Origin of the sequence: Blautia sp. MCC283 (assembly GCF_018785565.1) — a bacterium.
In the GTDB taxonomy this organism is placed as follows: Bacteria; Bacillota; Clostridia; order Lachnospirales; family Lachnospiraceae; genus Blautia_A.
Genome location: NZ_WQQB01000045.1, coordinates 346,028 through 403,698, shown reverse-complemented (window position 1 = coordinate 403,698; position 57,671 = coordinate 346,028). Strand labels below are relative to the sequence as shown.

General features: G+C 45.1%; 47 protein-coding genes, 1 riboswitch and 1 other annotated feature (2 of these 49 running past the window's edge). Of the genes, 33 read left to right on the top strand and 14 right to left on the bottom strand.

All coding sequences use genetic code 11. The annotated features are described in order from the left end of the window. Both GPK81_RS14410 and GPK81_RS14405 read left to right on the top strand, forming a co-directional pair. On the top strand, positions 1-78 hold the final stretch of the coding sequence (locus GPK81_RS14410) for a 2-hydroxyacyl-CoA dehydratase subunit D (RefSeq protein ID WP_173761040.1). It extends 1,203 nt beyond the left edge of the window; only the last 78 of its 1,281 coding nucleotides appear in the window; its start codon lies beyond the left edge, outside the window; it ends in the stop codon at positions 76-78. Continuing rightward, positions 75-1,772 carry an acyl-CoA dehydratase activase gene (locus GPK81_RS14405; protein WP_021652226.1) on the top strand — a complete coding sequence of 566 codons (1,698 nt, stop codon included), beginning with the start codon at positions 75-77 and terminating at the stop codon, positions 1,770-1,772. Before GPK81_RS14410 ends, GPK81_RS14405 begins: the two co-directional genes overlap by 4 nt. Positions 1,773-1,826: 54 nt before the next feature. Here the strand turns inward: GPK81_RS14405 and GPK81_RS14400 are convergent, their stop codons facing one another. After that, on the bottom strand, positions 1,827-2,654 hold the full coding sequence (locus GPK81_RS14400) for a helix-turn-helix domain-containing protein (protein ID WP_021652225.1): 828 nt from the start codon (positions 2,652-2,654) through the stop codon (positions 1,827-1,829). Between the two features lie 290 nt (positions 2,655-2,944). Here GPK81_RS14400 and arfA point away from each other — a divergent pair, with 290 nt between their 5' ends. The 5 genes from arfA (at position 2,945) to thiE (ending at position 8,346) form a co-directional block, all read left to right on the top strand. Then, positions 2,945-4,450, top strand: a complete 1,506-nt coding sequence (arfA, locus tag GPK81_RS14395; protein WP_215707255.1) for an arabinosylfuranosidase ArfA — start codon at positions 2,945-2,947, stop codon at positions 4,448-4,450. A gap of 67 nt (positions 4,451-4,517) precedes the next feature. Next, positions 4,518-5,507 carry an aldo/keto reductase gene (locus tag GPK81_RS14390; RefSeq protein WP_215707254.1) on the top strand — a complete coding sequence of 330 codons (990 nt, stop codon included), beginning with the start codon at positions 4,518-4,520 and terminating at the stop codon, positions 5,505-5,507. 322 nt (positions 5,508-5,829) lie between these two features. Beyond that, positions 5,830-5,932: riboswitch (TPP riboswitch) on the top strand. A gap of 336 nt (positions 5,933-6,268) precedes the next feature. Beyond that, positions 6,269-6,823: an energy coupling factor transporter S component ThiW gene (gene thiW, locus GPK81_RS14385; RefSeq protein ID WP_015526323.1), complete on the top strand. Its 555-nt coding sequence runs from the start codon at positions 6,269-6,271 to the stop codon at positions 6,821-6,823. Further along, a complete protein-coding gene (locus GPK81_RS14380; protein WP_021652219.1) occupies positions 6,786-7,688 on the top strand; it encodes a hydroxyethylthiazole kinase in 903 nt (300 codons plus the stop codon). Before thiW ends, GPK81_RS14380 begins: the two co-directional genes overlap by 38 nt. A 16-nt stretch (positions 7,689-7,704) precedes the next feature. Then, positions 7,705-8,346: a thiamine phosphate synthase gene (gene thiE, locus GPK81_RS14375; protein ID WP_015526321.1), complete on the top strand. Its 642-nt coding sequence runs from the start codon at positions 7,705-7,707 to the stop codon at positions 8,344-8,346. A 314-nt stretch (positions 8,347-8,660) separates the two neighbouring features. Here thiE and GPK81_RS14370 read toward each other — a convergent pair whose 3' ends face one another. Continuing rightward, complete coding sequence (locus tag GPK81_RS14370) at positions 8,661-9,107, bottom strand: Lrp/AsnC family transcriptional regulator (RefSeq protein WP_215707253.1); 447 nt, start codon at positions 9,105-9,107, stop codon at positions 8,661-8,663. A gap of 398 nt (positions 9,108-9,505) precedes the next feature. Between GPK81_RS14370 and GPK81_RS14365 the strand changes: the two genes are divergently transcribed. Then, the gene (locus GPK81_RS14365; RefSeq protein WP_215707252.1) at positions 9,506-10,936 is read left to right on the top strand and encodes an aspartate ammonia-lyase; all 1,431 of its coding nucleotides are present in this window, start codon (positions 9,506-9,508) and stop codon (positions 10,934-10,936) included. A 202-nt stretch (positions 10,937-11,138) separates the two neighbouring features. Then, positions 11,139-14,531, top strand: a complete 3,393-nt coding sequence (locus GPK81_RS14360) for a DEAD/DEAH box helicase (RefSeq protein WP_215707251.1) — start codon at positions 11,139-11,141, stop codon at positions 14,529-14,531. Between the two features lie 191 nt (positions 14,532-14,722). Here GPK81_RS14360 and GPK81_RS14355 read toward each other — a convergent pair whose 3' ends face one another. The 3 genes from GPK81_RS14355 to GPK81_RS14345 form a co-directional block, all read right to left on the bottom strand. After that, positions 14,723-16,096 (bottom strand): sodium-dependent transporter, encoded by a 1,374-nt coding sequence (locus tag GPK81_RS14355; protein WP_021652213.1) that lies wholly within the window; start codon positions 16,094-16,096, stop codon positions 14,723-14,725. A gap of 208 nt (positions 16,097-16,304) precedes the next feature. Continuing rightward, positions 16,305-17,894 (bottom strand): response regulator transcription factor, encoded by a 1,590-nt coding sequence (locus GPK81_RS14350; protein ID WP_173734169.1) that lies wholly within the window; start codon positions 17,892-17,894, stop codon positions 16,305-16,307. A gap of 18 nt (positions 17,895-17,912) precedes the next feature. Then, the gene (locus tag GPK81_RS14345) at positions 17,913-19,703 is read right to left on the bottom strand and encodes a sensor histidine kinase (protein ID WP_021976597.1); all 1,791 of its coding nucleotides are present in this window, start codon (positions 19,701-19,703) and stop codon (positions 17,913-17,915) included. Positions 19,704-19,915: 212 nt separating this feature from the next. Between GPK81_RS14345 and GPK81_RS14340 the strand changes: the two genes are divergently transcribed. The 5 genes from GPK81_RS14340 (at position 19,916) to GPK81_RS14320 (ending at position 25,532) form a co-directional block, all read left to right on the top strand. Then, positions 19,916-21,223, top strand: coding sequence for an ABC transporter substrate-binding protein (locus GPK81_RS14340; protein WP_215707250.1), 1,308 nt, complete (start codon positions 19,916-19,918; stop codon positions 21,221-21,223). A gap of 59 nt (positions 21,224-21,282) precedes the next feature. Beyond that, positions 21,283-22,155 (top strand): carbohydrate ABC transporter permease, encoded by an 873-nt coding sequence (locus GPK81_RS14335; protein ID WP_015526310.1) that lies wholly within the window; start codon positions 21,283-21,285, stop codon positions 22,153-22,155. Next, positions 22,152-22,994 carry a carbohydrate ABC transporter permease gene (locus GPK81_RS14330; RefSeq protein ID WP_021976595.1) on the top strand — a complete coding sequence of 281 codons (843 nt, stop codon included), beginning with the start codon at positions 22,152-22,154 and terminating at the stop codon, positions 22,992-22,994. Before GPK81_RS14335 ends, GPK81_RS14330 begins: the two co-directional genes overlap by 4 nt. Positions 22,995-23,003: 9 nt before the next feature. Then, positions 23,004-25,172, top strand: coding sequence for a glycoside hydrolase family 2 protein (locus GPK81_RS14325; protein ID WP_092069699.1), 2,169 nt, complete (start codon positions 23,004-23,006; stop codon positions 25,170-25,172). A gap of 108 nt (positions 25,173-25,280) precedes the next feature. Further along, positions 25,281-25,532 carry a hypothetical protein gene (locus GPK81_RS14320; RefSeq protein ID WP_044961921.1) on the top strand — a complete coding sequence of 84 codons (252 nt, stop codon included), beginning with the start codon at positions 25,281-25,283 and terminating at the stop codon, positions 25,530-25,532. 87 nt (positions 25,533-25,619) lie between these two features. On the opposite strand, the gene GPK81_RS18580 is transcribed toward GPK81_RS14320, so the two are convergent. From GPK81_RS18580 to GPK81_RS18730, 3 genes are read right to left on the bottom strand one after another with little or no spacing between them, the layout of a single operon-like run. Further along, the gene (locus GPK81_RS18580) at positions 25,620-25,823 is read right to left on the bottom strand and encodes a helix-turn-helix domain-containing protein (RefSeq protein WP_227945655.1); all 204 of its coding nucleotides are present in this window, start codon (positions 25,821-25,823) and stop codon (positions 25,620-25,622) included. 19 nt (positions 25,824-25,842) lie between these two features. Continuing rightward, complete coding sequence (locus GPK81_RS14310) at positions 25,843-26,130, bottom strand: hypothetical protein (protein WP_129975543.1); 288 nt, start codon at positions 26,128-26,130, stop codon at positions 25,843-25,845. 39 nt (positions 26,131-26,169) lie between these two features. Further along, a complete protein-coding gene (locus tag GPK81_RS18730; RefSeq protein WP_180211352.1) occupies positions 26,170-26,277 on the bottom strand; it encodes a response regulator in 108 nt (35 codons plus the stop codon). An 11-nt stretch (positions 26,278-26,288) separates the two neighbouring features. Between GPK81_RS18730 and GPK81_RS18725 the strand changes: the two genes are divergently transcribed. Next, positions 26,289-26,438 (top strand): MGH1-like glycoside hydrolase domain-containing protein, encoded by a 150-nt coding sequence (locus GPK81_RS18725; protein ID WP_412123123.1) that lies wholly within the window; start codon positions 26,289-26,291, stop codon positions 26,436-26,438. A 149-nt stretch (positions 26,439-26,587) separates the two neighbouring features. Here GPK81_RS18725 and GPK81_RS14300 read toward each other — a convergent pair whose 3' ends face one another. Then, positions 26,588-27,550: an FAD:protein FMN transferase gene (locus GPK81_RS14300; RefSeq protein WP_252196666.1), complete on the bottom strand. Its 963-nt coding sequence runs from the start codon at positions 27,548-27,550 to the stop codon at positions 26,588-26,590. A gap of 493 nt (positions 27,551-28,043) precedes the next feature. Between GPK81_RS14300 and GPK81_RS14295 the strand changes: the two genes are divergently transcribed. From GPK81_RS14295 to GPK81_RS14250, 10 genes are all read left to right on the top strand, one after another. After that, positions 28,044-28,922 carry a Cof-type HAD-IIB family hydrolase gene (locus GPK81_RS14295; RefSeq protein WP_114001819.1) on the top strand — a complete coding sequence of 293 codons (879 nt, stop codon included), beginning with the start codon at positions 28,044-28,046 and terminating at the stop codon, positions 28,920-28,922. Between the two features lie 157 nt (positions 28,923-29,079). Continuing rightward, positions 29,080-29,709 carry a uracil phosphoribosyltransferase gene (upp, locus tag GPK81_RS14290; RefSeq protein WP_044961929.1) on the top strand — a complete coding sequence of 210 codons (630 nt, stop codon included), beginning with the start codon at positions 29,080-29,082 and terminating at the stop codon, positions 29,707-29,709. A 51-nt stretch (positions 29,710-29,760) separates the two neighbouring features. Continuing rightward, positions 29,761-29,897: a sequence feature (ribosomal protein L10 leader region), on the top strand. Between the two features lie 51 nt (positions 29,898-29,948). After that, positions 29,949-30,458, top strand: coding sequence for a 50S ribosomal protein L10 (gene rplJ, locus GPK81_RS14285; RefSeq protein ID WP_021652200.1), 510 nt, complete (start codon positions 29,949-29,951; stop codon positions 30,456-30,458). A 75-nt stretch (positions 30,459-30,533) separates the two neighbouring features. Next, positions 30,534-30,908: a 50S ribosomal protein L7/L12 gene (gene rplL / locus GPK81_RS14280; RefSeq protein ID WP_015526302.1), complete on the top strand. Its 375-nt coding sequence runs from the start codon at positions 30,534-30,536 to the stop codon at positions 30,906-30,908. Positions 30,909-31,082: 174 nt separating this feature from the next. Continuing rightward, positions 31,083-33,674, top strand: a complete 2,592-nt coding sequence (locus GPK81_RS14275) for a right-handed parallel beta-helix repeat-containing protein (protein WP_215707248.1) — start codon at positions 31,083-31,085, stop codon at positions 33,672-33,674. A gap of 206 nt (positions 33,675-33,880) precedes the next feature. Next, entirely contained in the window at positions 33,881-37,738 is a 3,858-nt protein-coding gene (rpoB, locus tag GPK81_RS14270; RefSeq protein WP_148446295.1) for a DNA-directed RNA polymerase subunit beta, read from the top strand. 17 nt (positions 37,739-37,755) lie between these two features. After that, positions 37,756-41,454: a DNA-directed RNA polymerase subunit beta' gene (gene rpoC / locus GPK81_RS14265; RefSeq protein WP_148446294.1), complete on the top strand. Its 3,699-nt coding sequence runs from the start codon at positions 37,756-37,758 to the stop codon at positions 41,452-41,454. Between the two features lie 98 nt (positions 41,455-41,552). Then, positions 41,553-43,502, top strand: coding sequence for a serine/threonine protein kinase (locus tag GPK81_RS14260; RefSeq protein WP_215707247.1), 1,950 nt, complete (start codon positions 41,553-41,555; stop codon positions 43,500-43,502). A 31-nt stretch (positions 43,503-43,533) separates the two neighbouring features. After that, the gene (locus tag GPK81_RS14255) at positions 43,534-44,349 is read left to right on the top strand and encodes a PP2C family protein-serine/threonine phosphatase (RefSeq protein WP_021976216.1); all 816 of its coding nucleotides are present in this window, start codon (positions 43,534-43,536) and stop codon (positions 44,347-44,349) included. A gap of 85 nt (positions 44,350-44,434) precedes the next feature. Continuing rightward, positions 44,435-45,661 carry a hypothetical protein gene (locus GPK81_RS14250; RefSeq protein WP_174087895.1) on the top strand — a complete coding sequence of 409 codons (1,227 nt, stop codon included), beginning with the start codon at positions 44,435-44,437 and terminating at the stop codon, positions 45,659-45,661. 89 nt (positions 45,662-45,750) lie between these two features. On the opposite strand, the gene GPK81_RS14245 is transcribed toward GPK81_RS14250, so the two are convergent. The 5 genes from GPK81_RS14245 to GPK81_RS14225 form a co-directional block, all read right to left on the bottom strand. Then, on the bottom strand, positions 45,751-46,419 hold the full coding sequence (locus GPK81_RS14245; protein ID WP_215707246.1) for a hypothetical protein: 669 nt from the start codon (positions 46,417-46,419) through the stop codon (positions 45,751-45,753). Positions 46,420-46,869: 450 nt separating this feature from the next. Beyond that, positions 46,870-47,004: an Ig-like domain-containing protein gene (locus tag GPK81_RS18720; protein WP_215707245.1), complete on the bottom strand. Its 135-nt coding sequence runs from the start codon at positions 47,002-47,004 to the stop codon at positions 46,870-46,872. Continuing rightward, positions 46,988-47,218: a CAP domain-containing protein gene (locus GPK81_RS14235; protein ID WP_215707244.1), complete on the bottom strand. Its 231-nt coding sequence runs from the start codon at positions 47,216-47,218 to the stop codon at positions 46,988-46,990. Before GPK81_RS14235 ends, GPK81_RS18720 begins: the two co-directional genes overlap by 17 nt. 135 nt (positions 47,219-47,353) lie before the next feature. Next, positions 47,354-48,487, bottom strand: a complete 1,134-nt coding sequence (locus GPK81_RS14230) for a serine hydrolase (protein ID WP_021976214.1) — start codon at positions 48,485-48,487, stop codon at positions 47,354-47,356. 14 nt (positions 48,488-48,501) lie between these two features. Beyond that, the gene (locus GPK81_RS14225; RefSeq protein ID WP_252196665.1) at positions 48,502-49,530 is read right to left on the bottom strand and encodes an N-acetylmuramoyl-L-alanine amidase family protein; all 1,029 of its coding nucleotides are present in this window, start codon (positions 49,528-49,530) and stop codon (positions 48,502-48,504) included. 177 nt (positions 49,531-49,707) lie between these two features. On the opposite strand from GPK81_RS14225, the gene GPK81_RS14220 reads away from it, so the two are divergent. From GPK81_RS14220 to pstC, 8 genes are all read left to right on the top strand, one after another. Beyond that, the gene (locus tag GPK81_RS14220) at positions 49,708-50,028 is read left to right on the top strand and encodes a PadR family transcriptional regulator (RefSeq protein WP_118061753.1); all 321 of its coding nucleotides are present in this window, start codon (positions 49,708-49,710) and stop codon (positions 50,026-50,028) included. Continuing rightward, positions 50,025-50,717, top strand: coding sequence for a DUF1700 domain-containing protein (locus GPK81_RS14215; protein ID WP_215707243.1), 693 nt, complete (start codon positions 50,025-50,027; stop codon positions 50,715-50,717). Before GPK81_RS14220 ends, GPK81_RS14215 begins: the two co-directional genes overlap by 4 nt. Beyond that, positions 50,710-51,720, top strand: a complete 1,011-nt coding sequence (locus GPK81_RS14210; protein ID WP_118061755.1) for a DUF4097 family beta strand repeat-containing protein — start codon at positions 50,710-50,712, stop codon at positions 51,718-51,720. The genes GPK81_RS14215 and GPK81_RS14210 overlap by 8 nt, the downstream gene beginning before the upstream one ends. A 213-nt stretch (positions 51,721-51,933) precedes the next feature. Continuing rightward, on the top strand, positions 51,934-53,997 hold the full coding sequence (locus GPK81_RS14205; RefSeq protein WP_215707242.1) for an ATP-binding protein: 2,064 nt from the start codon (positions 51,934-51,936) through the stop codon (positions 53,995-53,997). Positions 53,998-54,168: 171 nt separating this feature from the next. Continuing rightward, positions 54,169-55,101, top strand: a complete 933-nt coding sequence (gene cysK, locus GPK81_RS14200) for a cysteine synthase A (protein WP_118609102.1) — start codon at positions 54,169-54,171, stop codon at positions 55,099-55,101. Between the two features lie 522 nt (positions 55,102-55,623). Further along, positions 55,624-56,058 (top strand): RrF2 family transcriptional regulator, encoded by a 435-nt coding sequence (locus GPK81_RS14195; protein WP_021977005.1) that lies wholly within the window; start codon positions 55,624-55,626, stop codon positions 56,056-56,058. Between the two features lie 155 nt (positions 56,059-56,213). Further along, positions 56,214-57,077: a substrate-binding domain-containing protein gene (locus GPK81_RS14190; protein WP_021652475.1), complete on the top strand. Its 864-nt coding sequence runs from the start codon at positions 56,214-56,216 to the stop codon at positions 57,075-57,077. Positions 57,078-57,200: 123 nt separating this feature from the next. Next, a protein-coding gene (gene pstC, locus GPK81_RS14185; protein ID WP_118061759.1) for a phosphate ABC transporter permease subunit PstC crosses the window boundary here: on the top strand, positions 57,201-57,671 show its 5' portion. Its footprint extends 387 nt past the window's final position; only the first 471 of its 858 coding nucleotides appear in the window; it begins with the start codon at positions 57,201-57,203; its stop codon lies off the right edge, out of view.

The window sequence follows — 57,671 nt, the reverse complement described above, 5'->3', positions numbered from 1 at the left end:
AGTGACGGCCAGGTATCCACACGACTTCAGGCATATCTGGAAATGCTGTCAGAAGGTAAGGAGGAAAAACGGTCATGATACATTACGTCTGTAAATATACACCGCTGGAGCTGTTTAAGGGCTTTGGCGAGGAATGTGCGGTTCTTGAGGAAATGCCGGAGAATTTTGAGCTTTCGGACCAGATCGCCCATGCTAATCTCTGCGGCTTCGGAAAATCTGTGATCCAGGCAGTGCTGGAGGGAAAGGTAGAGCAGCTTGTTCTTGTTAACTGCTGTGATTCCATGCGCCGTGTGTACGACATTGTGGAAAGTACCGGTAAATGTAAATTTCTGTACATGCTGGACATGCCTCATGAGGATAACGACTGTGAAAAGGTGAAGCTTGCCCAGGGCATCCACCGTCTGAAGAAAGCTTATGAGAAATTTTCGGGGAAAACCTTCGACAGAAGTGGATTTCTGAATGCTTTTTCCCATGAGCCTGTGGATAACCAGCCGTATATCGGTGTTCTGGGTGTCCGTGTCAGCGGCATCTTGGAAAAAATGATCCGGGATAATATCCGCATGGATGTGGAAAACCTGACCTGTACAGGTGGAAGACGTCTTGCAGTGATCCGTGAGGAGCTGGAAAAAATGGAAGACGATGCCATGTTCCTGGCTTATGCGGATGCACTTCTTTCGCAGATGCCCTGCTTCCGTATGAACAACAGCACCCGAAGAAACCGGCTGTATCTGGATCCGAACCTGAAGGGGATCATTTATCATACTATTAAATTCTGCGACTATTACGGATTTGAGTATGCAAGTATCAAGCGTGATATCAAGGTTCCGCTTCTGAAGATCGAGACAGATTTTACAAGCCAGAGTGCAGGACAGCTCCTTACCAGAGTGCAGGCTTTTGCGGAGACCCTGGAAGGCTCTGAGGATATGGACCCATCAAAAGGAATCAGCGAGGAGATAAGGAAAAAAATGGAATCAGGAGTTTATTATGTGGCAGGGATCGACAGCGGTTCCACAAGTACGGATGTTGTGATCCTGGATAAAGACGGAAAAATTAAATCGACCATGATCATTCCCACAGGCGGCGGCGCTATGATGAGTGCAGAGAAGAGCCTGGAGATGGCCGTGGAAAAAGCAGGGATCAGGAAAGAAGATATCGTGCGTATCGTTACTACCGGATATGGACGTGCCTATATTGACAGTGGTGATGACAGTATCACAGAGATTACCTGTCACGCGAAGGGCGCTCATTATCTGAATCCGAATGTGCGTACAGTTATCGACATCGGCGGTCAGGATATCAAGGCGATCAGCATTGACGAGAACGGTGCGGTAAAAAATTTCCTGATGAACGATAAATGTGCAGCAGGAACCGGACGATTCCTGGAAATGATGGCCCGTACTCTTGGACTTTCCCTGGAGGAGATGAGTACCCGTGGCCTGGAGTGGAAAGAGAACGTAGTGATCTCAAGCATGTGTACTGTATTTGCAGAGTCCGAGGTAGTTTCCCTGGTTGCCCAGAATAAGGACGTGGCAGATATCATCCATGGTCTGAATGTATCTGTTGCTTCCAAGGTAGGAGCTCTTGCAGCCCGCCTTGGCAAAAAGAATCCGGGGGAATACATGATGACCGGTGGTGTTGCCAGAAATAAAGGTATCATCCAGGCATTGGAGGAGAAGCTGGGGGCGAAGCTTTATATCTGTGATGAGGCACAGCTTTGTGGTGCGCTTGGTGCGGCACTGTTTGCTTATGAGAAGTGTAATGCGGCACGGTGATCAGATCAGACAAGTTGCCTGCGCAGTAAATGCAGAGTGTGAATATCCTTTTGGTCAGGGGCGGCGTGCCCACTCACTGGGCGAACAGCCACAGTTCTTTCGGAAGTACCGGCTGAAGTGGGAGAGATTTGAAAATCCGCACAGCAGAGCCACCTGTTGAACAGGCAGAGCTTCGTTGGTGAGCAGATTTTTGGCTTTTTCCAGACGGAGCAGATTCAGGTCAGCATGAGGGGTGCTGTCAAAAAAATTCCGGTAACAGGAATAAAACTGACTTTTTTCGAGATTAGCCATGGCGCAGAGCTTTTCTGTTGTCCATGGCTTTTCGTAATTTGTAAGCATTTCCAGACGGATTTTTTGGAACAGGCTGCAGAGCTCCGAGTCTGAAGACTTGCCTGTATCTGTACTGCGGAGTTCCCGCGAGGCTGTGATCATCAGCTGGCAGAGCAGGGCATACTCGTAGTCCCGGGAAAAAACTTCTCTGTTCAGATATTCATGCTGCAGCTTCTGGATACAGTGATCGATCTCCTGGCAGTCACTGGGGTAAAAAATTTCGTTGCAGGGAAGTCCGAACCGTTTTGCCAGATTTTCTCCGCAGGAAAAATGGACATAACTGTTCCGGAATTTTCGCACAGCCTGATAATGCTGGGGATTTCCCGGAATATAAAAGATGCAGGCATTTTCCCGGGTGACAGTAAGCTGACCGCCCAGATAAACCTTCATTGGTGTTTTAAATAAAAGAAAAAGAAAATCTCCGCTTCCCTCCGGCCGGAAAATCCTGTCGTAATCTGAGTTGGAACGGTTGTATTCGCAGAAATTTAAGGTGAAATCCATGAAAATGCTGGCTCCTTTCATTACGTAGATCAGACAATCCGACTGTGGCATTGTAAAGAACTTTCTGTCTGGAAGTATAAAGTAAAGTGACAGAGGGACGTCCGTCTGGTAAGACTGTCTTTACGATAAATCTTACCGGAAAAAAAGTCAACTATTTCGGAAGATAATCACTGGTATGGATAGAACAGGATGGTAAAATGAAACATAGAAACGGTTGATTTCCGATCTGTCTGAGAGTGTGTGAGCGAACAGAGGCGTAAGAGCCTGTATATGGCGGAATCGGAAACAGAGTCCAATGCAGTGGCAGGCAGAAAATAATAATTTACAGGAGGATTTTTACAATGAAAAAAGCGCAGATCATCGTGGACAAATATTTCCTCACCGGAAAAACAGACAAAAGGATCTATGGTTCCTTTATAGAACATCTCGGACGTGCGGTTTATGAGGGGATTTATCAGGAAGGCAGCCCCCTTTCTGATGAGCAGGGATTTCGGAAGGATACTCTGGAACTGGTAAGGGAGCTTCAGGTACCGATCGTTCGTTATCCGGGCGGAAATTTTGTATCCGGATTCCGCTGGGAGGACAGCGTCGGACCGAAAGCTCAGCGTCCGTCCAGACCGGAGCTGGCCTGGGGTGTCATCGAGACAAACCAGTTTGGACTCAATGAGTTTGTGGACTGGTCCAGAAAAGCCGGCAGCGATGTGATGATGGCAGTAAACCTGGGAACAAGAGGACCGGAGGATGCGAAAAATCTTCTGGAATACTGTAACTTTAAGGGTGGTACCTATTACAGTGATCTCCGTAAGGCTCACGGCTATGAACACCCGCATGATATCAAATTATGGTGTCTCGGAAACGAGATGGACGGTCCGTGGCAGATGGGACATAAAACTGCGGCAGAGTACGGAAGAGTTGCAGCAGAGACTGCCCGCCTGATGAAATTTATGGATCCGGAGGTTGAGACTGTTGCATGCGGAAGCTCCAGTCTGGAAATGCCTACCTTTGGCTCCTGGGAGTATACGGTTCTTGACGAGGCTTACGATCAGGTGGATTATCTTTCCCTGCATCAGTACTATGGAAATGCATCGGGAGACACTGCCGATTTTCTGGCAAGCTCCAAGGGCATGGATGATTTTATCTCAGGAGTGGTTTCCATCTGCGATGCTGTAAAAGCAAAGAAGCATGGAAAAAAACAGATCAATCTTTCCTTCGACGAATGGAACGTATGGTACCACAGCAATGAACAGGATAAAAAACTGGAAAAATGGGTACAGGCGCCCCATCAGCTGGAGGATGTTTATAACTTTGAGGATGCACTTCTTGTGGGAAGTATGTTGATCACACTTCTCCGTCATGCAGATCGCGTAAAGATCGCCTGCATGGCACAGCTGGTAAATGTTATTGCGCCGATTATGACATCCGATACAGGCGCATGGCGTCAGACGATCTTTTATCCGTATATGCTGACAAGTATGTTTGGAAGAGGAACCGTCCTTAATACACAGGTTCACACACCCATATATGAAAGCAAGACTTATGGAGAAGCTCCATATCTGGATTCTGTGTGCGTCTGGGATGAGGAAAAGGATACGCTGACGATCTTTGCAGTGAATAAGAGTCTGGATGAGGATATGGAAGTTTCCTGTGACTTAAGACAGTTTGAGGGATATAAGATCGTAGAGCATATTGTACTCAATAATGACGATCTTCAGGCAACCAATACAGAGGCTCAGCCGGAGAATGTAGTTCCTGTAAAAGCCAGTGCAGAGTGCTCAAAGCTGGACGGCGGAAAACTGGAAGCAGTTTTTGCAAAACACAGCTGGAATATGATCCGTCTTGCAAGATAAACGTGGGTGAAGTATAGTAAAAGCAGTTACAGAAAATGTAAATCATGCTACATTATGGGAGGTTTTTATGTACACACCTGCAAAGGAACGATACGAAACCATGGAGTATAACCGCTGCGGTGAAAGCGGTCTGATGCTTCCGAAGGTGTCTCTTGGATTATGGCATAATTTCGGAGATACTTCTGATTATGAAAACATGAAGCAGCTGTGCTTTACAGCTTTTGACAATGGTATCACACAGTTTGACCTTGCCAATAATTACGGACCTGCCTATGGAAGTGCGGAACGGAATTTCGGCAAGATCCTGAAAGAAGAACTGATGCCATACCGTGATGAGCTGATCATCACAACAAAGGCAGGCTATGATATGTGGGAGGGCCCTTATGGAAACTGGGGCAGCCGCAAGTATCTTCTGGCGAGCCTTGACCAGAGCCTGAAGCGCATGGGTCTGGAATATGTGGATATTTTTTACCATCACAGAATGGACCCGGAGACTCCGCTTGAGGAGACTATGGGAGCGCTGGCAACAGCGGTTCAGCAGGGCAAGGCCCTTTATGTGGGACTTTCCAATTATGATGGAAAAACCTTAAGCCAGGCGGCAGCGATCCTGAAGGATCTGAAATGCCCCTTTGTGATCAACCAGAACCGGTATTCCATTTTTGACAGAACAGTGGAAGAAAACGGTCTCAAGAGAACCACCGGCATTTTGAAAAAAGGTCTGATCACCTTTAGCCCTCTTGCTCAGGGACAGCTGACAGACCGTTACCTGAACGGGATCCCGGAGGACAGCCGTATCCGCAAAGATGGAAGATTCCTTAAGGAAAGTGTGCTGACGCCGGAGCGTCTGGATCAGATCCGGAGACTGAACGATCTGGCAGCCCAGCGTGGAGAGGAGCTGGCTGATATGGCGCTTGGCTGGCTGCTTCAGCATAAGGAAGTTACCAGTGTTCTGATCGGAGCTTCCAAGCCGCAGCAGATCCTTGATAATGTGAAAGCGATCCACTGTGCACCGTTTACAGCTGAGGAGCTGCGTCTGATCGACGAGATCTCAAAATAAGATTTATATACTTCCTGTTTTACTATGAAAAGTAGTGAAGCAGGGAGTTTTTTATGTCGAAATAATTGTTTAACTGAATCAGGAAAGTCTCCGGGTTACTGTTCACTGGTAATATTCCGCGAGGTGTTTTTTGTGAGCGAAGGTCACAGAAAACCCGAGACATACCGCGCGAATTTATGCGATTAGCATAAATTCTGTGCATCGCGAAGCGTGTTGCTGAGAACGGAGTGAACAGTAACGTCTCCGGCGGGAGTGCAAAGAGCAATAAGCAGTGGAGGTTTGACAACGGGATAGGTGTGTGCTATATTGAAAAACAGAAAAGAAAAGAGCCAGCGGGAGCTTGTGTGACAGGCTGAGAGGAAGATAGATCTTCGACCGTACCTGATTTGGGTAATGCCAACGGAGGGATTGTGATCTGAGAGCGTGTCTCCGTGGAGTTTGCCATGGGATGCGCTCTTTTCGGATGCAGGAATGGAACTGGAATGGTCTGACAATGTGGGGATGTGAAAGTGACAGAGACTGCATGTGGAGCTTCTGCGGCGAGCGGGCAGGAAGGGGAGCGCCTTAATGTCTGGCAGGAGAGTGATATTCCGGAGGATTTTTCCGGAAGGATCATGTAAGCGATGGGAATCCGTGTTTTCGGAGTGAGAGGAAGTAAGGGAACTTCGACCGCCAAAATCTAAGGGCAGACTGCAGCAGACGGGAAGCTTTTGCCCGGATCTGACAGGGCTCTGCCTGATATTTCAGGGAGGAAAAACACTATGGAAAAACAAAGGATGCACACGCTTCGTATGGTAATGCTGGCAATGATGGTTGCGATCGGTGTCGTTATTTCACCGATCCTGAGGATTGAGGGAATGTGCCCCACGGCGCATCTTGTCAATATCGTATGCTCGGTTCTGATGGGACCGTGGTATTCCCTTCTCTGTGCGACCATGATCGGCGTGATCCGTATGATGTTCATGGGAATCCCGCCACTTGCACTGACCGGTGCAGTATTTGGCGCATTCCTTTCAGGTGTGTTCTACAGACTTTCCAAAGGCAAGATCATTTGCGCGGTGATCGGTGAGATCTTTGGAACAGGTATCATCGGATCCATGGTTTCTTATCCGGTGATGGCATTCCTGATGGGAAGAGGCGGACTGACAGCATTTTATTATACGCCGATGTTCCTTGCAGCAACCACAATGGGAGGATGTGTTGCCTATATTTTCCTGAAGGCTCTGAGTAAAGCAGGTCTTCTGGTGAAATTCCAGGCAGCTTTGGGTTCAAAAACATATGAGACAAAGAATTTTACAACTGCGAAAGCGAATTAAAGAAGAAAAGCCGCTGATCCATTGCATCACCAATCCGATCTCGATCCATGACTGTGCCAACGTGGTCCTTGCAGTAGGTGCAAGGCCGATCATGGCGGAGCATCCGGCAGAGGTGACAGATATTACGGCATCGGCTGGTGCGCTGATGCTGAATCTCGGGAATATTACCGATGCCAGGATCGAGTCAATGAAGCGTTCTATGAGAACAGCGATGGAAAATAAGATCCCGGTTCTTCTGGACCTGGTAGGGGTTGCCTGCAGTGATCTCAGGCTGGATCTGGCACGGGAGCTTTTAAGGATCGGTCATCCGGCAGTGCTGAAGGGAAATATGTCAGAGCTTCTGGCTGTTTCCGGGCTGCCGTCTCATGCGATCGGAATCGATGCGGGTGTCGAGGATGCTCTGACTGAGGAAAATATCGATGGAGTCAGTGAAGTGCTTAAGGCTTTTTCTAGAAATAATCAGGCAATCGTGCTGGCTACCGGGAAACAGGATTTTGTTACGGATGGTGAACGGGTTGTTCTGGTACAAAATGGCAGTGCGGCGCTGTCCGGGATCACAGGAACCGGCTGTATGGTCGGGGCACTGACTGCGGCGTTTTTGCCGGGGTGCGAAGATAATATTGCGAAAGAGATGACGGATAGTATAGAGGCAGGTGTCTGGTCTGGCGTTGAGATGGAATTAAATGGGAGATCCGGGAATTATCTGGCTGCGGCAGTGCTTGGTACTGCACTTATGGGTATCGCCGGCGAGGAAGCGGAGAAGATTTCCCGCGGTCCGGGAAGCTTTCAGGTAAATCTGCTGGATGAGATCTATGGGCTTTCGGATCGACAGCTGCTGGATCTGTTGAAGATTGAAATGTACTGAAAAAGAGGGGATTAGGATGGATAGAAAAGATTTGGATGTAACGTTGTATCTGGTGACGGATAGTTCTTATCATACGGAGGAGTCTTTGCTCCGTACGGTTGAGGAGGCTTGTAAGGGTGGTGTGACTCTGGTCCAGCTTCGCGAGAAGAATAAGGGTGGACGGGAGTATCTGGATAAGGCTTTTAAGGTGAAGGAGATCACAGATCGTTACAATGTGCCGCTGATCATTGATGATCGTGTGGATGTGGCGCTGGCCTGTGATGCGGCTGGTGTGCATGTTGGAGCTTCTGATATTCCGGTTGCTGTGGCAAGGAAGCTGATGGGACCGGATAAGATCGTGGGGGCTACTGCCAAGACGGTGGAGGCTGCTGTGAAGGCTTATGAGGATGGTGCGGATTATCTTGGTGTGGGGGCGATTTATCCTACTACTACTAAGGTGGTGACGATCCTTACCAAGGTTTCTACGTTGAAGGATATCTGTGAGGCGGTTCCGATTCCGGCGGTTGCGATCGGGGGATTGAATGCCGGGAATATGGATGTGCTTGAGGGTGCCGGTATGAGTGGTATGGCGGTTGTTTCTGCGATCATGAAGGCGGAGGATCCGAAGAAGAATGCGCGGGAGCTGAAGGAGAAGATTGTTGCTTTGATGGGAAAGTGATTTAGGAAATGAATGGAGAGCAGTGGTGGATTTGAGGTTCATTGCTGTTCTTTTTTTGTTGAAATACGGACGCCCGTGAGGCGTGTGCTGCCTGGCGCCGGGGCTTCGTCGGGGGCTGGCTTCTAGGCTGCCGGAATTCTGCTAAAACCGTTTTCCAAAAGTCCGAACTCGCGTCTTGCAGCCTCTCAGACAGCGGACTTTTGAAAAACAACGCAGATTTCCGCCAGCCAAGAATCAGCTCCCCTCCTGCAGAGTCCGGCGACAGGCAGCACACGCCTCACGGGCTGGTTTTTCAAGGCGGCAGGGGAGGGTGGTTACTCCACCGGCAGATCTCTGTGTTCTACGCTGGTGGAGAATACGATCTGTGTTTTGGTGCGGCCGAACTGCTGGAGTTCGTTGATGAAGTGGTCCAGTTCCATGGTGGAGCGGAAGGCTACTTCGATGAGCATGGAGTAATCGCCGGTGACGCAGTTGCATTCGATGACGTTTGGGATGGACTGGATGAAGGGATAGAAGTCTTTTTTTTGGTTGGGTTCTACTTCCAGGTTGATGAATGCTTTTATATGATAACCGAGAAATACCGGGTTGATCTGGGCGTGGTAGCTTGTGATCAGCCCGTTTTTTTCGAGGTGTTCGATCCTGGCGGAAACAGCGGGGGAGGAGAGGAAGACTTCCTTTGCGATTTCCTTTACCGGGGTGCGGGCGTTTTTCTGAAGCATTTCGATGATCTTTCGGTCGATGTTGTCGAGTTTGTGTTCCATGTAGAATGTCTCCTTTCGATGAAAAAATGTCATTTGTAACTGGTACAGAGCTGCGTAGGGAAGTGGATTAAAAATAGGTATTTCTGTATTGATTATACTGCGTGTGTTATCACAACACAAGAAACGACTTAATAAAAATAAGAAAAATAAAAGAAATTCTTAAAAAGATTAATGTAAACTATTGAAAAACACGGATAATCGTGGTTTTCCATTAAAAGTATTTACAAGCTACAAAGAAAGTGTTAGTTTCTTAGGCATCAGAAAAACAGCTGCTGATAAAAATGAAAATAACAGAATGATTTGTAAACAGTGAATATCCGTCGGACTGAAAAAATGAGATCAGAGGGCGGAGCAAATCAGATGTGCACAGGATCAGAAGAAAGAAGAGGGATGATAAAATGACAACAGAAACAAGACTGGAAGCAGATTCGATCGGAACTATGGAAGTGCCTGCAGAGGCTTATTACGGAGTTCAGGCTTTAAGGGCAAAACAGAATTTTCCTATTACAGGTACAAAGCTTCATCCGGTATTTATCAGGAACCTGGCACAGATTAAAAAAGCAGCAGCTATCACTAATAATAATGCAGGGCTTCTTCCGGAGGATAAGGCAGACGCCATTGTCAGAGCCTGTGATGAAGTGATCGCAGGAAAATTGGCTGAGGAATTTATCGTAGATGCCATTCAGGGTGGTGCCGGAACCAGCGCAAATATGAATATGAATGAGGTGATCGCAAACAGAGCCGGTGAGATCCTCGGATGTCCGAAGGGTAGCTATAAAATGGTCCATCCAAATGATCACGTAAACATGGCGCAGTCCACCAATGATGTGATCCCGACGGCCGGTAAGCTTACCGTTCTGGATCTTCTTGCACCTCTGGAAAAAGTATTGGTAAGACTTGAGAAGGAGCTTGCAAAAAAGGCAGAGGAGTTCGATGATGTGATCACTATGGGACGTACACAGCTTCAGGATGCAGTTCCGATCCGTCTTGGCCAGGTGTTCCACGGTTATGCGTCCATGGTTTCCAGAGACCGGAAACGTATCGAAAAGGCTCACAGGGAAATGTACACTGTAAACCTTGGAGGAACTGCAGTGGGAACTGCTATCAACGTGTCCGATTCTTATTTTTATAAGATCGTGCCAAATCTGGAAAAGATTACAGGTTATCCGCTGAAACAGGCTGAGGACCTTTTTGATGCAACAGAAAATCTGGACGGTTTTGTTGCCGTATCTGGTGTGGTAAAAACCTGTGCGGTGGATCTTTCCAAGATGTGCAACGATCTTCGACTGATGTCCTCCGGCCCGAAAACCGGATTTGGGGAGATCAACCTTCCGGCGAAGCAGAATGGGTCGTCCATCATGCCAGGTAAGGTAAATCCGGTCATTCCGGAGGTAGTAAGCCAGGTTGCTTTCCACATCGTAGGACATGATACCACCATTACCATGGCAGCAGAAGCCGGACAGCTGGAGTTGAATGCTTTTGAGCCGGTTGTATTTTGTAATCTTTTTGAATCCATTACGACTCTGGAAAAAGCAGTGGATACATTGAGCGTAAACTGCATCACAGGAATTACCGCAAACCGCAAACACTGCAAAGACCTGATGGAAAGCAGTGCAGGAATTGCAACGGCTCTTTGCCCGCATATTGGTTACAAGGCGTCTGCAACCATCGCAAAAACTGCAGTAAAAACTGGCAAGTCTGTCCGGGAACTTGTTCTGGAACAAGGGATCATGACCGAGAAAGAGCTGGAAGAGGTTCTTGATCCGTATCTGATGACAGAAGTCGGAGAAGAGCGGAAAGAGGATGAAGCAAGAAGGAAAGCCTGCTGAGAAAGTTATCTGTACCAACGTATGACGGGAACGTCTGATGCAGCAATTCATTTCAGAGCAGCTGAACCTGATGCGGGATTTTATGGAAATGCTATAGGCAGATCAGGAATGAGATATCAATGAGTACTATAAGGAGACTTGTCACAGTGCAGGTCTCCTTTTATAATGGAAGAAACGCGATAAGAAAAGAAGGGAAAGATGCATGCTTAAACGAACAGCCATACGGGCACTTTGTAATACAACGGCATATCAGAGAGGTCTTGATATTTACCGTACCGGAAAGAGGATCCAGTCGCTGGATATTAAGTCGGAAGGAGCTGTGGATAAAATATCTGCAGCAGTGAAGGGAAGTGGGCGTAATGTATACAATACAGGCTTTCAGTATGATACAGAAGCGGACCGCATAAAAGAAGCATACTGTGACTGCCCGGCCTTTCGCAGCTATTCCGGGATCTGTAAGCATTGCGTGGCAGTGCTTCTGGAATATGGAGACCGTAAGGCCTATGAGCGTGTGAAAATCCGCAGACAGCAGGATGAGGAACAGAAGCAGGCAGAGCTATTCAGCGGAACAGCATTTCCGGCTGCTTTATCCGGACCAGGGCAGCCTGCAACGAAAACCACCGTTGAGCTGAAAAGCCTCCTTAATCGCCAGCTATACAGCCGTATGCTTCCGTTTTCCGGGGATCCGTATTTTGGCAGGGTGGAGCTGGAAACCTGCCTGAAATTTAATTCTGTGAGAAATTGTTTTACCGTGGAATTCCGCGTTGGCTGTGAGAAAAAATATATCCTCAAGGATGTGTTGGCCTTTGTGTGGAATCTGGATCATAATGAGAAGGTTTCTTATGGAAAAAATCTGGAATTTATCCATTCAGATGAAGCCTTTTCAGAAGGATCCAGAAGCGTGCTGGCCTTTATCCGGGAATGGGTCGAGAATCATCACGGCACTTACATGTCCAGATATGAACAGCTGAAGGATATAGCTGTGGAAAAGGTGAGGGATCTTACCGTTGACAGAAAAGAACTTGAGGATCTGCTTCTTATACTTGGCGAAAAAAGTTTTAAGTTCAAAATGAACAATGATCCGGAGACAACATGGCATTCTGTCAGAGAAATTCCGGACAGGACGCTGATGATCCGGAAGAAGGATCAGGGGTTATCTCTTGAGATCGCGCCGGTATACAGTGTGACAGGCATACGGTATCATATGTATTTTGATAATGCGAAGGTATATCTGGTTTCCAGGCAGGAGCTTGGAGCAGTGGAGGAATTTGTTACCTGTCTGGAGCGGCTTCCTGCAGGCCGAGGCTTTATTGATGAACCGGATGTGCCTGCGTTTGTGCGTGAGCTGCTTCCTTCCCTGAAAAAATTTTTTCACTGTGATCTCAGGGATTTCCCGGAAGAAACAGGTCTTGAATGCTACAAGGCTGCATATGAGATCTATCTGGATGCACCGGAGCGTGACTGGATCACCTGTAAGGCATTTTCTGTTTACGGGAAGGATAAATTTTCGGTTTTTGACCGAGATGTGTCTGCCCGCACCAGGGATATTCCGGGAGAGCTTGGTGTGTTTGCGCTGCTGTCAAAATATTTTAACGGATATGATGACCAGCGGATGGAGCTGGCATTGGATTGTCGTGCCGAGGAACTGGAATCTTTGTGCAGGGAAGGTTCAGGGAAGCCCGACAGTGTGAAAGCTTCCGAAGAAAAGCTCTACCAGCTTCTTACTGAAGGGATCCCCGCCATGCAGAAAGTTGCAGCTGTCTATATTTCCCAGTCCATCAAACAGATGCGGGTGACAAAGCTGCCAAACATCCGTCTTGGCGTTTCTCTGTCAGCCGGACTTCTGAACCTGGATCTGGATGTGGAGGGGATGGATCAGGCGCAGCTTTTTGATATTCTTTCCAGGTACGATCGCAGGAAAAAATATTTCCGCCTGAAGGATGGCAGCTTTCTGGATGTTTCCGATGGTCAGCTCAGGGAGCTTTCTGCTCTGAAAAATGGACTGCAGATCAGTGATCGTGAACTGAAAAAAGGAAAGACTCAGGTTCCGGCCTATCGTGCTATGTATCTGGACAGTCAGCTGAAGGGCGGCGATCTGATCAAGGTAGAGAAGGACAATGCCTTTCGTGCGTTGATCCGGAACATGCAGACAATGGAAGAACATAAATTTCAGATTCCCAGGGAGCAGGAAAAAATCCTCCGGGGCTATCAGAAAGAGGGCTTTTACTGGATCAAAACTCTGAAGCATAATCAGTTTGGAGGGATCCTGGCAGATGATATGGGACTTGGAAAAACCCTCCAGGTGATCACATTTCTCTGGTCAGAATTTCAGGAATCTGCGCCGGGAGAAAACAGACGTGCCCTTGTGATAACGCCTGCTTCGCTGGTGTTTAACTGGATGAACGAGATCGAACGTTTTGCGCCGGGACTTCCGGCTACCGTTGTGACTGGTGATGTGAAGGAGAGGAAAGCGCTGATCAAAAATGCAGGAGAACGGGAGGTTCTGATCACCTCCTATGACCTTCTGAAACGGGATCTGAAGGCTTATCAGAACCTGGATTTTGCTGTGCAGATCATTGATGAGGCGCAGTATATCAAGAATCACGGAACTCAGGTGGCAAAGGCTGTGAAGGAGATCCGGTCGGAATTCAGGCTTGCGCTGACCGGTACACCGGTGGAGAACAGGCTCAGTGAGCTGTGGAGTATTTTTGATTTTCTGATGCCGGGATTTTTGTATTCTTATGAGAAATTCCGCAAGGAAATAGAGCTTCCAGCTGTGCAGTACAGCAATTCCGATGCGATGGAGCGTCTGCAGAAAATAATCCGTCCTTTTGTGCTGCGGAGATTGAAGAGGGATGTGCTGAAGGATCTTCCGAATAAGCTGGAAAAAGATATGTTTTCCCCGTTGGAAAGCGAGCAGAAGGAGCTGTATGAGGCCCATACGGAACGGCTTCGCCTGATGCTTGGGATGCAGTCGGATGCGGAGTTTCGCACTTCTAAACTGCAGATCCTTGCAGAGATCACGAGGCTGCGGCAGATCTGCTGTTATCCGGGACTGGTATATGAAGGATACAAAGGGAATTCTTCCAAGCTGGAGATGTGCATGGAGTTGGTTCAGAATGCGGTGAATGGCGGACATAAGCTCCTGTTGTTTTCCCAGTTTACTACCATGCTGGATGTGCTGGCTGTCCGTCTGAAAAAAGCAAAGATTTCTTTTTATATGCTGACGGGGGCTACTTCCAAGGAAAAACGTGCGCAGATGGTACAGGCATTTAATGAGGACGATACTTCTGTTTTCTGCATTTCTCTGAAAGCAGGAGGAACAGGCCTGAATCTTACGGCAGCTGATATTGTGATCCACTACGATCCATGGTGGAATCTTGCTGTGCAGAATCAGGCAACAGACCGTGCCCACCGCATCGGTCAGCAGAACGTTGTCAGTGTCTACCGCCTCTTTATGAAAGACACCATAGAAGAACGAATCCGGGCTCTTCAGGAAAGAAAACGGGAACTGGCTGATGAGATCTTAAGCGGCGAGGGAATCGGCCAGGCTTTGATCAGCAGAGAGGAAGTACTGGAGCTGCTAGGCAGGTAAAATTCTTAACTGAATCAAGTAAGTTCCCTGCTTCAATTACGAAAAGCAATACGCGGTGAGGGGACTTGCTTGTATCGGGAAGAATGTAGGCTGTGAATATCCGCCTGACTCAACAAAAACACCCCCGATGGAAATCGCGTGTGTAAATCACATACGATATCCGTCAGGGGTGTTTTATTTAAAGTTTTATTTTATGCAAAAAACTTATCGTACAGACCAAAGAAGAAGATAAACAGAATGATCAGCGGCAGGATATAAGTGATGTATCCGCGCATCCATTTCCGGATCTTCATGCCTTTTCCGGTGTTGGCTTCTTTTGTGAAGTTTTCCCAGCCCCAGCCCCGTTTGGAAACACAGAAAAGCAGGTATACAAGAGAACCAAGCGGGAGCAGAATGTTGCTTACCAGAAAATCTTCAAGGTCGAGAATTGCGCCGCCGAATACCTTGAGCCAGTCCCAGGACCATACATTGTATCCAAGTACGCATGGCAGAGACAGAAGGATGATGGCGATGGCATTTACAAGACTGGATTTTTTTCGGCTCCAGCCGGTAAGCTCCATACCGCAGGAAATAATATTTTCAAATACAGCCAGGATGGTAGAGAAAGCTGCAAATGACATAAAGATGAAGAACAGGCTTCCCCACAGTCTTCCAAGCGGAATGTGGTTGAAAATATTCGGCAGTGTGATGAAGATCAGGCTCGGTCCGGAAGTCTGGTCAACATTGAATGTGAAACATGCCGGGAAAATAATAAGTCCGGAGGTGATCGCAACAAAAGTATCCAGAAGCGCAATATTCATGGATTCACCAAGCAGTGCATGATCTTTTCCGATGTAGCTTCCGAAGATAGCCATAGCACCGATACCAAGGCTGAGAGTAAAGAATGCCTGGTTCATAGCACCGGTAATGGTAGAAATAATACCGATTTCTTTCATACGCTCGAAATCCGGGATCAGGTAGAATTTCAGTCCCTCTTTGGCACCATCCATGGTAAAACTGTTGATGGCAAGAACAACCATGATCACCAGAAGAGAGATCATCATAACCTTGGTAACTTTTTCAAGGCCGTTCTGAAGACCGCGGGAGCAGACAAAAACACCTGCAATAACAACAACGATCATCCAGAATCCCATAGTAACGGGCTGGCCAAGCATGTTGGTAAACTGTCCTGCAACACCGTCGGAATCAAGTCCCTGGAATTTACCGGTGGCTGTCATATAGAAGTAATTCAGCATCCAGCCTGTAACAGTGGTGTAAAACATCATCAGGAGATAACATCCGATCAGAGTGATATATCCATGGATGTGCCATTTCTGTCCTGGTTTTTCCAGTGCGTAATATGCTTTGACAGGACTCTTCTGGCTGGCACGTCCAACAGAAAACTCCATAGTCATAACAGGAAGTCCAAGAAGGGCCAGGAAGATCAGGTAAAACAGTACGAATGTGCCGCCACCGCCCTGTCCGGCCATGTAAGGGAATTTCCAGACGTTTCCGATTCCGATGGCACAGCCAGCAGAAATCAGAATGAATCCCAGACGGGATCCAAGTTTTTCTCTTTCTTTCATAACTCACCTCATTGTTGCAGTTTGGTAAACTGCTATTTGTATAAAGTCGCAAGTTTTATCTTAACACATTCCTCGATATTGCACAATAAAAAGAACTTGCATTTTGCATAAAACATATGTTAAAATAAAACATTATTTTAACAAGATAAAGTGGTGGATCGTTACACTTTAAAGAAATAAAAACATCAACAGAATCTGAATGTCCGCTTTAATAACTATTCTCTTCAGTCAGGGATACGAAATTTTTCGGAGAGATCCCGTAATATTTCCGGAAACATTTACTGAAATATCCGGAATCAGAAAATCCGCATAAAGAAGCTACATTTTGAATGGAAGGGCTGTCTTCCAGAAGAAACTGTCTGGCTTTTTTCATGCGGCAGACATTGATATATGAGGTAAGTGTAACTCCGGATTCCTGACTGAATACAGTAGAGAGATGCTGGGGATTGACAAAAAAATGGGAAGCAATGGTTTCAAGACGAAGATCCGGCTGATTAAAATTCAGACAGATATATTCCTGAACCTGGGATACAAGAGCTGACTTCCGCGGATTTTTTTCATCAGCAAGAGAATCCAGAACTGCCTTGCAGGTAGACTGGAGCAGTTGTTTTAACTGCAGGGCACTCTGGCAGTTCTGGTAAGTATTCAGGGCGTTTTCCAGAAGAGGAAAAAGCGTTTCACGCTGACTGCACTCCGTAATAAAACCGTCAAGTACAGTAAGAAAAGCAGCAGCTACACTCCAGGTCTGCCGGATATGGATTTTTTTGGTGATGATATCGTTGAAATATTCATCAATATATTTACAGAGAGCCGGTGAATTTTGCTGGCGCAGAAAGATCAGGATATCATTATAAACCAGAGGCTTTAATGTAAAATCACCGGAATGGGACTGGGGCGTGAAATAAAGAAATCCGGAAGAAGACGCAGTTCTGTTATGAAAAACAGAAAGAGCCTCTTCATAGGAATAGCGGATTCCTTCCACGCCTTCATGAGGTGTTCCACAGCAGAAAAAAGTGGAAATCTGTGCGATATTATCATATATCCCGGCAAGTCTGAGACAGGATTGTTCCAGATCGGTAAAAGAAAAATCAGAGCTTTTTTCCATGATGATATACTGTCTCATCTGAGAATAGTCAATGTAAATAAGCTCTTTGCACACAGGCTGTAAGATTTCCCTGCATATATTTTCCAGGATGGTGTGGAGCAGAGAAAAATCACCTTTTTCATCCCATATTTCCGGATTGGCATTGTGGATCTCCATAAGAATGGTAAGATAATCGGAAGTTTTATGAACCGGAATTTTTTCCAGATCATCCGGGGAAATGGTTGTTCCACTGATCACTTTCTGGAAGAAATTAAGCTGCATTTGTCGTGTATACAGATCGCGGAACTGAAAATAATTATTCACATAACTGTTTCTGGAATTTTCCTGATCGATCTCGTCACTTACTTTCTGGAGTGTCTCCATAAGCTCCCGGTGATCCAGTGGCTTCAGGAGGTATCCGCGGACCTGAAGAGAGATGGCTTTTTTGGCATAGTCAAAATCTTCGTATCCTGTGGAAAGGATGAATCTGGTATGACAGTCTGTTCCAAGAGCTGCAATCATATCCAGACCGCTCATAACCGGCATGGATATATCCACAAGGGCAATATCGGGTTTGACATTTTCAATAAGCTGGATTCCGGCCTGTCCGTTATTAGCTTCCCCTGCAATGTTATAAATGTTTTGTTTTTCAAGAAAATTGATCAGAGATTTTCTGAAAAAAATTTCATCGTCAATAATTACGAGTGTTTTCAATTTATATTTCCCCCTCAATCAGATTTTTTTGTCAGGTATTACTATGGTTACAGTGGTTCCCTTTTCAGGTGAACTTTCGATGGTGAGTCCGTAATTCTCACCGTAGAGAAGAGCAATCCTGTGGTTGATACTTGGAAGCCCGAAAGAATGTCGGGCAGTTTTGAAGTCTCTGATAGAACGGTTAAGTTCGGCAAGTTTTTCCGGCGGGATACCGGAACCATTATCAGAAACAGAAATACAGATGGTACCATTTCTGATAGAAACATTTAAGTGAATATGGCATATCTGGCTGGTAAGTCCGTGGACAAAAATATTTTCCACAACAGGCTGTATGGTCAGCTTGGGTATCTCTGCCCCATGATCCTCCCAGGACGGCTCATAGGTGATCTCGTAATCAACAAAATCCATATACCGCAGATTCTGGATATAAAGATACTGTTCTGTAAGAAGCAGCTCCTGGCGCAGAGGAATGATAAACTGTCCCTTTGAAAGAGAGTTTCTGTAGAAAGATGACATGGAAGACACTGCTTTTACTGCAGTATCATTCATGTCAAGTTCTATGAGAGACTTGATGGTGTTTAAAGTATTATAAAGAAAATGGGGATTGATCTGGGACTGTAAAAGACGTACTTCCATTTTCTGTTTGGCATTTTGTTCCTCATAGATATCGTTAAGTAATGTCTGGATCTTCTGCATCATAAGGTTAAACTGGTTATAGAGAACTGCAAGTTCATCATTTGAAGAGTAACTGGCAGAAATATTCAGCTTTCCGGCAGACGCAGATTTCATTTTTTCTACAAGTTTCTGTATAGGTGCGGTGACAGTACCTGTACATAATATGGAAAAAAATACAGATAAAATAAACACTACAATGCTGATCAGAAGAATGTTGTGCAGGATCACCATATGATCCAGAGTCAGGCTTTCCAGAGGAATCAGGTTGATCACATTCCAGTTCAGGTCAGGATAGGATTTGCAGATAAAAAGAGTGTCAGTGCCGTCTACGGAAAAAAACTGCCTGTCGGTTTCTGTCAGGGTTTTATAATTCTCTGAACTGATTTTTGTATAGGATGAGAAGTCTTTATAAATACCTCCGGATGAAGAAGAGGAAAGTATCTGTCCATTTTCATCAGTAATATAGAAATCCCTGGAAGAGCTGTCCGGAAGGTCGCGGAATGCAGAGGAAATATTTGTTTCTCTGATCAGAAGGACCAGGGCGCCCAGATATTTGGTGTTATCAATGTTTGTAATACTTTTTAAGGCTACAAAGGTTGGCTCCCCACTTATCTGGAAGGGTCCGAGAAACTGAAAGGCCAGATTAGTCTGAAGGCTGTCAAGGACTTCGGGACCTAAAATGGAATCAAGCTGATCTGTTTCTGTGGTACTGCTGTGAAACCAGTGGTTTTCTGTATCCAGGATATCCCAGGCATAGATGTTTTTGTGAAGTCCGATGATACGCTGGGCCTGGTCTGTAAGCTCGGAATTTACCAGAAAATGTTCCAGTGTGTTTTCGGGAACTGTGGGATTTTCTTTTAAAACATCGGCGATATTGCTGTTGATGGAAAGGGTGATGGCATAGTTTGATATATTATCGATCTTTTCTCCAAGGTTGCTGGTGATCAGGGATAGCTGCTGCTGACTGGAAAGTGCGGCACGCTTGATCAGTACTTTTTTGGATGCAGTATAAAAAAACACGGAAGTAAGCATGAGTATCAGAGAACTGAGCAGCAGATATGTAATAAAAAGCCTGCGTTTCAGACTGATTCCTAAAAATAAGTGAAACACCTTTTTTTTCAGATTTTCTATCATGGAATCCCCCCTCTGGTTTTATTGGCTACATTATATAATAAGGGAAAAATTCTCACAAGTGTGGGGGAAAGATTGGAGAAAATATTCCAGGTACAGCGAAGATTTTCCATGTATTTTTCCGGACGGATTTAATATAATGGTCTCATCGATAAGGAAAGCGGAACAAAATATTCAATCCGGATGAATAGAAATGTACCAAAAGGAGGACGAAAATGAAATTAAAAAAAGTGATGGCTGCTACACTTGCCACAATGATGTGTCTCTCTTCATTCAGCATGATGAATGTGTGGGCAGATAAAAAAGAGGATTCCGAACCACTTGTGATCAATTATATCAGTGCCAGGGGCGAAACAGATGCGGCACTGAAAACATTGAAGAAGCTTGCAGAAGATTATAAAAAAGATCACCCGGATTTTGAATTCAATGTAGAGTCTATTGCAGACAGAGAAACATATCTTCAGAAGATCAAGATCCTTGCATCCAGCAATGAGCTGCCGGACTGGTTTGACGCAGATCCGGAGGCATTTTTTGAAGGACTTTGCAAAAAGGATCTGATCTACAGTGTGGATGACCTTTATGATGAACTGGGTATCAAAGACAAGTTCTTTGATATTGCACTGAATTATCCGAAACTCAGTGACGGAAGCAATTACCTTATGACCTGGCAGGGAAATGTAGAGTATTTCTGGTATCACAAAGACATGTTTGAAAAAGCCGGAATTACTGAAACACCTCAGACACTGGAAGACCTCCTGGATGTGTGCAAGAAGCTGAAAGATGCGGGAATGACCCCGATATCCGCAGGAAATTACGACATGATCATGCGTTATCCTGCATTTAAGGCTTTCAGACTGGAAGGAAATGACTTCATTGACAATGCAAGAATGGAAAAAGAAAAATTTAATTCTGAGACAGGTATCGCAACAGCCCAGTATACACAGGATATAGCCCAGTATTTCAGTGAAGGATGGACAAGTTCAGATGCTACCGCACAGATGGATCTGTTTCTGAACAGTGGTGCGGCAATGTTATACACCGGAACATGGGATACACCGGATCTTACAGATGATGAGGGAAATCTTAAAGATGACATTTCCATGTTCAAACTTCCTGTAGACAGCGAAGGAACCGCTACAGGAGAAAATGATTACTATGCGAATTGTGGAATCGGAACTGCCATTCTCAAGGATTCCATGAGTGATGAGATGAAAGATTTCATCAGTTATGTATGGGATAATTTTGCTGATACGGCAATGTATGAGTTCAATATGCTTCCATCCATGATGCCAAGTGATTCGGAGAAGCTTCCGGAGCTTACACAGCAGATTTTAAGTGATCTTGAGAACTGCGGCACTTTTGCCCAGTGCTGGGATGTTCGTCTGGATCCTTCTACAAACGAGGTTTACAGAAAAGAGTTGGCAAGCCTTGGAATGGGAGAATCAACTCCTGAAGAGTTCTGCGAAAACATGGACAAAGCTGTAGAACAGTATGCATCTGATTATTTTGACACTGAAGAATAACTGAGAGAATACGCAGATGCAGATAAAATTCCGCATCTGCGTATGAAAGGGGAGAGGATATGAAGCCCAGAAATAAAATCCAGCCTTTACCGTTTGTTCTTCCTGCACTGTTCGTATATATTCTTACTGTTATCATCCCAATTCTGTGGTCAATGGGTTACAGCCTTTTTTCCTGGAATGGAATCGGTGATATGAAGTTTATCGGACTGGAAAATTATGTGAGGATGTTTCAGGATGAGACATTTCGTGAGGCTGTTGTAAATAATCTTAAATTTGTTGTATTGGGAAGTTTGTTCCAGTTATGTGCAGGACTGATCCTGGCAATTTTGCTTACACATATTTCCAAAGGTGGAAATATTCTGCGGGTTATTTATTTTATTCCATGTATCATTTCATCTATGGCGATCTGCCAGATTTTTTCCAAAATGCTTTCTGTCCAGCCCCAGGGCCTGGTTTGCTATGTGATGGAAAAACTGGGAATGGAACCTATCGCTTTGCTGGCAAATTCCCATACAGCGCTGATTACCATAACCCTGATCGATGGATATAAATACTGTGGTCTGTACATGATCATTTTTTATTCCGCATTTGTATCCATATCAAAGGATGTGATCGAGGCATCTACAATGGATGGCTGCAATGTTTTTCAACAGTATCGTTACATAAAGCTTCCACTGGTGAAAAATATATTCAGCATTGTCATTGTAATGCTTGTAAATGGTTGTCTGAAAACCTTTGATGTATTCTATATTCTTGACAATAAATCCAGATCAACAGAGATGGTGGCAACTTATATGTATAAAACCGCTTTTAATTCGGCTGACTTTGGCTATGGAAGTACATTGTCCGTTTTTCTGGTCATTGAATGTCTGGTAGCAGTAGGGATTATACAGAAATGCCTGGGATCGGCGAAAGGAGATGGGTCAGAATGATAAAATCAAGAAAAAATATACCTATTCGTGCTGTGTTCTATGTAGTGATCCTTATTTTTGTCATGATACAGGTCTACCCTATTTTCTGGGTTATCTGCTCCAGTCTGAAAACACCGGATGAAATGACATATACTGCACAGTATGCCCTGCCATCAGGATTTTATCTTGGAAACTATATCAGCGCACTGACGATCTCATCCATTCCAAGATATTTTCTTAACAGTACGGTTGTGGCAGTTCTCACACTTCTTGGCATCGTAGTCCTGGGATGCCCGGTTGCATTTGTGATCAGTAAGGTAAAGGTAAAATATGCCAATGCACTGATGGCATTTTTCCTGTTTGGAATGATGGTGCCTATTTTTTCCTGCCTTGTACCCATGTTCCAGATTTATAACAGGATCGGACTGAGAAATACATACTGGGCACTGGTGCTTCCGCAGATCGGGTTCGGACTTCCAATGTGTATCTATCTTTACACCGGATTTTTTAAATTTATGCCGGATTCTCTTCTGGAAGCGGCAGTTATTGACGGTGCCACAATGGGAACCACATTCCGCAAGATCGTGGTACCTATGGCTAAAAATACTACAATGACAGTTCTTACATACAATTTTGTTTTTGTATGGAATGAATTTACCTATGCCAATACGTTTATCTCATCTTCTGATATGAAAACTCTGCCAATTGGCCTGAATGACTTTGTGGGGCAGTTCGGAAGAGTGGACTGGGGAAGTACATTTGCGGCGATCGTAATATCGATCCTGCCTACACTGATCGTGTATTTTATTCTTAACAGGAACATAATCGAAGGTATGGCTGCAGGTGCGGTCAAGAGTTAGGAGGCTGAAATGGAAACAAGGATTGAATTGAAACAAGGATGGAAAATTTTGCAGGATGTTCATGATACAGGGGAAAAGATCGGGCTTTATGCTGCCAGGGAAGCAGATACTTCCGTAGGTTCCCAGGTGTCTGAATGGGAGGAACTGGAGGAACTGAAACATCTGCAGCTTATCTATGCCAGACAGCCATATTTCGGGCGTGAACTGAGATATTTCAATCAGGCACCCTGGTGGTACAAAACAGAGTTTGAAGTTCCGGATCAGAAAGTTACGGATGCTGTCCTTAAATTTACCAATGTGGATTATTATGGAAAAGTATGGCTTAACGGAGAATTTCTTGGAGAGCATGAAGGATATTCCGCTCCATTTTCCTTTAATGTAAAAGATAAGCTTGTTTTTGGAAAGAAAAATTATCTCATTGTAAAGGTAAGTTCTCCATGGGATGATGAGGTGGAGCTGGATGCACAGGATTCCAGAACCACCCTGGTAAAAAGAAATATGGTAAAAGGTACCTACGAACATTCTGATACATTTATCCAGAGAGATGTAAATCCTGTAGGAATCTACGGAAAAGTGGAGCTGATCCTGACAGAAGAAGGTGTTCTGGAAGATCAGACAGATCTGAAGTATGAACTGGATCCAGATGGAAAGAAAGCAGACGTATATGTGGAAACTGAAGCGCGAGGTCTGAAATCCGGGGAGACATATGATTTTAATGTAAAGATCCGGGAAAAAGAGTCCGGTCTTATAAAGGCAGAAAAAACTGTTCAGATAATGGCAGAGAAAGCAGAGACAGGCTTTAAATGTGAGCTTAAAGTGGAAGATGTCAGACTGTGGTCCACATGGGATCATGGTTATCCCTGGATGTATCAGGCAGAACTTACGTTAAGCAGGGGAAAAGACATACTGAGCAGCAGAACAACGAATTTTGCTTTCCGGGACATTCAGATTGAGCGTAATGAAAAAATAACAAGATTCTGGCTTAATAACAGGAAGCTGTATATAAGAGGAACCTCTTATTTTCCGGATTGTTATATTTCCGCAATGACAAGGGAACGGTACCTGAGAGATCTTCTTAATGTAAAGGCAGCAGGTTTTAACCTGGTACGAGTACATGTCCACACAGAGCAGGAAGTTTTTTATGATCTGTGTGACGAGCTGGGAATTGCAGTTCTTCAGGATTCGGAGTACAATTGGACGCATCCTTCAACAGATGAATGGGCGCAGAGATTTGCAGATGTTTACAGAGAAAATGTGAAACTTCTGAAGCATCATCCGTCTCTGATCTGCTGGATCATTATGAATGAACCGGGATGTGTTGATCCGGATGGAAATGTGAGAAGGAGATTTATGGAGGAAAATCCGGGACCTGCTCTGTATAGGGAGGTACAGAAGATGGATCCGGGCAGACCGATCATCAAGGGTTCTTTCTGCGAAGATGATCCGCTTAGCGGGGACAGCCACAATTATCTGGGTTCTTTAAGCGGTGGAGAATATGCAGATATTTATGAGCAGACAGAAAAGCTGAATACAGAGTACGGATTTGATGCACCGGGCAGCAGTGAAAATCTGAAAACTGTTCCGGCGGTATATCATCGTCTGGAAAAACTGGTGGATGATATCCCGAAGATCCAGGAATATCAGTATAAGCTTCTGAAATATTATACAGAGCATTACAGGATCCAGAAATATGAACCTTGCTCAGGATATGTACAGTTTATGTTTATCGACCTGTGTCCTCAGAGCTTCTACGGTTTATATGACTGGTGGGGAATTCCCAAAAAGGGTCTTCAGGCTATACTGGAAAGCAACGCACCAGTGGGTGTTTTTGCAAAGCACAAAGACCATCTGGACAGTCTGTATATTGTAAATGATACAGATGGAGCTCTGGGAGAGTGTGAACTTACATGGATCATTACAGAAACATTGAACGGAGAACTGGTGGAAAAGGGAAGTGTTAAAGCAGAAGTTCCGGCAGACAGCCGTGTCATGGTAAAAACCTTTGAGAAAGAATACGGAAAAGGCAAGAAGTGGAACCTTACACTAATTCTTTCTGATAATAGCGGTAAATGTATGGCAAAGAATACCTATCAGGATATCTGTACTTTGCTTTCAAGAGTTGATGGGCATCCGGACCGTATGAGCCATGAGTTTGGAATGAGACTCTACTGGGCCTGAGCTATCTGCAGCTCACAGGCACTTTCATCCTTGACTTGTATCAAAAATCACAACATGTTATACTTTGTGTATAAAGGAAGATTTTCGGCGTGGAAGGAGCGATATTATATGCGTTTACAGAAAGTACAGGATGCTCTGAACAAAAAAAATATCAAATTCGAATACACAGAGGAAGATGGTTGCGGAAGTCTGGATTTCATGTTCCGTGGACTGAAATTCCATGTATGGGAATACGAGGACAACGGTTGGGGTGCCGAGACCAATATTTATGCGGCTGGAAGAAGTGAGGACATTGACGGAGATTATGAAGAGAAGATTTCTGCAGAGATTCTTTCCTGGCCGGATATGATCAATAACTGAATATAATAATATTGAATAAAGTGGCTGTAACTGAACGAATACGCTCAGTTACAGCTACTTTTTATCGGAGAAAAGTTTTCTGAAGAACTATAGCTGTACGTTCAGGTATTCACTGGGAAACATCTGACAGTTCTTTTTAAAAACCTTGCTGAAGTAATTTCCATTGCTGAAACCAAGATGCCAGGCAATGTCGTCGAGAGTTATATCCGTAGACTGCAGAAGCCGTTTCACCTCGGTGAGCTTTAACTGCATAGCATAGGAAAAAAGATTCTGACGTTTTTTTAAAACAATCTGGACAGATGCTCCTTACTTAGAAAAAAGATTCTGCAATATCGGCCAGGGAGATATTTTCCAGATAATGTGCATTGATATAATCAAAAACATCACTGATTACCCTACTGGTGAATGCAGAGCAGGGTTCGGGTGATGAAGCAGAATCGGAAGTCCCAGTTTTGCCTGCTTCACTTTCCAACTGAGAAATTGTGGCTGAAAGCGCATTGTTCAAATTCTGGGGATCAACAGGCTTCAGTATGTAATCAATAACACCAGCCTGGATCGCAAGTCTTGTATATTTGAAATCGCTGAATCCGCTGATCACACTGATTTTGCTGTCGATGTGAAGTTCTTCCGGCTTTTTTTAGAGCTGTATTCCGTCCATGACGGGCATTTTCATATCTGTGATAATAATGTCAGGATGCTCTTTGAGAATGATCTTCAGGCCATCTTCGGCATTATCTGCTTCCAGAAGATCACTGTTTGCTCGGATTTATCCCATGGTGTTTTGAACTTCCGGATAAGGGATATGAAGAAGCTTGGGAGCAGATTGTGAATCCGGAAGGTTTTGCCTCCCCCTGTGGCCCTACAACTGCGGAACAGAGACATCCACGGTACGGAGGCAGATTATGAATGTCTGTGGGACGGTCCATCCTAGCCATTTTCAACGACACAGACACAGACAGCAATGGCAAATCTTCTGAAAGATTATCCGCAGACTTATGTGACAAATATGGTCTATCCGTAAGGTTTTTGGTTGTTACTGAAAAAGATTTCATGGTTCAGGATTCCACATCAGTGACATTGATCTCATCCTGGAATCCGTCAGTATAATGCAGTTCATAATCTTCTGTGATAAAAACGGCCTGCACTCCTTTTTTCTCCGCAAATTTCAGTCCGTCCTCCAGACCAAGGGCGAAACAGGTGGTGCTTAAGGCATCGCCGTCCACAGACTGGTCGGAGATGATCGTCACAGAGATCAGGCTATTGTCATATGGAAAGCCGGTTTTGGGGTTCAGGATGTGATGGTATAATTTTCCGTTCTGCTTAAAGCACCTCTCATAAATTCCGGAGGATACAACGGATTTTCCGGTGATATCCATAACGGCTTCGGTTTCATTGCGGTCTGCAAAAGGCTTCTGGATGCCTACTTTGAAGGGAGTGCCGTCAGGCTTCGAGCCGATGCAGAGGACATTGCCGCCAAGGTTGATGATAGCACTGTTTACGCCTTTTTTTACCAGAAGATCTTTCATGCGATCTGCGATATAGCCCTTGGCAATGGCGCCGACATCGAACTGAATATCATCAGAGGGAAGTGTGATATCCTGATCATCAATGGTAACACCATCAGAGCTGCACAGAGGGAGTGCTTTCTGAATAGCTGCATCATCCGGAACCTTCGGATCTTCTGCTGTGAAATCCCAGAGAGAGGTCAAAGGCGCAATGGCGATGTCAAAGGCACCGTCGGACTCCCTGGTGATAGAAAGTCCTTGGGAAAGCAGAGAGGCAAGGTCTTCAGATATATGCCAGGTGTCTGCTGTGCCGCTGATCGGATATGGAATAGTCTGCCCATCAGCATTGGGATCTTTATCCGATGTATCTTTGCGGTGATTTAATTTATAAAGCTCGCTGTTCTCATTTGTCCGGCTGAAGATCAGCTCATACCTATCGCACAGTGCCAGACAGTCATCCAGGAGGGACTTATCCTGGGAATCGTAAATGGTGATCTGTATGGCTGTGTTCAATTTGATGCTGCTGATGCTGATAGGCTCCTTCTCGGTGGCAGTGCTGGTGCCAGTGGTATTCTGGCAGCCTGTGAAAAGGAGTATTGGACAGACAAGAACTGTGCACAATATTAAATAGAAGAAACGGGAATGTGAGCGGCTTCTTTTGGAATGAAAAAAATAAGTTAACATAATATTCTCCTGTTTTCTGATTGACTGACTTAACTGAAGAGCATTTATTTGATGCAAATCTATGTAGTACATGTGGATGGGGTTATTCACTTAACCGGATCAAGCAGCGACGCGGATTGCGGATATACGCTTGACCGACATCGGACAGATTTATGAAATCTCATTATACCATGTATTTCTGAAATCAGAAAGGCATATGCCTGTCGCAAAAATCATTGTATTTTGCAATAATATAAGATATAATTTCTCCGAAAAAAGGACATATTTGCTATGGATCCGAATGATTGACCGGAATTTTTACAGATAAAAGGAGAAATTTTTCATGATAAAAGTAATTGCAAGTGATATGGATGGCACACTTCTTGGTGATGACCATAGAATCGCACCGGAAACCCTTGCGGCGGTCAGGCGTGCCTGCGATGCGGGAATCCGCTTTATGGTTGCCACCGGCCGGAATTTCCCCGGTGCCATGGAGGAACTGAAGGGAACAGAGCTGACCTGTGATTATGTGGTGAGCAGCGGTGCTGAAGTACGGAATCCGCAGCAGGAGGTTGTAAAGAGTACACCGATCTCTATTGAGCTGTGTGAGGAGGTCTACAATACGGCAAAAAAATACCCGGTATCTGTAGCATTTTTTACGGATCGCTATGATTACCGTATTGGAACAAAGAAGGAAATTGAAGACGGGATCATTCAGCAGATCCGTCTTTTCAATATGGACATAGATACCAGCGAGGAGATTGTACGGAAATCCCCGCAGTACCGCAGAATCGCCGGAAACACGAAAGGGATTTCCGATATCCGTTCCCTGGAGAGCAGCGGTGCGCCGATATATAAGATCTTCATTTTTGCGGCAGATGTGGAGCAGCTGGAGAAACTCAGCGATGAGCTGAAAGAAAATCCAGCCGTTGCAGTGGCTTCTTCCTTTATATATAATCAGGAGATTACAGCAGTAGAGGCGCAGAAAGGCCCGGTGCTGAAAGAATATATCGAGTCTCTGGGTTATACCATGGATGAGGTGATGGTCCTTGGTGACAGCCTTAATGATTATTCCATGATTTCCATGGATTTCGGCGCAACTGTTGCAATGGAAAACGCAGTTCCGGAGATTAAAAGAGCAGCAAAATACATCACAAAGAACAACAATGAATTTGGTGTGGCCTATGCTATTGATCAGGTTCTGGAACGCCAGGGAAAATAGTTTTTCCCCCTTTTGAAAAAGTGTCATATATATTATAATGTAGAAAGATGAATACAGAAAAGCGAAAGGCTTGCATTCCGGTGTATGAAGCAGAGTGGAATGAGAAGTTTCGCTTTACAAAAAACACAGACAAAGAGAGGAAATCACGATGGAAAAAATGAAAAATGTTTATATTATGGATCACCCGCTGATCAAACACAAAATTTCAATGCTCCGTGATAAAAATACAGGAACAAACGAGTTCCGTAAACTGGTGGAGGAAATCGGAATCCTGATGGGATATGAGGCGCTTCGTGATCTTCCTACAGAGGAAGTGGAAATCGAGACACCGATAGAAACCTGTAAGACACCGATGATCTCAGGTAAGAAGCTGGCAGTGATCCCGGTCCTCCGTGCAGGACTTGGAATGGTAAACAGCATTCTCACACTGGTACCGTCTGCAAAGGTCGGACATGTGGGACTTTACCGTGATCCGGTAACACATGAGCCCCATGAGTATTACTGTAAGCTTCCTGAATCTATTGACGAGCGTATTTCAGTGATCGTTGATCCGATGCTTGCAACCGGCGGTTCTGCCGAAGCTGCCATTGATTTTGTCAAGAAACAGGGCGGAAAGAATATCAAGTTTATGTGTATCATCGCAGCTCCTGAGGGACTGAAACGTCTCCATGAGGCACATCCGGATGTACAGATCTACTGTGGTTCCCTTGACAGAGAGCTCAATGAGAACGCTTACATCTGCCCGGGACTTGGAGATGCCGGAGATCGTATTTTTGGTACTAAATAATTTTGAAAAAATCTTAAAAAAATACTTGACACACCCGGCACTGTTATGGTATTGTACCTAAGAACGCTGCCGAAGACAGTAGGTGCCGTAAGGCATAAGGATTAAAACGCCTACCGAGGTCCAAGTATTCTGAGTTAAGATTACACAAGGCCTTATTGCGAAGCAGTAAGGTCTTTTTTTAAACAGATTGACTTATTGCGACGGCGGTATACAAAATCTATAAGGAGGTGTACCATTTCATGGCAAAAGTAGAACTGAAACAACCAATCGTAGAAGAGATCTCTAACAGCATTAAAGACGCACAGTCTGTTGTACTTGTAAACTACAGCGGTCTTACAGTTGAGCAGGATACAATTCTTCGTAAAGAGTTAAGAGAAGCTGGTGTTCAGTACAAGGTATACAAGAATACCATGATGCGTCGTGCATTCGAGGGTACAGCATTTGAGAGCCTCAGTGATCATTTACATGGCACAAATGCGATCGCTATCTCCGAGACAGACGCAACTGCTCCGGCAAGAATCCTTGCTAAATATGCAAAACAGTTCCCGGCACTGGAGCTGATCGCAGGTGTAGTTGAAGGTAACTACAATGATCAGGCCGGAATTCAGGCACTGTCCACAATTCCTTCAAGAGAGGAACTTCTTGGAAAACTGCTTGGAAGCATGCAGTCTCCGATCGCAAACTTCGCTCGTGTGCTTAATCAGATCGCAGAGCAGAACGGCGGAGCTGACGCAGCAGCTGCTGAGTAATCCCAGCAACGTGCAATTGGCGGCATAACGACCGCATGATTATTAATTAAAATTTATAAATGGAGGGAAATTAAAATGGCAAAATTAACAACAGAAGAATTTATTGCAGCAATCAAAGAATTATCTGTATTAGAGTTAAATGACCTTGTAAAAGCTTGTGAGGAAGAGTTCGGCGTTTCCGCAGCAGCAGGTGTTGTTGTAGCAGCAGCAGGTGCAGCAGGCGAGGCAGCTGAGGAGAAAGATGAGTTTGACGTAGAGCTTACAGAGGTTGGCGCTAACAAAGTTAAAGTTATCAAAGTTGTTCGTGAGGTTACAGGTCTTGGACTTAAAGAGGCTAAAGCTATCGTTGATGGTGCTCCGAAGGTTGTTAAAGAGGGCGCTTCCAAAGCTGAGGCTGAGGACATCAAAACTAAACTTGAGGCTGAGGGAGCTAAGGTTACACTTAAATAATCCAATCAGATCAGAAGTTTTAAAGGCTGTTGTGTCTGCCGGTTTACCGGCGGCACGGCAGCTTTTTTTGCGCCAAAGTCAGATGACATTCCAGGTGGAGAATCTGTGATATACCTTGCTTTTTACGGTTAAAGAGGTGATAATAAAATAAGAAGGAATGCAAGGAGGAGAAATATGAACAGAAAAATTGCTGCCTGTTTTCTGGCAGGAATTCTGAGTATAACAGCGGTTCCGGTTCCGGCAGCAGCACAAGAGGCGGTTTCCGGAAAAAATGTGTCAGAAGAACCGCTGGACGCAATTCGAGCACAGGAAATTGCAATGGAAAAACAGGAAGAACTTGAGGAAGAGGAAAATATGCCGGCAGAGGAACCGGATCCGTTGGTGTTGGATGAGGACGGAAAAGTGGTTCCGGCGTCTGCGGCTTCCTGGACAGAAGAAACACAGGAACCAGAAAATGCTGAAACAGCAGAAGAGTCATTGACGGATGATTTTTCTGACGGAAATCCTGATGGAAATGCGGAGGAAATTTCCGATGCTCCGACGGATGGTGACAAACCGGAAACAGAAGAGGAATCTCTGGAGACAGAAGAGAAAAGTGCCGGTACATTGTCTGAGAATGATGAAGATACAGAACTGGTTCCGGAGCAGAACACCATGGAGGATACCCAGGATGAAATTCAGCTGGAGGATGGGGCAGAAGAGATATCTGAGGATAAGGGTACCACGGATGAACTTTCAGATAATGCAGAAGAAGAAATATTTACTTCTGAGGAAGCGGACAGATTTTCAGATGGAAGTGCCTCCGAAGGGGAACTGGGAACCTATCAGACGGTAACATTGGAAATTGAAGACGGACAGGATATCACGGCGCCGTTAAATACCTTGTTTCTGCAGCTGAAAGAACAGGCATCAGAAGAAACTCCCTGTAAAGTTATAATTCCGCCGGGAAATTATAAACTCACAGGAACACTGTGTATGTACAGCAATATGTACCTGTATGCAAAAGGCGCAACAATTACAAAAACCTCACCGACCAAACATTTGATTCTTCGACTTGGAAATACAAAAGAATCAGAAGGGGAATATGAAGGCTACCGAAATGTTATCATTGATGGTGGAACCTGGGATTTTAATTATCAGTGCGTGGCAGAAAAAGATGAACCAGGTGGATTTGTGGGATTCTGTATCGGACATGCCACCAATGTCACCATCAAAAACGCAACATTCCTGAATAATCTGAAATCTCATTTTCTGGAGTTCGGCGGAGTAAAAAATGCCAAGATTACCGGATGTACATTTCACGGGTATTATAAGAATTATGTAAAAGGCGGACAGGAATGCATTCAGATTGACTGTTGTACAGATGAAGATAATGTTTTTCCACAGTATATGCCATACGATGGAAGCACCTGCGAGGATTTTGTTATTGATGGAAATGTGTTTGAGGACGTTTTTGCAGGGGTGGGAACCCATAGCATGATGGCAGGAAAAACATATAAACGGATTACCGTTACCAACAACACCTTCCATAATGTAAAAAAACGATGCATAGAATTTCTGAATTATGAAGATTCCACAGCAGAAAACAATACCATGGTAAATGTAGGGCTTGGGGTGGAAGTCTCAGCTGTGAATAAGAAAAATACACATTTGACACAGGGATACAGTGGAGAACCGGATGCGAAGAAGAACAGAAATATCCGGGTAGCAGGAAACTATGTCAGCCTTGCAAAGACTTCCAGCATCGGAGGCATTGCGTGGATCTGCAGTGGCGTTAAAGTTATAGGCTATAATATGAAGAATTCAGGAGAAGTGATTCCGGAAGGAATATATCCGGTAAAGGGAGTAACTGTAAAAGATAATCAGATTTCCGGATATGGAAACGGTATCAGTATTACTCTTGCAGATACGGATACCGTGATGGATAATCAGGTAAAAATGAAAAAAACTTCCGCATATTCCAATCTTGGTATTTATGCGGAAGATTCCAGAGGAAGCATTATCAAAAGGAATCAGGTTTCCGGAACTGCAAATACAGGAATTTATATGAAAGATTCTTCCTATGCGGCAGGATCAAAACAGAAAAATCTGATAAGCGGAAATACGGTTGCATCACCGGGAGGAGATGGAATTTATCTGCAGTCTGTAAATGCAACCTCCACAGCAGAAAAAAACACATCAAAATCCACGACTGGCTCCGGAATTCGTGTGAAATCCGGAAAAAATATCAGTGTTCTTAATAATTCCTGTTCTTCAAATAAAGAACATGGTGTCAAAATTGAATATGCACAAGGTGGCATCCGTGTAAAAAGTAACCGCCTTGTTTCCAACGGAAAGAGCGGAATTCTGCTGTGGAAATCAAAAGCAACAGAAGTTTCCGGAAATACGGTTGCAAAAAATAAAGGAAATGGTATTTACGGATATGGTTCTGTGATATCGGCCATGAAGTCCAATGCTTTCAGCGGAAACGGAAAAACGCAGGCAGTATATATGAAGGGCTGTAAAGGCTGGACAAATATTGACCGTCCTTCCTGCAAAAAAATCACAGCACAGAGCACATCCGTAACAGGAAGTGCGGCAGGCGGCCGGAATGTTATTGTTTATGCACAGCGATCCGGAAAAAGCATACGTCTGGGCTATGCAGCTGTAAATAAGAAGAAACAGTTTACAGTAAAAATAAAAAAGCAGAAAAAGAATACTGTGCTGAAAATTGTATCAAAAGATAAATATGCAAACACAGTAACTGTGAATTATACTGTGAAATAAATAAGAGCTTCTGTTCCATACATCGTATGTATAAAAGGAACAGAAGCTTTTTTTGAAAAAATGTAAAAAAATTCGAAAAAAGTGCTTGACACGCTTTTTTTCTTATGTTAAAGTGGAGGATGCTATATTATGGCTAGATATGCCTGCCTAAAGGTCAGGCGGGATCATGTTGTAATAAATAATAAAAAAACAGGGGTGAAACGTCAATGGAAAAAAACAGAATTCGTTCTGTAAAAACTGGAAAAAGCATGCGTATGAGCTACCAGAGACAAAAAGAAGTCCTGGAAATGCCAAACCTGATCGAAGTTCAGAAAGATTCCTACCAGTGGTTTCTTGACGAAGGTTTAAAAGAAGTATTCGATGATATTTCTCCGATCGCAGATTACGGCGGAAAGCTCAGTCTGGAATTCATCGATTTCACATATGATGAAAAAGATGCAAAATATTCCATCGAGCAGTGTAAAGAACGTGACGTGACTTATGCCGCACCTTTGAAGGTTCGAGTAAGGCTGATCAATAAGGAAACAGAAGAGATCAACGAACACGAGATTTTCATGGGAGATTTACCGCTGATGACTGCAACAGGTACCTTTGTTATTAATGGTGCTGAGCGTGTTATTGTCAGCCAGTTAGTACGTTCCCCTGGAATCTACTACGCAATCGCTCATGATAAACTTGGTAAGAGACTGTTTTCCAGTACCGTAATTCCGAACAGAGGTGCATGGCTGGAGTACGAGACAGATTCAAATGATGTATTTTATGTACGTGTAGACAGAACAAGAAAGGTTCCGATTACTGTTCTGATCCGTGCACTGGGCATTGGAACCAATGCTGAGATCATTGATCTGTTTGGTGAAGAGCCGAAGATCCTTGCTAGCTTTACAAAGGATACCTCCACAAACTACCAGGAAGGTCTCCTTGAGCTGTATAAGAAAATCCGTCCGGGCGAGCCGCTTGCAGTAGAGAGCGCAGAGAGCCTGATCATGGCAATGTTCTTCGATCCGAGAAGATATGACCTTGCCAAAGTTGGACGTTACAAATTTAATAAGAAACTTCATTTCAACAAGCGTATCGTAGGCCACAAGCTTTCTCAGGATGTTGTAGACACAACAACAGGTGAGATTCTTGCAGAGGCTGAGACTCTTGTTACAAGAGAGCTTGCTGATACTCTTCAGAATTCCGCAGTTCCGTATGTATGGATTCAGGGTGAGGAGAGAGAGATCAAAGTTCTTTCCAGCCTTATGGTTGATATCCGTCATTATCTTCCGGAGCTTGAGGATCCGAAGTCCCTGGGTGTTACAGAGTTAGTATACTACCCGGTACTCGAAAAAATTCTGGAAGAAAATGACACATTTGAGGACAGATGTGAGGCAATCAAACGTGATATCCATGACCTGATTCCGAAGCACATCACCAAGGAAGATATCCTTGCGTCCATCAACTACAATATGCATCTGGAGTATGGCCTTGGAAACGATGATGATATCGACCACCTGGGCAACCGTCGTATCCGTGCTGTCGGTGAGCTGCTTCAGAACCAGTACCGCATCGGTCTTTCCAGACTTGAGCGTGTGGTACGTGAGAGAATGACAACACAGGATGCAGAGAGCATTTCTCCGCAGTCCCTGATCAATATCAAACCGGTAACTGCAGCAGTGAAAGAGTTCTTCGGATCTTCCCAGCTGTCACAGTTCATGGATCAGAATAACCCGCTTGGAGAGCTGACTCATAAGAGAAGACTTTCCGCACTGGGACCTGGCGGTCTGTCACGAGACAGAGCCGGATTCGAGGTTCGAGACGTACATTATTCCCATTACGGAAGAATGTGCCCGATCGAGACTCCTGAGGGACCGAACATCGGTCTTATCAACTCCCTTGCATCTTATGCAAGAATCAATCAGTACGGTTTCGTAGAGGCTCCGTACAGAAAGATCGACAAAACAGATCCTTCCAACCCGCGTGTAACCGATGAGGTTGTATACATGACAGCGGATGAGGAAGATAATTACCATGTAGCACAGGCGAATGAGCCTCTGGACGAAGAGGGACATTTCCTTCATAAGAATGTCTCCGGTCGTTACCGTGAGGAGACTCAGGAGTACGAGCAGCACATGTTTGATTACATGGACGTATCTCCGCGAATGGTATTCTCCGTTGCTACAGCCCTGATTCCGTTCCTGCAGAACGATGATGCGAACCGTGCGCTGATGGGATCCAACATGCAGCGTCAGGCCGTTCCGCTTCTTACAACAGAGGCTCCGGTTGTTGGTACAGGTATGGAGACCAAGACAGCCGTTGACTCCGGTGTATGTGTTGTTGCGAAAAAAGCAGGTACTGTACTTCGTTCCACATCTACAGATATCACCATCAAGAATGATGACGGAACAAAAGATGATTACCATCTGACCAAATTCATGCGAAGCAACCAGAGTAACTGCTACAACCAGAGACCGATCGTGTTCCAGGGTGAGCATGTTGAGGCAGGACAGGTTATCGCAGATGGCCCATCCACATCTAATGGTGAGCTTGCACTTGGTAAGAACCCGCTGATCGGATTTATGACCTGGGAAGGTTATAACTACGAGGATGCCGTTCTGCTTAGCGAGAGACTGGTACAGAATGATGTTTATACATCTGTCCATATCGAGGAATATGAGGCAGAATCCCGTGATACCAAGCTGGGACCGGAAGAGATCACACGTGATGTTCCGGGTGTCGGCGATGATGCTCTGAAAGATCTGGATGAGCGTGGTATCATCCGTATCGGTGCTGAGGTACGTGCCGGTGATATCCTTGTTGGTAAGGTTACTCCTAAGGGAGAGACAGAGCTTACTGCTGAGGAGCGTCTCCTTCGTGCCATCTTCGGTGAGAAGGCAAGAGAGGTACGTGATACTTCCCTGAAAGTACCGCACGGTGAATATGGTATTATCGTAGATGCCAAGGTATTTACAAGAGAGAACGGCGACGAGCTGAGCCCTGGAGTAAATCAGGCAGTACGTATTTATATTGCACAGAAGAGAAAGATCTCCGTTGGTGATAAGATGGCTGGTCGTCATGGTAACAAGGGTGTCGTTTCCCGTGTACTTCCAGTTGAGGATATGCCATTCCTTCCGAACGGACGTCCGCTCGATATCGTGCTGAACCCTCTGGGTGTACCTTCCCGAATGAACATCGGACAGGTACTGGAGATCCACTTAAGCCTTGCTGCCAAAGCACTTGGCTTCAACATTGCAACACCAGTATTCGATGGCGCCAACGAGGTTGATATCCAGGATACTCTGGAGCTTGCCAACGATTACGTTAATACGGAAGACTTTGAGGAATTCCGTGAGAAATATAAAGATATCCTTGCACCGGATGTTATGCAGTACCTTGATGAGAACAAAGCTCACAGAGCACTCTGGAAGGGCGTTCCTATTTCCAGAGATGGTAAGGTAAGACTTCGTGACGGACGTACAGGAGAGTACTTCGACAGCCCTGTAACTATCGGTCACATGCACTACCTGAAACTGCATCATCTGGTAGATGATAAGATCCATGCACGTTCCACAGGTCCATACTCCCTGGTAACACAGCAGCCTCTGGGTGGTAAAGCTCAGTTCGGTGGACAGCGTTTCGGAGAGATGGAGGTTTGGGCACTGGAGGCATATGGTGCTTCCTATACACTGCAGGAGATCCTGACAGTGAAGTCTGATGATGTGATCGGACGTGTTAAGACCTATGAAGCGATCATCAAAGGCGATAACATTCCTGAGCCAGGTATTCCTGAGTCCTTTAAGGTACTTCTTAAAGAGCTTCAGTCTCTTGGTCTGGATGTACGTGTACTCAGCGAGGACGGAGAGGAAGTTCACATCATGGAGACTTCTGATTACGGAGATACTGATCTTCGTCACGTCATCGAGGGAGATTCCAGAGGACGCAGAGATGAGGAGTCCTTCGGTAAACACGGCTATACCAAGCAGGAGTTCAGCGGAGAAGAACTTGTCAATGTAGAAGAAGATGAAGACATTGAAGAAGACGAGGACATGATCGAGTTTGAAGAGTCCTTTGATGATGAGGAATAAGAAAGGGGAAAGAATACATGGCAGAAACAACGAACGCCAATGAAACATATCAGCCAATGACTTTCGATGCCATCAAGATTGGACTGGCGTCCCCTGAGAAGATCAGAGAGTGGTCACACGGTGAGGTTTTAAAACCTGAAACAATCAACTACAGAACCTTGAAACCTGAAAAGGACGGTCTTTTCTGCGAAAGAATTTTTGGACCGAGCAAGGACTGGGAGTGCCACTGTGGAAAGTACAAAAAAATTCGCTATAAAGGCGTTGTCTGCGACAGATGTGGTGTTGAAGTAACCAAATCTGCCGTTCGTAGAGAGCGTATGGGACACATCGAGCTTGCAGCTCCGGTGTCTCATATCTGGTACTTCAAAGGAATTCCGTCCCGTATGGGTCTGATCCTTGACATTTCTCCGAGAACACTGGAGAAAGTGCTTTACTTTGCAAACTATATCGTTCTGGATCCTGCTGATTCCGGACTTATGTACAAACAGGTACTCACCGAGCGTGAGTACCAGGAAGCACGTGAGTCTTATGGAGAGGGATTCCGTGTAGGTATGGGTGCCGAGTCCATCATGGAGCTTCTGAAAGCGATCGATCTTGAGAAAGATTCCGTCGAGCTGAAAGCAGAGCTTCAGGATGCAACTGGCCAGAAACGTGCAAGAATTATCAAACGTCTTGAGGTTGTGGAGTCCTTCCGTGAGTCCGGCAACCGTCCTGAGTGGATGATCATGACCGTTATCCCGGTTATTCCGCCAGATCTTCGTCCTATGGTACAGCTGGACGGAGGACGTTTTGCAACATCTGACCTGAATGATCTTTACAGAAGAATCATCAATAGAAACAACCGTCTGAAAAGACTTCTGGAGCTTGGTGCTCCGGATATCATTGTCCGCAACGAGAAGCGTATGCTGCAGGAGGCTGTAGATGCCCTGATCGATAACGGACGCCGTGGACGTCCTGTAACAGGCCCTGGAAACAGAGCTCTGAAATCCCTTTCCGATATGCTGAAAGGTAAATCCGGACGTTTCCGTCAGAACCTTCTTGGTAAACGAGTTGACTATTCCGGACGTTCTGTAATCGTCGTAGGACCGGAGCTGAAGATTTATCAGTGTGGTCTTCCGAAAGAGATGGCTATCGAGCTGTTTAAACCTTTCGTTATGAAAGAGCTTGTTGCCAACGGAACTTCCCACAACATCAAAAATGCCAAGAAAATGGTAGAGAAACTTGAGCCAGCAGTATGGGATGTCCTCGAGGACGTCATTAAGGAGCATCCGGTTATGCTGAACCGTGCACCTACACTGCATCGTCTGGGTATCCAGGCGTTCGAGCCGATCCTTGTAGAAGGTAAGGCAATCAAGCTTCATCCACTTGTTTGTACCGCGTTCAACGCTGACTTCGATGGTGACCAGATGGCCGTACATCTTCCGCTTTCTCAGGAAGCACAGGCAGAGTGCCGTTTCCTTCTGTTATCACCGAACAACCTTCTGAAACCGTCAGATGGTGGTCCTGTAGCCGTTCCTTCACAGGATATGGTCCTTGGTATCTACTACCTGACTCAGGAGAGACCTGGAAACAAGGGTGAGGGCAAGTTCTTCAAGAGTGTCAACGAGGCAATTCTTGCATACGAGAACAAAGTCATCACACTTCAGACCAAGATCATTGTACGTTGCCATAAGACAATGCCGGATGGCACTGTGTTAAGCGGCAATGTTCATTCCACACTTGGACGTTTCCTGTTCAACGAGATCCTTCCACAGGACCTTGGATTTGTAGACAGAAGCGTACCTGGAAACGAACTGCTTCTTGAGGTTGACTTCCTTGTAGGTAAGAAACAGCTGAAGCAGATCCTTGAAAAAGTTATCAATACTCACGGTGCAACAAGAACAGCTGAGGTACTTGACTCCGTTAAGGCTATGGGTTACAAATACTCCACACGTGCAGCCATGACCGTATCTATTTCCGATATGACCGTGCCGCCGCAGAAGCCGGAGATGATCAAGCAGGCTCAGGATACTGTTGACCGTATTACAAAGAACTACAAACGTGGTCTTATCACAGAGGAAGAGCGTTACAAAGAGGTTGTTGATACCTGGAAGAAGACGGATGATGAGCTTACAAAAGCACTTCTTACCGGTCTTGATAAGTACAACAACATCTTCATGATGGCTGACTCCGGAGCCCGTGGTTCTGATAAGCAGATCAAACAGCTTGCCGGAATGCGAGGACTGATGGCTGATACAACCGGTCATACAATCGAGCTCCCGATCAAGTCAAACTTCCGTGAAGGTCTTGACGTACTGGAGTACTTCATGTCCGCTCATGGAGCACGTAAAGGTCTTTCCGATACCGCTCTTCGTACAGCCGATTCCGGATACCTGACAAGACGACTTGTTGACGTATCCCAGGATCTGATCGTTCGTGAGGCAGACTGCTGTGAGAACAGAGCAGAGATCTCCGGTATGGAAGTTCGTGGATTTATGGACGGAAAAGAAGAGATCGAGAGCCTTCAGGAGCGTATCACAGGACGTTTCTCCTGTGAGACAGTTAAGAATAAAGACGGAGAAATCCTTGTTAAAGCAAACCACATGATCACACCGAAACGTGCAGCCCGTATCATGAAAGAGGGCGTAAGCAACGTGACAGGCGGACCGATCGACAGACTGAAGATCCGTACCATCCTTTCCTGTAAGTGCAAGGTTGGTGTCTGCGCGAAATGTTATGGTGCGAACATGGCTACCGGTGAGCCGGTACAGGTTGGTGAGTCTGTTGGTATCATCGCAGCACAGTCTATCGGTGAGCCAGGTACACAGCTGACCATGCGTACGTTCCATACCGGTGGTGTTGCCGGTGGAGATATCACACAGGGTCTTCCTCGTGTCGAGGAGCTTTTTGAGGCAAGAAAGCCGAAGGGTCTTGCGATCATCACAGAGATCCCAGGTGTTGCCACAATCAACGACACTAAGAAGAAACGTGAGATCATCGTAAATGATCCGGAGACAGGTGATTCCAAGACTTACCTGATCCCATACGGTTCCCGTATCAAAGTCCTTGACGGACAGGTTCTTGAGGCCGGCGATGAGCTGACAGAAGGTAGTGTAAATCCGCATGATATCCTGAGAATTAAGGGTGTTCGTGCAGTTCAGGATTACATGATCCGCGAGGTTCAGCGTGTATATCGTCTGCAGGGTGTTGAGATCAACGATAAGCATATCGAGGTTATCGTTCATCAGATGCTGAAGAAGATCCGTATCGAGGATAACGGAGATACAGAGTTCCTGCCAGGAACACTTGTTGATGTCCTTGATGTTGAGGAAGTTAACGAGAAACTTGAGGCAGAGGGCAAACAGCCGGCAGAGGGCAAACAGGTTATGCTTGGTATTACCAAGGCATCCCTTGCTACAAACTCCTTCCTGTCAGCAGCATCCTTCCAGGAGACAACAAAAGTCCTGACAGAGGCTGCAATCAAAGGTAAGGTCGATCCACTGATCGGTCTGAAAGAGAACGTTATCATTGGTAAGCTGATTCCTGCAGGTACAGGTATGAAGCGTTACAGTGAGATCAGTCTTGATACAGGAATGCCGGAAGTAAAAACAGCTTCCGAGGAGCCTGAGGATACAGAGGAAATTTCCGTAGAGGAAGAGAAGACTGAGACTGCTCCGGAGGAAGAGACCGTTGCTGTTGAAGAGACAGCAGAGGAAACTGCACCGGTAGAAGAATAAGTCAATATACCTTGCTAATATAAATAAATCTCCCCCCGGAAATCCGGAGGGAGATTTCTGTTTATAAGCAGGGATTTTCTGAGAGAGGAGGGATTGCGATGGACAAGGAACTGCCAATTTCCCCGTGGCCGGAATGGAAGATCATAAGTAAGATCGGGGAAGGCTCTTTTGGAAGAGTATATAAAGCTCAGAGAACTGAGAAGGGACGTTCTTTTTACTCGGCAATTAAGATAATCACAATCCCCGCCAGTAAAGGGGAACTGGACAGTGTACGCTCAGAATCCGGTGATGAAAAATCCGTCCGTGGATATTTCGAAAATCTGGTGGAAGAGTGTATTCAGGAAGTAAGCACCATGGAGTATTTCAGAGGAAATTCCCACATTGTGTCGGTAGAAGATTACAAGGTGATGGAATATCTGGATGAGATCGGATGGGATATTTTTATCCGCATGGAATATCTCACAAGCTTCATGGAATATTATGCGGGAAAAAATCTCACAGAAAAAGAAGTGATGAAGCTTGGCATAGACCTTTGTAAATCACTGGAATACTGCGGGCAGCTTCACATTATTCACAGGGATATCAAGCCTGAGAATATTTTTGTATCCAGATTCGGAGATTTCAAGCTGGGAGACTTTGGAATCGCCAGGGAACTGGAAAAAACCATGAGTACCCTTTCCAAAAAGGGGACTTATTCCTATATGGCGCCGGAGATGTACAGGGGAGAAAAGTACGACAGCAGAGTGGATATCTATGCGCTTGGCCTGGTGCTGTATAAACTGATGAATCATAACAGACTTCCGTTTCTGAATCTGGAAAAACAGCTGATCACATACAGAGATAAGGAAAACGCGCTCACGAGGAGGATGTCAGGCGAAACACCGCCTGCACCTGTGGATGCGGGAGAGGCTTTCGGCTCCGTTATCTTAAAAGCCTGTGCTTATGATGCAAAAGAACGATATCAGACTCCTGATAAGTTTCGGGAAGCACTGGAAGAAATCCGGTATGGAACGGCAAACAGAGAACAGGGAGTTCATGAGAAACCGAAACCAGTGGAGGAAAGACCTGTTCCGGAGTCCATGCCGAAGTTTCTCCAGGAGGGTGCAGCCAGACAGCTGGCAAGAACAAGTCAACTGAATACGGAGGCAATCCGTCAGGCACGTAGAAATCCTGCGCCGGTATCTGTACAGCCGGAGAAACCGACAGCCGGAGAAATAGCAAAAAATGCAGCCCGGAATAGGCCAAAGGCTCAGAGTACAATACAGAATCCTCAAAAATCTGCATCCGGAAAAACAGTATCCGAAAGAGATAGTCTGTCCGGTTATCAGTCAGGATTTTCCCGTCAGCCAGAACCCGGTATAAGAAAAACCGGAGCTGTAAAGCCCAGAGTTACTTCTATCACAGATCTGGAAGACGACCGTGACCAGAATCTCCAGGAGTGGGAAGGATCCGTGTCAGAGAATGGTGGAAATACCGATGACGGAAAGAGGCGGAAAGGCATTTTCAGAATGCTCATAGCAGTCGGGATCATTGTTGTGCTGATCGGCGGGATCATTGCGGTACGAACGATACGGAAACCTTCGGACAACGGGGAACCTTCGTATACAGATTCCGATGATTCTGATGCTCTGAACAAAGGAAATTTCGGCACTGTAGACGATGCAGATAAAAGCTTCGCACAGGCAATGGAAACGATACGTGACCATGCGACAACCATAGAAAATGCTCTGGACAGTTATAGACGTGAAGGCACAGAGGGGGATCGCCTGCGCTTTTATAACGGATCAGGAGAGATCGCCAAAGTACTTGTATATCCCGGCAGTTCCGCAGATGGCGTTTATGAGGAATATTTTTACTGGGGCGAGCAGATGTTTTATACTTATGTATGGGACGGAGATGAAAAACAGTATTTTTATTATCAGGACGGCCTTCTGATCCGATGGATCGATGCAGATGGTAAGGTTCATGATAAAGAGAGTGATAACGACAAATATGTAGAACTGGGAGACAAATACTGGAGTAATTCTGTAATGGAGCTTCAGCAATAATGTCGAAGGGGTTTTTACGAAAGGAAAAAGAATGGCCTATCAGATTGATTATGCATATACATGTCACACCGGAAAGGTGAGGACGAATAATGAGGATAATTTCTGGTGCTGCGGAGTGCGGCTGCCAGTGCACAACCAGGGAGTTGACGGAATCCTGGCAGGTCATACGCAGCATTGGCAGCTTCCCGTACTGGCAGTTTTTGATGGCATGGGAGGGGAAAGCTGTGGTGAGATGGCAGCCTCTGCAGCCGTGGAAGCACTGGGTGGTTTTTATGAAGAAAATAAAAAAAGCCTCAAAAAAGAGCCGGTGGTTTTTCTCACAGGAGCCTGTGCAAATATGAATGAAGCAGTATGCAGATACAGCAGGGAAAATCGTATCAGCAGCATGGGAACTACGATGGCACTTTTGTCTTTCAGTGAAAAAGCGATCTATGCCTGTAATCTTGGGGACAGTCGTATTTACCGCCATTTTCAGGGAAAACTGCAGCAGATATCTACGGATCATGTGATCAGTGGAAAAATGCTTGGAAAAGCTCCTTTGACACAGTACCTGGGTTTTCAGGAGGAAAACATGGCTCTGGAACCATCCATTGTGGAGATCGGCTATCAGACGGGAAGCAGTTATCTGATTTGTTCAGATGGCGTAACGGATATGCTGTCAGATGAAGAAATACAGGAAATCCTGAGCAAAACCGGTACCGCGGAAGAAAAAGTAGAAGAGCTTCTTGAAATGGCGCTGTCCAGAGGTGGAAGAGATAATGTAACGATGATCCTTGCCCAGATCAACGGCTATGAAGAAAAAAATCCTCTCAAACGATGGGCAGAACGGCACAGCACCGGGCGGTAGAAACTCTGCCGGTAATAAAGAGCGGCATTGCTTCCAACCGGCTCAGTCTGCCGGTGAGGAATATAAGGGATAAGGAGAATTTGCGATGAGAAATCGAATGCAGGATCTTGATTTTGAACAGACAGTTGCCTTCGATTCTGTGAAGGATTTTGAATTTACCAGAAAGGCGGCACAGAAGTTCCGCCAGGTTGTCAGTCTGGATTCCTTTGAGGATGAGGATGCAGATGTTATTTTTCATTATCTTTATAAAGAAATGGAACTGGTTTCTTTTGGCGATTATCTGAAAAGATATGTTTATGAGCGTGCAGAATTGGAAGAACCTTTTTCCCAGGTACCCCAGGAGGTTTACAGGGATATTGTGGTGGAATCTTTTAAAGAGACTTACACACCGAAATCCATGTCCCCGACTTCTGCCAAGCTGAGTTCTCTGGTGAACAACTGGCTGACCCAGGCTTCTGTGAAACGTGAGACTGTTTTTCTTCTTGGGTTCGGGCTCCGCATGAGTACGGAGGATGTATCGGATTTTCTGACCAGGGTGCTTCGGGAACAGGATTTTGATTTTCATAATCCGGAGGAAGTAATTTACTGGTATTGCTATCATAACCATCTTGGCTATTATAAGGCAGAAGAATATAAAAAAATCTATAAAGAACTGACACCCACGGAAAAAAAGACCGGTGAGGTTGTATACGGAACAGGTCTCTGTCTGGACAGTGAAGAGAAACTTCTGGAATATCTGGCATTTCTGAAAGGCAGATGCGACGATCCGAAATCGGAAAAGAGTCAGGCTTTTCAGGAATTTATGATCCTTCTGGAACGTGCCCGTAAGATCATTGCAGCCATGTACCAGCAGGATGAAGAGGAAAACGGTGGCAAAAAGATCTGGAAGCCTGAGAATATCAGCGCTTCAGATCTGGAGAAGGTCATCTGCAGCGGTATCCCTATCAACAAGATGGGAAATCTGAAAAAAATGTCCGCTTCTATTCTGGCAAAACATTTCAGCCAGAAGCGGTTCAGCCGCCAGAGGATCAATAACATTCTGAACCATAAGTTTCCGGTAGAACGATTTGATCTGATCACGCTGGAATTTTTTGTGATCTCTCAGGAGATGGCAGATGATGATCCATATACAAGATACCGCCATTTTCTGGATGAGATCCAGGAAATCCTGGCACGATGCGGCATGGGTGAGATCTACATAGTAAATCCATATGAGTGTTTCATCCTCATGTGTCTGCTGACAGACTGTCCGTTGGCAGTTTTTTCCGAGATCTGGGAGAAATCCTATGAAGAAGGGGAAGAGAAGAACTGAAAAGAAGAATAAAAAAGGATGATGCGTGTCTGGTGCATCATCCTTTTTTTAACCAACTGCGGAGCAGTTATTTGGTTATGTATGTGCAGTTATTTTGCTCTACCGGTTTTTGTATTATCCGCCCAGGAAAGGATATAATCTGTACCTTCCTGAAGTGTGGAAGAACCGTATTTTACAACGGGCTTCGGAGTTACCGCAGCTCCTTTGAAAATCTGTTCCGGAATATTTGAAAAATTACAGAGTTTTACAGACGTCATCTGTCTCGTTCCGGAATAATTCTGTTTGTAGGAAAGTGAAAAATCAAGGATCTCATTGCTTGCGGAACAGCGAACAGAGGTAATGGTAAAATCATCAGAAGTCAGCTTTGTGCCATTATAAGTGATGATCAGATTGTTTCGCAGATAAGTGGTTACACTTTCGTTTCCGTAGTTTGTATTTGGAAGCTGAATGGTTTCACCGGAGAGTTTCAGCGGATTGATCGTGAAGTATTTGGAAAATCCGCTTCTGTAGATACCAATACCTGTTATATTGACACGGGGCCTGTTAGTTCTGGAACTTGCCATGGTGTTATTGGAATAAGAAAGAGTATAATCAACATCTTTCTTTAAAGTAACACCGTTCAGTGTGACGGTTGGTTCCGGTTTGAATTCTTTGCCCGGGGCATACTCATAATCCGGAATATCACCGATTTCAGCTTCTGTTATCGGTGTAAGGTCGATATAGAAATATTTATTTCTTACACCGGTGAAATTCCCCATACCGGAAACGGTAACATAAGCATTGCCCTGACGTTCATTATCATGCCAGGAGAGCGTATAATCTACATTTTCTGTCAGGGTTATACCATTCCAGGTAACCGCTGGTTTCGGAGTCAGTGCTGTTCCGGTATACAGATAGGAGGACTGGGAAAAAGCAATATTTGCCTGAGAGAGACTGACCTGTCGGATAAAGAAATTATTGGTCAGAGTTCCTGAATAAAAACCAAGGCCTGTGATCGTAAAGCTTCCCAGACCACTGTTCTGATTGTTGGAGAAGGAAATGGCATAATCTTTTCCTTCAGCCAGTGTACGGTCATGAAACTTAAGTACAGGAGAAAAAGTGATCGGTTTTCCTGTGTAATTCCAGGAATTTGTGTAGGACAGGGAAGTTTCACTGGAATTTTCCAGATTATAGTAAGCATTGAGATCCGCGGTCAGTGTTTTGGCCGGTCAGGATTTTAAGGTGGCGGTAACGGTAGTGTTTCCTTTGCTTTTCAGTCGGATAACGCCGTTCTGATCTACAGTGGCAATGGAAGGATCTCCTGTTGCCCATGTGAAAGAAGACGGGTCAAGGCTGGAACTCATATAGCTGAATCCGTTGCAGGTTACATAAATAGTCAGTGTCTTCTGCTCTGGTCATAGCGCATTCCAGAAGGTTCTTATCCATAGTAACAGGGGACAGGTTCTTTTTGGCACGTTTCTGGTTTACCAGATCAAGGACCTGATAAGCATAATCATAGCGGCGTGTACCCTGGCTGAGTTTCAGCTCAACAGTAGTCTGGTCAGATGCTGCCTGCACACAGACCACGTGGCCTGGCACCAGCAGAATAAGCAGGAGCAGCAGTGCAGGCCAGAATAAGTGTCTTGTTTTTTCTCTTTCGTCTGGTTCATGATGTTTTCCTTCCCGGTAAAAAATGAAGATATTTTCTTTTTATTATTCGTTGTAATATCCGTAGATCGCACGGCTGTCCTGAGCAATGGTATTCTGTGCCGCGGCGGTATCGTTAAGATCCTGTGACATGAAGCAGATCACAAGGTCGATTCCCTTTGCAGTATCGTAAATGATACCGGCATCATTCTCCACAGTGTCAAGCTCTCCGGTCTTGTTGGCGACTTTTACACCTTCTGGCAGCTGAGCGGGGATTTTGTTGGTTCTTGTCTGCATTTTCAGGAGGTGGTACATGTATTCCGCACCTGCAAGAGTATCTTCTGCCGCGCTGCCCTTGTCCATCTGATAGATGGTCTTCAGGAATTTTCCGCAATCTTTTACAGAGGTGTAATTATCTCCATTGGAATTATCTGCAAGAAGGAGACGTCCCATGGAAGTGTTGGTGTATCCATGATCCTGGCAGAATTTATTGACACGCGCCATTCCGGCTGCGTCATCACCGCCTCCGAGACAGTTGACAAGCTTGTTTGCCGCGTCATTATCACTGACTGTGATCATGGAATTCAGGTTGTTATCCAGGGTTTCTTTTCCGTAAGTTGTGGAAAGACTGTCATAATCTTCATATACAGCACCCATGATATACAGCTTGATCAGACTGGCAGCCTGCATCTTCTGATCATTGATGGCACCTTCGGTATTTTTTGCAAGATTACATACATATACGGACCAGGTACCGTTATCAGTCGGAAGAAGTGACTGTACCTGACTCAGTACGTTGTCCATGCTGGAGTCGGAATTATCGGTAAAAGTGCTGCTTCCACTGGAAGGAGACAGAGTGCCCTCTTCCTGTGAAGCTGCTGCGCTTTCCTGGCTTGCGGAAGAATCTGTGGAAGAATCAGAATTCTGCTCCTGAGAGCTGGAATCCTGAGAATCCGGGGAAGCGGCAGCTGCTGCACTTTCAACGGTAGGATCATCCGCATAAAGAGCATCCAGCTGATCTGCCTTGCTGCTCAGCTCAGCAGCAGAATCAGAAACTTCCTGAACATTTTTCTGAAGGTCGGAAACCTTGGACTGAAGAGATTCAAGCTTGTTCAGTGAACGGACATTCAGTGCACCCAAACCCACCAGGGCAACGGCAAGCACTGCGATCACAACATATAAAAATACATTTTTTTTCATAAGAAATACTCCTTTTACTGCTGAAAATAAGCATCAATTCCATTGGCGATCCCTTCGGCCATTGTCTGCTGGAAGGAAGAATCTGCCATCTTCAGATCATCATTCTGATTGGTCATAAATCCCATTTCCACAATAGTAACCGGTATGGTACTCCAGTTGATTCCTGTCATGGTATCTGTATAGATAATACCGCGGTTCTGAAAACCGGTAGCTGCACAGTAGGAATCAATGATGCACTGGGAAAGACGGTTGGAACTGTCATAGAGACTGGAAACATAAGGATTCTGCTGTGATGGGCACATGGTCAGTGCGCCGGAAACAGAAGAAGAATCATCGCCGTTTGCATGGACACGTACACAGATTTCTGCACCCTGGGATGCTACCAGCTCCGCACGTTCCTTGTTGCTGATCGCAGTATCATTGTCAGTTCTTGTCATTACAACCTGATAGCCATGTTGCTCCAGGATATCTTTCAGAAGAAGAGAGACATTCAGATTCAGCTGATATTCCGGAAGGCCGCTGAAAGAACCACTGGTTCCGGTAGAAGCTTTTGCTTTCATGGTGGAGGAACCAGGTCCGTTGGGCTCTGTGGCGCTCATATCCACGTTTTCACCCTGATGTCCGGGATCAATTCCTACGATGTGACCATTTGCAGCAGAAGCAGTGGTATCGCTGCCTCCGTCAGAGAATCCCTCACCACCGGCTTCACTGAAAACAGAAGGTTTGGAACTTTTCTGGCTGTTTTCGGATTCCGGTGCGCGTTCGTGTTCGCCGGTGTTGTTCTTTACTGCCTGTTCAGTCTGGGAGCGTTGCTGCAGATATTTGTCGGCTGCCTGTTTCTTTTCGATCTTGGCTGTATAAAGGTCAATATCTTCTTTCATGGCTTTCTGCTTCGTTTTGACCGGTTCGATGACGGAAGGCATTTTCTGGTCTGCGGCATCAATTTTCTGATAGGTTTTGTAACTTAAGCCAAAAAGCAGTCCAATACAGATAAGACCCGTCAGAAACAGGACGATCGCCATCAGATGGGGCTTTTTTTCCATAAGATCATGTCCTTTCTTGGGAAATAGTTTGTATTTGTAAAACATTATAAAGAAGGACTTCGGAAAAAGCAATTGCGAAATTCTCCTTGACAAAAGAGAAAAGTATGATACTATATATGTAAAATAATTATATATAAAAATTTTATATATAAAATAATTACATAAAGGGGTGAGCGTATGTATTACTATCCGGTGTCAGCTGTGCTGACGGAATGCCTGATCCTCTCTGTTGTGGAACAGCAGGATTCCTACGGATATGAGATTAGTCAGACTGTGAAGATGGTAGCATCGATTAAGGAATCAACTCTGTATCCTATTTTGAGGAAGCTGGAGACAGGCGGATATCTGACAACTTATTCCGAGGAGTTCCAGGGAAGGAAGCGCAAGTATTATTCCATCACAGAGGAAGGACGCAGTCATCTGGAATATCTGAGGAAAGAGTGGAGAGAATACCGCGATACCATAGATGATATTGTGGAAGGGAGACTTCGAAAATGACGAGGAAAGAGTATATGGAGCAGCTCAGGAAATATCTGAAGCGGCTTCCGAAAGAAGATTATGAGAATGCCATTGAATATTTTTCGGAATATTTCGATGAGGCAGGTCCGGAGAATGAGCAGCAGGTAATGGAGGAACTTGGCGAGCCGAAGGAAGCAGCCAGGGAACTGCTTCTGAATCTTCTGCAGGAGAGTGTGGGAGACGGGAAAGACAGTACCGGAGAAAAAGAGACGGAACTGCCGGCAGAAGGTTCCGGCAACCGACGGAGTGCAGCAGGACAAAATGCAGCTGCTTCAACCAGTGATTCTACAAAAAAGAAACGTTCTCCGGGTAAGATCATCCTCCTTGCAATTCTTGTCCTCTGTGCGTCACCGGTAAGTCTGGCACTTATGTTCAGTGTGCTGGCAGTATTGTTTGCCGTAGTAGTTGTGATCGCAGCCGTGATTTTTTCCCTGGGTGTGACCAGCATCGCAACCATAGCCGGAGGAATCATGGTAGCCGGTTTTGGAGCCACACTGATCCTGAAATCTGTGGCAGCAGCCTGCATGATGGTTGGCGGCGGATTTCTTATGGCAGGAGCCGGAATCCTGGTCGGTGTGCTTACCATATATATCTGTAAATGGTGTGCAACAGGAATCGGACGTCTGGTAAACCGATTTGTAAGAAAGAAGGTGCAAAGAAATGAATAAGATCGCAAAAACAGCATTGATGACAGGCACAGCGCTCTGTGTGGCGGGAGTCGTTCTTTCTACAGCAGGATATTTTGCCGGGGGAAAAGATTTCACATATGCTTCAGATCATGTGTATGTATCCGGAGGAAATTCTTCTGCTCATAAAAACCTTGCAGTTATGAAAAAAGAACAGATCGATGATTTTACAAAACTGAATGTAGATTTTGAGGATCTTGACCTGGATATCCGGACTTCGGATGATGACCATTATTATATGGAATATAAACTTGAGAAAAACGGAAAGAAAGATCCCCTGACCTGGGAGGATAAAGACGGAGAACTTACACTTAAGGAGTCCGAAGGAGGAACGGGAGGTTATTTTATAACATATGATCTGGGAGTCTTTCGGACACATATAGAGCAGACCCAGAAAGAAGATGCGGTAAATACAGTGATTCTCTATGTGCCGGAGAAAGCGCAGCTTCTGGAAGCTGAGATTCAGCTTTCGGACGGAGATTTTACTGCCGATCAGCTTTTATGTGAAAAAATGACAGCGCAACTTTCCGATGGAGATCTGATGCTGGACAAAGGCGTGTTTGAAAAATTTGAGGCAAAGCTTGGCGACGGAGATCTGGATGTAAAAGAGCTTCAGTGTACGGATAACATGCAGCTGAAATCCGAAAGCGGAGATGTGAGCATAAAAAGAGCAGATCTTACAGACGGCCAGATTTCTCTTGATGATGGTGAGCTTCAGATGGGCAACAGCAGTTTCAACGGAGATATGGAAATCACCAGCTCCAACGGAGATGTTTCCATCCAAATGAAAAAGAGCAGCGTGGATAAAACCAACATTTATCTGAAAACCACAGACGGGGATGTAGATACAGGAGATCTTTCCCGTGGAAAATCCAGCAATGAGGAAGACTTCTCTGTTTATGAGAACCAAGTAGGCACTTCCGCACCGACTTTAAGTGTGAAATGTAGCGACGGAGATATTATGTTAACCGAATCTGCAAAGTAGATAATGCGGATAGCAGATATCTGCCTGAACAGTCATCTGACCCTGAATCCGCCAGATAATAAAGAATGATCCAATAAAAGAAATCTTCTGAACAGCAGCAGACAAAAACACTGCCGTTTGGAAGATTCTTTTTGTTGTAAACAAAATATGAGGATGGTAAAATATACATCTGATGTAACGTTATACCGAGCAGGAGAAGGTAAAAAAAATCAAATGATAAAAAAAGATAATACTTCAAAACAGATCAGGATCTACTGTCTGGTCGTAGGGATTATTTCCTTCTTTATAGTATCCGTCTGTGGACAGCTGCTCAACAGGAATACTGTAAATGAAGAGAAAATGCGAGCTGCTTTTACAGCGGAAACAACCGTGAACCGGATAAGATCACAGCTTAACCGATATCTTGATGTCTCAGAATTCTTTCAGAATATAATTGGATCCGGACATCAGATGGACAGTAAAGAATTTCAGGCTCTGTCGCAGATGATCTCCGATGATTCTCAAATTATAAAAGTTATTGAACAGGCACCGGACGGAGTAGTTAAGGATATTTATCCTCTGAAAGGAAATGAGGCAGCTTTTGGAATTGATATGCTAAATAATCCGGCCCGTAAACATGAAGCGAATCTGGCAATGAAAAGCGGCCAGTATACCATAGCCGGTCCTTATGAGCTGAATCAGGGAGGCCTTGGCTCACTGTTGTTTGAACCGATTTATATTACAGATAAATCCGGGGAAAAATCCTTCTGGGGATTCTCAATCCTGGTACTTGACTGGAACCGATTTCTGGAAGAACTGGAACTGGATAAGCTTACCGATGCTTCCTACTGTTATCAGATGTGGAAAAAAGACGGAAATTCCGGAAAGAAAACGATCATTGCCCAGGGTGGAGATGCGATTCACAAAGGGGCTGTACAGATCAGCTGTAAGGTTCCAAATGACACCTGGTATTTTGAGATTATTCCACATACCGGATGGGTTACCGTGAAACAGCAGGCACTGGTTTTTCTGGTTGCTGTAAGCATAGCGGTTCTGGCCACTGCGATCTGTTATCTGATGCTTCACAGAAAACAGAGAGAAAAACTGTATACAGAAGAAATCCGGAAGTCCGCGGAAAAAGCCAGAAAAGCAAATGAGGCAAAGACGAGATTTCTCTTTAACATGAGCCATGATATCCGGACGCCAATGAATGCCATCGTAGGATTTTCCGGACTTCTTGAGAAGAGTCTCCATGATGAAAAGAAATCTCTTGGCTACATAAAAAAGATCAGGGTTTCCAGCGATATTTTGCTGACGATCATCAATCAGGTTCTGGAAATGGCCCGTATCGAAAGTGGAAAGATCACTCTGAATCCGGAAAGTGTAAATATCCGTGAAATGGTGGAAGCCATGAACACCGTTTTTGAATCATCCCTTACAAAAAAATCTCTGGAATATCAGTGCAGCCTGAATGTGGTCCACGATCAGATCCTGTGTGATAAAACAAAGATGGAAGAGATCATTCTGAATGTTGTCAGCAACTCCATCAAGTATACCAATCCTCATGGAAAGATCACAGTATCCATTGATGAGCTGGATTCCGAGGATGAGAAAAACGCAGACTATAAAGTTGTTGTAGAAGATAACGGGATTGGAATGAGCCAGGATTATCTTCCACATATCTTTGAGGAATTTTCCAGGGAACATACTTCTACGGAAACCAGAGTTGCAGGCACAGGACTTGGACTTCCAATCGTAAAATCTCTGGTTGACCGGATGGGTGGAACCATCGAAGTAGAAAGTGAAGAGGGAAAAGGCACCCGCTTTATTATGAAATTTTCTTTTCCTGTCAGTTTAGAAAACCAGGTTCGGGAAAAAGAGAAACAGAATATTCCGGATATTACAGAGAAGCTTGAAGGAAAACGGATTCTTCTTGCGGAAGATAATGAACTGAACGCGGAAATTGCGGAGACAGTTCTTGAAGAAACCGGAATAAAAGTGAAACATGTGGAAGATGGCATCCAGTGTATTGAGGAACTGAAAAAGATGCCGGAGAAATATTATGATGTGATCCTGATGGATGTCCAGATGCCAAATATGGATGGTTACACGGCAACACAGAGGATCCGGGATTTGGACGATTCGAGAGCTGAGATTCCGATCATTGCCATGACAGCCAATGCTTATGATGAGGACAGACGGAAGGCACAGGAAGCGGGAATGGATGGTTTTCTGGCGAAGCCACTGGACGTGGATGAGATGATGCGTCTGCTGGCCCAAATTATAAAAACAGAATAAATGAAACAGCACAAAACGCAGGATTTTTCTGGAGAAAAATTCCTGCGTTTTTTTGGCGGAAATGTATTGACAAATCCCTGTACTATGATATAATTCAATCAAATCACAGAAAACATATATAGTTACTAGGAAATAAGGAAATAGAGATAAGGAATTAAGGAGGATATCACCATGGGTAAAATTTACGGAAGCGCACTGGAACTGATCGGAAACACACCACTTGTAGAGATCAAGAATGTAGAGAAGTCAGAGGGACTTGAGGCTACCATTCTTGCCAAGCTTGAGTATTTTAACCCGGCAGGAAGTGTTAAGGACAGAATCGGTAAGGCAATGATCGAGGATGCAGAGCAGAGAGGCGTTCTGAAACCGGGCGCAACCATCATCGAACCAACATCCGGTAATACAGGAATCGGACTTGCAGCCATCGCAGCTGCCAAGGGATATAAGACAATCCTTACCATGCCGGAGACCATGAGTGTTGAGAGAAGAAACATCCTGAAAGCATACGGCGCAGAGGTAGTTCTGACAGACGGAGCTAAAGGAATGAAAGGTGCCATTGCCAAGGCAGAAGAACTTGCCAAAGAGATTCCGGGAAGCTTCATCCCCGGACAGTTTGAGAACCCGGCTAACCCGAAGGCACATGCAGCAACAACAGGCCCTGAGATCTGGAATGACACAGACGGAAAGGTAGATATCTTTGTAGCTGGTGTCGGCACAGGCGGAACGATCACAGGTACAGGTGAGTACCTGAAGAGCCAGAACCCGAATGTGAAGGTTGTAGCTGTTGAGCCTGCAACTTCTCCTGTACTTTCCGAGGGAAAAGCAGGCCCGCATAAGATCCAGGGTATCGGTGCTGGTTTTGTTCCGGATACACTTGACACCAAGGTTTATGATGAGATCATCGCAGTAGAAAATGAGGATGCATTTGAGACATCCAAACTCCTTACCAAGAAAGAGGGAATCCTTACAGGAATTTCTTCCGGTGCAGCTCTCTATGCTGCGATCCAGCTTGCAAAACGCCCGGAGAACAAGGGAAAAGTGATCGTAGCACTTCTTCCGGACAGTGGAGACCGTTACTACTCCACACCACTGTTTACAAAATAATCGATCCGAAGACCGCTTCTTTTGCCCCGAAGCGTGATCCTTCGGGATTATTTACGGCGCTCCTGAATGCCTGTCCAAGCAGGCTGCCGGAGCGCCGGTTTTATTCTTATTTTTACCGAATCAAGTAAGTCCCCTGCGGGGTTGCGAAAAACAATAAGCATTGGATGGAGACTTGCTTGTATCAGGAGGAGTGCAGGCTCCTTCTGATAAACTGCGAAGCAGTTATTCGGTTATGAGCAAGTAGCAAAGCGGATTGCGAATATCCGCTTGACTTGTATCAGATAGTTTTTTAGGGTATAATAGAGAAAACAAACAAAACCTATTAACAATATAAAGAATAAAGTCTGCAAAGCAGATTCTGTTTCTTATGAAAGAAGATACAGGAAGCTGCCTGTGCATCACAGAGAAGGGTGCCGGTCATGGAATACAGAGGAATATTTCCGGCCGAACAGCTGCACAATAACAGAAAGAGCAAAAGACTATAAATAAGAAGAATACTGAAATATTGGAGGTAAATATTACATGAGGATTTCTACAAGAGGAAGATATGCGCTGAGACTGATGTTGGATCTTGCTACAAATTATACAGGAAAACCGATCCGCCTGAAGGATGTGGCGAAGCGCCAGGAGATCTCAGATAAATATCTGGAGCAGATCATATCCATCCTGAACAAAGCAGGTTTTGTCCGCAGTGTCCGTGGCCCTCAGGGCGGCTATGCACTGCAGCAGACCCCGGATAAATACACGGTCGGAATGATCCTTCGTCTCACAGAAGGAAGCCTTTCCCCTGTGGAATGTCTGGACGACAACGGAGCCTTCTGTGAACGTGAGGAGAACTGTGTCACCCAGATCCTCTGGAAAAAGCTGGACGATGCTATCAAAGGTGTGGTGGATCATATAACACTGGAAGACCTGATGAACTGGCAATCTGTCAAGGCAGACGAATACATCATATAAAAAAAGCTGCGCAAGCAGCTTTTTTTTATATCACATTTTTTTACTAACATTTTACAAAACCGCGATTTTATATTTTACCTTCCATTCCTATAATAACACCTGTATTTAAGCAGTAAGCAAGTAAAAATGATCATAGAAATGAGGAGAAAAAAATCATGAAAAAAAGAATCGCAGGTATCTTAACAGCAGCACTTATCGGAACTACAGTAATGGGAACCGTTGTAATGGCAGCACCGTCCGGAGCGATCGACGTAATTTCCCGTGAGGACGGATCCGGAACACGTGGAGCATTCGTAGAGCTGTTTGGGATCGAAGAAGAAAAAGACGGCGAGAAAGTAGATATGACAACACAGGAAGCAAGCATCACAAACAACACAGATGTAATGCTTACCACAGTAGCAGGCGATGAGAACTCTATCGGATACGTATCCCTTGGTTCCCTCAACGATACAGTAAAAGCAGTAAAGATCGACGGAGCAGAGGCAACAGCAGAGAACGTTGCAGATGATACATACAAGGTAGCACGTCCGTTCAACATCGTAACAGGCGACAAGCTCAGCGATGCAGCACAGGATTTCATCAACTACATCATGAGCTCTGACGGACAGGACATCATCGAAAAAGAAGGCTACATCAAAGTAGATGAAAAAGCAGAGGCATACAAAGCCGGAGATGCAAAAGGCAAAGTCGTAGTTATGGGATCTTCTTCCGTAGGACCTGTAATGGAGAAGCTTGCAGAGGCATATCAGAAAACAAACAAAAACATCACAGTAGAGGTTCAGGTCAGCGACTCCACAACAGGAATCAATAGCGCAACAGAGGGTGTATGTGATATCGGAATGGCATCCCGTGAGCTGAAGGACGAGGAAACAGAGAAAGGTGTTAAAGCTACAGAGATCGCAAAAGATGGTATCGCAGTCATCGTAAACAACGACAATGACCTTGAGGAGCTTTCAAGTGACCAGGTAAAATCCATCTTCACAGGTGATATCACAGACTGGGAGGACGTGACCAAATAAATTCCCAGGTAAAAAACGATTGAAGTATCTTACAAAGAGCGGCGATCATGACAAGGTCAGGAAAGCCGCTCCGTTATATATCAGCACAGTGGATATCCACTGGAACAGAGAGAAAGGTGTCTTATGAATCATTTAGGAGAAAAGGCCATGAAGGTCGTTTTCCTCATTGCGGCCTGTGCATCGGTTCTCGCAGTATTTCTTATCTGCGTGTTCCTTTTTGCAAACGGTCTTCCTGCAATGGGAAAGATCGGTCCCTTAAAATTCCTCTTCGGAACAGAATGGAGACCAACAAACGATAAATTCGGAATCCTGCCAATGATCGTGGCAAGTATTTATGTAACTGCAGGAGCAATCCTTATCGGAGTGCCGATCGCACTTTTTACATCCGTATTTATGGCAAGATATTGTCCGAAAAAAATCTATAAACCACTGAAATCCGGTATTGAGCTTATGGCAGGCGTTCCATCCATCGTATATGGCTATTTTGGTCTGGTTCTCCTGGTACCGCTGATCCGCCAGCTGTTCGGAGGAACCGGAAGCAGTATGCTGGCAGCATGTATCCTTCTGGGAATCATGATCCTTCCGACGATCATC

What these genes read in the sequence shown, in the direction of transcription:
- rplL (WP_015526302.1), top strand. Translation starts at nt 30,534, where the DNA reads ATGGCAAAATTAACAACAGAAGAATTTATTGCAGCAATCAAAGAATTA.
- GPK81_RS14325 (WP_092069699.1), top strand. Translation starts at nt 23,004, where the DNA reads ATGGAAACAAGGATTGAATTGAAACAAGGATGGAAAATTTTGCAGGAT.
- GPK81_RS14360 (WP_215707251.1), top strand. Translation starts at nt 11,139, where the DNA reads ATGCTTAAACGAACAGCCATACGGGCACTTTGTAATACAACGGCATAT.
- GPK81_RS14320 (WP_044961921.1), top strand. Translation starts at nt 25,281, where the DNA reads ATGCGTTTACAGAAAGTACAGGATGCTCTGAACAAAAAAAATATCAAA.
- GPK81_RS14230 (WP_021976214.1), bottom strand. Translation starts at nt 48,487, where the DNA reads ATGAAAAAAAATGTATTTTTATATGTTGTGATCGCAGTGCTTGCCGTT.
- GPK81_RS14340 (WP_215707250.1), top strand. Translation starts at nt 19,916, where the DNA reads ATGAAATTAAAAAAAGTGATGGCTGCTACACTTGCCACAATGATGTGT.
- GPK81_RS14380 (WP_021652219.1), top strand. Translation starts at nt 6,786, where the DNA reads ATGAGACAAAGAATTTTACAACTGCGAAAGCGAATTAAAGAAGAAAAG.
- GPK81_RS14220 (WP_118061753.1), top strand. Translation starts at nt 49,708, where the DNA reads ATGTATTACTATCCGGTGTCAGCTGTGCTGACGGAATGCCTGATCCTC.
- cysK (WP_118609102.1), top strand. Translation starts at nt 54,169, where the DNA reads ATGGGTAAAATTTACGGAAGCGCACTGGAACTGATCGGAAACACACCA.
- GPK81_RS14275 (WP_215707248.1), top strand. Translation starts at nt 31,083, where the DNA reads ATGAACAGAAAAATTGCTGCCTGTTTTCTGGCAGGAATTCTGAGTATA.
- arfA (WP_215707255.1), top strand. Translation starts at nt 2,945, where the DNA reads ATGAAAAAAGCGCAGATCATCGTGGACAAATATTTCCTCACCGGAAAA.
- GPK81_RS14245 (WP_215707246.1), bottom strand. Translation starts at nt 46,419, where the DNA reads ATGGGGAATTTCACCGGTGTAAGAAATAAATATTTCTATATCGACCTT.
- thiE (WP_015526321.1), top strand. Translation starts at nt 7,705, where the DNA reads ATGGATAGAAAAGATTTGGATGTAACGTTGTATCTGGTGACGGATAGT.
- GPK81_RS14355 (WP_021652213.1), bottom strand. Translation starts at nt 16,096, where the DNA reads ATGAAAGAAAGAGAAAAACTTGGATCCCGTCTGGGATTCATTCTGATT.
- GPK81_RS14365 (WP_215707252.1), top strand. Translation starts at nt 9,506, where the DNA reads ATGACAACAGAAACAAGACTGGAAGCAGATTCGATCGGAACTATGGAA.
- GPK81_RS14405 (WP_021652226.1), top strand. Translation starts at nt 75, where the DNA reads ATGATACATTACGTCTGTAAATATACACCGCTGGAGCTGTTTAAGGGC.
- GPK81_RS14210 (WP_118061755.1), top strand. Translation starts at nt 50,710, where the DNA reads ATGAATAAGATCGCAAAAACAGCATTGATGACAGGCACAGCGCTCTGT.
- GPK81_RS14345 (WP_021976597.1), bottom strand. Translation starts at nt 19,703, where the DNA reads ATGATAGAAAATCTGAAAAAAAAGGTGTTTCACTTATTTTTAGGAATC.
- GPK81_RS14255 (WP_021976216.1), top strand. Translation starts at nt 43,534, where the DNA reads ATGGCCTATCAGATTGATTATGCATATACATGTCACACCGGAAAGGTG.
- GPK81_RS14190 (WP_021652475.1), top strand. Translation starts at nt 56,214, where the DNA reads ATGAAAAAAAGAATCGCAGGTATCTTAACAGCAGCACTTATCGGAACT.
- GPK81_RS14205 (WP_215707242.1), top strand. Translation starts at nt 51,934, where the DNA reads ATGATAAAAAAAGATAATACTTCAAAACAGATCAGGATCTACTGTCTG.
- rplJ (WP_021652200.1), top strand. Translation starts at nt 29,949, where the DNA reads ATGGCAAAAGTAGAACTGAAACAACCAATCGTAGAAGAGATCTCTAAC.
- upp (WP_044961929.1), top strand. Translation starts at nt 29,080, where the DNA reads ATGAAAAATGTTTATATTATGGATCACCCGCTGATCAAACACAAAATT.
- GPK81_RS14215 (WP_215707243.1), top strand. Translation starts at nt 50,025, where the DNA reads ATGACGAGGAAAGAGTATATGGAGCAGCTCAGGAAATATCTGAAGCGG.
- thiW (WP_015526323.1), top strand. Translation starts at nt 6,269, where the DNA reads ATGGAAAAACAAAGGATGCACACGCTTCGTATGGTAATGCTGGCAATG.
- GPK81_RS14295 (WP_114001819.1), top strand. Translation starts at nt 28,044, where the DNA reads ATGATAAAAGTAATTGCAAGTGATATGGATGGCACACTTCTTGGTGAT.
- GPK81_RS14225 (WP_252196665.1), bottom strand. Translation starts at nt 49,530, where the DNA reads ATGGAAAAAAAGCCCCATCTGATGGCGATCGTCCTGTTTCTGACGGGT.
- GPK81_RS14370 (WP_215707253.1), bottom strand. Translation starts at nt 9,107, where the DNA reads ATGGAACACAAACTCGACAACATCGACCGAAAGATCATCGAAATGCTT.
- GPK81_RS14330 (WP_021976595.1), top strand. Translation starts at nt 22,152, where the DNA reads ATGATAAAATCAAGAAAAAATATACCTATTCGTGCTGTGTTCTATGTA.
- GPK81_RS18720 (WP_215707245.1), bottom strand. Translation starts at nt 47,004, where the DNA reads ATGAGTTCCAGCCTTGACCCGTCTTCTTTCACATGGGCAACAGGAGAT.
- GPK81_RS14400 (WP_021652225.1), bottom strand. Translation starts at nt 2,654, where the DNA reads ATGCCACAGTCGGATTGTCTGATCTACGTAATGAAAGGAGCCAGCATT.
- GPK81_RS14335 (WP_015526310.1), top strand. Translation starts at nt 21,283, where the DNA reads ATGAAGCCCAGAAATAAAATCCAGCCTTTACCGTTTGTTCTTCCTGCA.
- GPK81_RS14260 (WP_215707247.1), top strand. Translation starts at nt 41,553, where the DNA reads ATGGACAAGGAACTGCCAATTTCCCCGTGGCCGGAATGGAAGATCATA.
- rpoC (WP_148446294.1), top strand. Translation starts at nt 37,756, where the DNA reads ATGGCAGAAACAACGAACGCCAATGAAACATATCAGCCAATGACTTTC.
- rpoB (WP_148446295.1), top strand. Translation starts at nt 33,881, where the DNA reads ATGGAAAAAAACAGAATTCGTTCTGTAAAAACTGGAAAAAGCATGCGT.
- GPK81_RS14390 (WP_215707254.1), top strand. Translation starts at nt 4,518, where the DNA reads ATGTACACACCTGCAAAGGAACGATACGAAACCATGGAGTATAACCGC.
- GPK81_RS14250 (WP_174087895.1), top strand. Translation starts at nt 44,435, where the DNA reads ATGAGAAATCGAATGCAGGATCTTGATTTTGAACAGACAGTTGCCTTC.
- GPK81_RS14195 (WP_021977005.1), top strand. Translation starts at nt 55,624, where the DNA reads ATGAGGATTTCTACAAGAGGAAGATATGCGCTGAGACTGATGTTGGAT.